At 62.9% G+C, this 55,668-nt stretch carries 55 protein-coding genes (2 of these 55 cut by a window edge); 26 read left to right on the forward strand and 29 right to left on the reverse strand.

Translation table 11 applies throughout. From position 1 onward, the window contains the following. The 5 genes from D6201_RS07015 to D6201_RS13220 all read right to left on the reverse strand — a co-directional run. Positions 1 to 473, reverse strand: the beginning of a protein-coding gene (locus D6201_RS07015) for a collagen binding domain-containing protein (RefSeq protein WP_133303963.1). 3,208 nt of this gene lie to the left of the window's left edge; 473 of the gene's 3,681 nt are visible here — the first part of the coding sequence; the start codon lies at positions 471 to 473; the stop codon falls past the left edge of the window. Further along, a complete protein-coding gene (locus D6201_RS07020) occupies positions 470 to 1,426 on the reverse strand; it encodes a fimbrial biogenesis chaperone (protein ID WP_120048150.1) in 957 nt (318 codons plus the stop codon). Before D6201_RS07020 ends, D6201_RS07015 begins: the two co-directional genes overlap by 4 nt. A gap of 108 nt (positions 1,427 to 1,534) precedes the next feature. After that, on the reverse strand, positions 1,535 to 2,062 hold the full coding sequence (locus tag D6201_RS07025) for a DUF4402 domain-containing protein (RefSeq protein WP_120048151.1): 528 nt from the start codon (positions 2,060 to 2,062) through the stop codon (positions 1,535 to 1,537). A 58-nt stretch (positions 2,063 to 2,120) separates the two neighbouring features. Next, on the reverse strand, positions 2,121 to 2,624 hold the full coding sequence (locus D6201_RS07030) for a DUF4402 domain-containing protein (protein WP_165853512.1): 504 nt from the start codon (positions 2,622 to 2,624) through the stop codon (positions 2,121 to 2,123). A 277-nt stretch (positions 2,625 to 2,901) separates the two neighbouring features. Continuing rightward, a complete protein-coding gene (locus D6201_RS13220) occupies positions 2,902 to 3,474 on the reverse strand; it encodes a DUF4402 domain-containing protein (protein WP_120048153.1) in 573 nt (190 codons plus the stop codon). Between the two features lie 305 nt (positions 3,475 to 3,779). On the opposite strand from D6201_RS13220, the gene D6201_RS07040 reads away from it, so the two are divergent. Continuing rightward, entirely contained in the window at positions 3,780 to 4,142 is a 363-nt protein-coding gene (locus D6201_RS07040; protein ID WP_133303964.1) for a hypothetical protein, read from the forward strand. Between the two features lie 166 nt (positions 4,143 to 4,308). Here D6201_RS07040 and D6201_RS07045 read toward each other — a convergent pair whose 3' ends face one another. The 3 genes from D6201_RS07045 to D6201_RS07055 form a co-directional block, all read right to left on the reverse strand. Further along, complete coding sequence (locus D6201_RS07045; RefSeq protein ID WP_133303965.1) at positions 4,309 to 4,596, reverse strand: hypothetical protein; 288 nt, start codon at positions 4,594 to 4,596, stop codon at positions 4,309 to 4,311. Positions 4,597 to 4,992: 396 nt separating this feature from the next. Further along, entirely contained in the window at positions 4,993 to 5,205 is a 213-nt protein-coding gene (locus tag D6201_RS07050; protein ID WP_120048156.1) for a hypothetical protein, read from the reverse strand. A 155-nt stretch (positions 5,206 to 5,360) separates the two neighbouring features. After that, on the reverse strand, positions 5,361 to 5,687 hold the full coding sequence (locus D6201_RS07055; RefSeq protein ID WP_133303966.1) for a hypothetical protein: 327 nt from the start codon (positions 5,685 to 5,687) through the stop codon (positions 5,361 to 5,363). A 152-nt stretch (positions 5,688 to 5,839) separates the two neighbouring features. On the opposite strand from D6201_RS07055, the gene serS reads away from it, so the two are divergent. From serS to D6201_RS07070, 3 genes are read left to right on the forward strand one after another with little or no spacing between them, the layout of a single operon-like run. Continuing rightward, a complete protein-coding gene (gene serS / locus D6201_RS07060; RefSeq protein WP_120048158.1) occupies positions 5,840 to 7,123 on the forward strand; it encodes a serine--tRNA ligase in 1,284 nt (427 codons plus the stop codon). After that, complete coding sequence (surE, locus tag D6201_RS07065; protein WP_120048159.1) at positions 7,123 to 7,878, forward strand: 5'/3'-nucleotidase SurE; 756 nt, start codon at positions 7,123 to 7,125, stop codon at positions 7,876 to 7,878. The genes serS and surE overlap by 1 nt, the downstream gene beginning before the upstream one ends. Before the next feature lie 9 nt (positions 7,879 to 7,887). After that, entirely contained in the window at positions 7,888 to 9,006 is a 1,119-nt protein-coding gene (locus tag D6201_RS07070; RefSeq protein WP_120048160.1) for a potassium channel family protein, read from the forward strand. Here the strand turns inward: D6201_RS07070 and D6201_RS07075 are convergent. Continuing rightward, positions 9,003 to 9,434, reverse strand: a complete 432-nt coding sequence (locus D6201_RS07075; protein WP_120048161.1) for a DUF1761 domain-containing protein — start codon at positions 9,432 to 9,434, stop codon at positions 9,003 to 9,005. The two genes, D6201_RS07070 and D6201_RS07075, sit on opposite strands and share 4 nt — an antisense overlap. Positions 9,435 to 9,510: 76 nt before the next feature. Here D6201_RS07075 and rimO point away from each other — a divergent pair, with 76 nt between their 5' ends. The 3 genes from rimO to D6201_RS07090 all read left to right on the forward strand — a co-directional run bounded on the left by rimO (position 9,511) and on the right by D6201_RS07090 (position 14,242). Beyond that, complete coding sequence (gene rimO, locus D6201_RS07080) at positions 9,511 to 10,896, forward strand: 30S ribosomal protein S12 methylthiotransferase RimO (RefSeq protein WP_120048162.1); 1,386 nt, start codon at positions 9,511 to 9,513, stop codon at positions 10,894 to 10,896. Positions 10,897 to 11,201: 305 nt separating this feature from the next. Next, positions 11,202 to 12,869, forward strand: coding sequence for a DUF1800 domain-containing protein (locus D6201_RS07085; protein ID WP_133303967.1), 1,668 nt, complete (start codon positions 11,202 to 11,204; stop codon positions 12,867 to 12,869). Next, positions 12,866 to 14,242, forward strand: a complete 1,377-nt coding sequence (locus tag D6201_RS07090) for a DUF1501 domain-containing protein (RefSeq protein WP_165853513.1) — start codon at positions 12,866 to 12,868, stop codon at positions 14,240 to 14,242. The genes D6201_RS07085 and D6201_RS07090 overlap by 4 nt, the downstream gene beginning before the upstream one ends. A 10-nt stretch (positions 14,243 to 14,252) precedes the next feature. On the opposite strand, the gene D6201_RS07095 is transcribed toward D6201_RS07090, so the two are convergent. The 4 genes from D6201_RS07095 to D6201_RS07110 form a co-directional block, all read right to left on the reverse strand. Next, the gene (locus tag D6201_RS07095; RefSeq protein WP_120048164.1) at positions 14,253 to 15,467 is read right to left on the reverse strand and encodes an amidohydrolase family protein; all 1,215 of its coding nucleotides are present in this window, start codon (positions 15,465 to 15,467) and stop codon (positions 14,253 to 14,255) included. Then, on the reverse strand, positions 15,464 to 16,783 hold the full coding sequence (locus D6201_RS07100; RefSeq protein WP_120048165.1) for an amidohydrolase family protein: 1,320 nt from the start codon (positions 16,781 to 16,783) through the stop codon (positions 15,464 to 15,466). The genes D6201_RS07095 and D6201_RS07100 overlap by 4 nt, the downstream gene beginning before the upstream one ends. A 72-nt stretch (positions 16,784 to 16,855) precedes the next feature. Continuing rightward, positions 16,856 to 17,572 carry a BglII/BstYI family type II restriction endonuclease gene (locus tag D6201_RS07105; protein WP_120049266.1) on the reverse strand — a complete coding sequence of 239 codons (717 nt, stop codon included), beginning with the start codon at positions 17,570 to 17,572 and terminating at the stop codon, positions 16,856 to 16,858. An 8-nt stretch (positions 17,573 to 17,580) separates the two neighbouring features. Next, positions 17,581 to 18,225 (reverse strand): MT-A70 family methyltransferase, encoded by a 645-nt coding sequence (locus D6201_RS07110; RefSeq protein WP_120048166.1) that lies wholly within the window; start codon positions 18,223 to 18,225, stop codon positions 17,581 to 17,583. Between the two features lie 142 nt (positions 18,226 to 18,367). Here D6201_RS07110 and D6201_RS07115 point away from each other — a divergent pair, with 142 nt between their 5' ends. From D6201_RS07115 to D6201_RS07145, 7 genes are all read left to right on the forward strand, one after another. Beyond that, positions 18,368 to 19,168 carry a transglutaminase-like domain-containing protein gene (locus D6201_RS07115; protein ID WP_120048167.1) on the forward strand — a complete coding sequence of 267 codons (801 nt, stop codon included), beginning with the start codon at positions 18,368 to 18,370 and terminating at the stop codon, positions 19,166 to 19,168. 25 nt (positions 19,169 to 19,193) lie between these two features. Then, positions 19,194 to 20,624 (forward strand): glucose-6-phosphate dehydrogenase, encoded by a 1,431-nt coding sequence (gene zwf, locus D6201_RS07120; RefSeq protein ID WP_120048168.1) that lies wholly within the window; start codon positions 19,194 to 19,196, stop codon positions 20,622 to 20,624. Continuing rightward, positions 20,617 to 22,431, forward strand: a complete 1,815-nt coding sequence (edd, locus tag D6201_RS07125) for a phosphogluconate dehydratase (protein ID WP_120048169.1) — start codon at positions 20,617 to 20,619, stop codon at positions 22,429 to 22,431. The genes zwf and edd overlap by 8 nt, the downstream gene beginning before the upstream one ends. Continuing rightward, a complete protein-coding gene (gene glk, locus D6201_RS07130) occupies positions 22,428 to 23,408 on the forward strand; it encodes a glucokinase (RefSeq protein WP_120048170.1) in 981 nt (326 codons plus the stop codon). Before edd ends, glk begins: the two co-directional genes overlap by 4 nt. Positions 23,409 to 23,437: 29 nt before the next feature. Further along, positions 23,438 to 24,028 (forward strand): bifunctional 4-hydroxy-2-oxoglutarate aldolase/2-dehydro-3-deoxy-phosphogluconate aldolase, encoded by a 591-nt coding sequence (gene eda, locus D6201_RS07135; RefSeq protein ID WP_120049267.1) that lies wholly within the window; start codon positions 23,438 to 23,440, stop codon positions 24,026 to 24,028. Next, entirely contained in the window at positions 24,025 to 26,799 is a 2,775-nt protein-coding gene (locus tag D6201_RS07140) for a phosphoenolpyruvate carboxylase (protein WP_120048171.1), read from the forward strand. The genes eda and D6201_RS07140 overlap by 4 nt, the downstream gene beginning before the upstream one ends. An 84-nt stretch (positions 26,800 to 26,883) precedes the next feature. After that, on the forward strand, positions 26,884 to 27,618 hold the full coding sequence (locus tag D6201_RS07145; protein ID WP_242447465.1) for a L,D-transpeptidase family protein: 735 nt from the start codon (positions 26,884 to 26,886) through the stop codon (positions 27,616 to 27,618). 3 nt (positions 27,619 to 27,621) lie between these two features. Here D6201_RS07145 and tilS read toward each other — a convergent pair whose 3' ends face one another. From tilS to D6201_RS07170, 5 genes are all read right to left on the reverse strand, one after another. Next, the gene (gene tilS, locus D6201_RS07150; protein WP_165853514.1) at positions 27,622 to 28,575 is read right to left on the reverse strand and encodes a tRNA lysidine(34) synthetase TilS; all 954 of its coding nucleotides are present in this window, start codon (positions 28,573 to 28,575) and stop codon (positions 27,622 to 27,624) included. After that, positions 28,553 to 29,488 (reverse strand): tetratricopeptide repeat protein, encoded by a 936-nt coding sequence (locus D6201_RS07155; RefSeq protein ID WP_120048174.1) that lies wholly within the window; start codon positions 29,486 to 29,488, stop codon positions 28,553 to 28,555. The genes tilS and D6201_RS07155 overlap by 23 nt, the downstream gene beginning before the upstream one ends. A 128-nt stretch (positions 29,489 to 29,616) precedes the next feature. Then, the gene (locus D6201_RS07160) at positions 29,617 to 30,480 is read right to left on the reverse strand and encodes a helix-turn-helix domain-containing protein (protein WP_242447466.1); all 864 of its coding nucleotides are present in this window, start codon (positions 30,478 to 30,480) and stop codon (positions 29,617 to 29,619) included. Positions 30,481 to 30,574: 94 nt separating this feature from the next. Further along, positions 30,575 to 32,851 (reverse strand): phosphoenolpyruvate--protein phosphotransferase, encoded by a 2,277-nt coding sequence (ptsP, locus tag D6201_RS07165; protein WP_120048175.1) that lies wholly within the window; start codon positions 32,849 to 32,851, stop codon positions 30,575 to 30,577. A 68-nt stretch (positions 32,852 to 32,919) separates the two neighbouring features. Then, positions 32,920 to 33,075, reverse strand: coding sequence for a YdcH family protein (locus D6201_RS07170; protein ID WP_120049269.1), 156 nt, complete (start codon positions 33,073 to 33,075; stop codon positions 32,920 to 32,922). A 215-nt stretch (positions 33,076 to 33,290) separates the two neighbouring features. Between D6201_RS07170 and D6201_RS07175 the strand changes: the two genes are divergently transcribed. Both D6201_RS07175 and D6201_RS07180 read left to right on the forward strand, forming a co-directional pair. Then, on the forward strand, positions 33,291 to 33,488 hold the full coding sequence (locus tag D6201_RS07175) for a YdcH family protein (protein ID WP_120048176.1): 198 nt from the start codon (positions 33,291 to 33,293) through the stop codon (positions 33,486 to 33,488). 107 nt (positions 33,489 to 33,595) lie between these two features. Then, entirely contained in the window at positions 33,596 to 34,042 is a 447-nt protein-coding gene (locus D6201_RS07180; protein WP_120048177.1) for a DUF1465 family protein, read from the forward strand. On the opposite strand, the gene glpK is transcribed toward D6201_RS07180, so the two are convergent. Beyond that, positions 34,039 to 35,514, reverse strand: coding sequence for a glycerol kinase GlpK (gene glpK / locus D6201_RS07185; RefSeq protein WP_120048178.1), 1,476 nt, complete (start codon positions 35,512 to 35,514; stop codon positions 34,039 to 34,041). The two genes, D6201_RS07180 and glpK, sit on opposite strands and share 4 nt — an antisense overlap. A gap of 25 nt (positions 35,515 to 35,539) precedes the next feature. On the opposite strand from glpK, the gene D6201_RS07190 reads away from it, so the two are divergent. From D6201_RS07190 to D6201_RS07200, 3 genes are read left to right on the forward strand one after another with little or no spacing between them, the layout of a single operon-like run. Further along, on the forward strand, positions 35,540 to 36,415 hold the full coding sequence (locus D6201_RS07190) for an MBL fold metallo-hydrolase (RefSeq protein ID WP_422664717.1): 876 nt from the start codon (positions 35,540 to 35,542) through the stop codon (positions 36,413 to 36,415). After that, the gene (locus D6201_RS07195; protein WP_242447467.1) at positions 36,400 to 37,098 is read left to right on the forward strand and encodes a DUF4230 domain-containing protein; all 699 of its coding nucleotides are present in this window, start codon (positions 36,400 to 36,402) and stop codon (positions 37,096 to 37,098) included. The genes D6201_RS07190 and D6201_RS07195 overlap by 16 nt, the downstream gene beginning before the upstream one ends. Continuing rightward, the gene (locus tag D6201_RS07200) at positions 37,095 to 37,436 is read left to right on the forward strand and encodes a tRNA-binding protein (protein ID WP_120048179.1); all 342 of its coding nucleotides are present in this window, start codon (positions 37,095 to 37,097) and stop codon (positions 37,434 to 37,436) included. Before D6201_RS07195 ends, D6201_RS07200 begins: the two co-directional genes overlap by 4 nt. Positions 37,437 to 37,493: 57 nt before the next feature. Here D6201_RS07200 and D6201_RS07205 read toward each other — a convergent pair whose 3' ends face one another. Both D6201_RS07205 and D6201_RS07210 read right to left on the reverse strand, forming a co-directional pair. Continuing rightward, complete coding sequence (locus D6201_RS07205; RefSeq protein WP_120048180.1) at positions 37,494 to 40,145, reverse strand: TonB-dependent receptor; 2,652 nt, start codon at positions 40,143 to 40,145, stop codon at positions 37,494 to 37,496. 198 nt (positions 40,146 to 40,343) lie between these two features. After that, positions 40,344 to 42,047, reverse strand: coding sequence for a BCCT family transporter (locus D6201_RS07210; protein WP_120048181.1), 1,704 nt, complete (start codon positions 42,045 to 42,047; stop codon positions 40,344 to 40,346). Positions 42,048 to 42,232: 185 nt separating this feature from the next. Here D6201_RS07210 and nadA point away from each other — a divergent pair, with 185 nt between their 5' ends. Next, positions 42,233 to 43,219: a quinolinate synthase NadA gene (gene nadA, locus D6201_RS07215; RefSeq protein ID WP_120048182.1), complete on the forward strand. Its 987-nt coding sequence runs from the start codon at positions 42,233 to 42,235 to the stop codon at positions 43,217 to 43,219. Then, positions 43,219 to 43,641: a hypothetical protein gene (locus tag D6201_RS07220; RefSeq protein WP_120048183.1), complete on the forward strand. Its 423-nt coding sequence runs from the start codon at positions 43,219 to 43,221 to the stop codon at positions 43,639 to 43,641. Before nadA ends, D6201_RS07220 begins: the two co-directional genes overlap by 1 nt. Positions 43,642 to 43,672: 31 nt before the next feature. On the opposite strand, the gene D6201_RS07225 is transcribed toward D6201_RS07220, so the two are convergent. Continuing rightward, on the reverse strand, positions 43,673 to 44,485 hold the full coding sequence (locus D6201_RS07225; protein ID WP_165853515.1) for a Brp/Blh family beta-carotene 15,15'-dioxygenase: 813 nt from the start codon (positions 44,483 to 44,485) through the stop codon (positions 43,673 to 43,675). A 1-nt stretch (position 44,486) separates the two neighbouring features. Next, on the reverse strand, positions 44,487 to 45,383 hold the full coding sequence (locus D6201_RS07230) for a bacteriorhodopsin (RefSeq protein ID WP_120049272.1): 897 nt from the start codon (positions 45,381 to 45,383) through the stop codon (positions 44,487 to 44,489). A 206-nt stretch (positions 45,384 to 45,589) separates the two neighbouring features. Here D6201_RS07230 and D6201_RS07235 point away from each other — a divergent pair, with 206 nt between their 5' ends. Together D6201_RS07235 and D6201_RS07240 are read left to right on the forward strand one after the other, a co-directional pair. Then, positions 45,590 to 46,900, forward strand: coding sequence for a DUF2254 family protein (locus D6201_RS07235; protein ID WP_120048185.1), 1,311 nt, complete (start codon positions 45,590 to 45,592; stop codon positions 46,898 to 46,900). Then, on the forward strand, positions 46,897 to 48,231 hold the full coding sequence (locus D6201_RS07240; protein WP_120048186.1) for a DUF2254 domain-containing protein: 1,335 nt from the start codon (positions 46,897 to 46,899) through the stop codon (positions 48,229 to 48,231). The genes D6201_RS07235 and D6201_RS07240 overlap by 4 nt, the downstream gene beginning before the upstream one ends. Here the strand turns inward: D6201_RS07240 and D6201_RS07245 are convergent. Beyond that, positions 48,213 to 49,112 carry a DMT family transporter gene (locus D6201_RS07245; protein ID WP_120048187.1) on the reverse strand — a complete coding sequence of 300 codons (900 nt, stop codon included), beginning with the start codon at positions 49,110 to 49,112 and terminating at the stop codon, positions 48,213 to 48,215. The two genes, D6201_RS07240 and D6201_RS07245, sit on opposite strands and share 19 nt — an antisense overlap. A 71-nt stretch (positions 49,113 to 49,183) precedes the next feature. Between D6201_RS07245 and D6201_RS07250 the strand changes: the two genes are divergently transcribed. Further along, complete coding sequence (locus D6201_RS07250) at positions 49,184 to 50,068, forward strand: HpcH/HpaI aldolase/citrate lyase family protein (RefSeq protein WP_120048188.1); 885 nt, start codon at positions 49,184 to 49,186, stop codon at positions 50,066 to 50,068. On the opposite strand, the gene D6201_RS07255 is transcribed toward D6201_RS07250, so the two are convergent. Both D6201_RS07255 and lipB read right to left on the reverse strand, forming a co-directional pair. Next, positions 50,065 to 50,310, reverse strand: a complete 246-nt coding sequence (locus D6201_RS07255; RefSeq protein WP_120048189.1) for a hypothetical protein — start codon at positions 50,308 to 50,310, stop codon at positions 50,065 to 50,067. The genes D6201_RS07250 and D6201_RS07255 overlap by 4 nt on opposite strands. Further along, complete coding sequence (lipB, locus tag D6201_RS07260) at positions 50,307 to 50,996, reverse strand: lipoyl(octanoyl) transferase LipB (RefSeq protein ID WP_120048190.1); 690 nt, start codon at positions 50,994 to 50,996, stop codon at positions 50,307 to 50,309. Before lipB ends, D6201_RS07255 begins: the two co-directional genes overlap by 4 nt. A 70-nt stretch (positions 50,997 to 51,066) precedes the next feature. Here lipB and D6201_RS07265 point away from each other — a divergent pair, with 70 nt between their 5' ends. Then, a complete protein-coding gene (locus tag D6201_RS07265) occupies positions 51,067 to 51,894 on the forward strand; it encodes a glycerophosphoryl diester phosphodiesterase membrane domain-containing protein (RefSeq protein WP_165853516.1) in 828 nt (275 codons plus the stop codon). A 4-nt stretch (positions 51,895 to 51,898) separates the two neighbouring features. On the opposite strand, the gene D6201_RS07270 is transcribed toward D6201_RS07265, so the two are convergent. Then, complete coding sequence (locus tag D6201_RS07270) at positions 51,899 to 52,546, reverse strand: class I SAM-dependent methyltransferase (RefSeq protein ID WP_120048191.1); 648 nt, start codon at positions 52,544 to 52,546, stop codon at positions 51,899 to 51,901. A 77-nt stretch (positions 52,547 to 52,623) separates the two neighbouring features. Next, the gene (gene arsC / locus D6201_RS07275) at positions 52,624 to 52,968 is read right to left on the reverse strand and encodes an arsenate reductase (glutaredoxin) (RefSeq protein ID WP_120048192.1); all 345 of its coding nucleotides are present in this window, start codon (positions 52,966 to 52,968) and stop codon (positions 52,624 to 52,626) included. A gap of 352 nt (positions 52,969 to 53,320) precedes the next feature. Here arsC and D6201_RS07280 point away from each other — a divergent pair, with 352 nt between their 5' ends. Then, positions 53,321 to 55,300 (forward strand): TonB-dependent receptor, encoded by a 1,980-nt coding sequence (locus D6201_RS07280; protein ID WP_242447468.1) that lies wholly within the window; start codon positions 53,321 to 53,323, stop codon positions 55,298 to 55,300. Here the strand turns inward: D6201_RS07280 and D6201_RS07285 are convergent. Further along, positions 55,297 to 55,668: the 3' portion of a (2Fe-2S)-binding protein gene (locus tag D6201_RS07285; protein ID WP_120048194.1), read on the reverse strand. Its footprint extends 204 nt past the window's final position; only the last 372 of its 576 coding nucleotides appear in the window; its start codon lies off the right edge, out of view; its stop codon occupies positions 55,297 to 55,299. The genes D6201_RS07280 and D6201_RS07285 overlap by 4 nt on opposite strands.

Genomic DNA, 55,668 nt, shown 5'->3' on the forward strand with positions numbered 1-55,668 from the left:
ACGGGATTGATTGCAGCAGGTTCAGGTGAGATCGCGACAATGACTCGTGGATCATCTGCAACCGGCAAGGTCTCGTCTTCTCTTGCTGCCACAGGTTCGCCGAGAGCGGCGTAGCGCGCATCGTCGCTGACGGGAGGGCGAACCCGATGGGGGCCCTCGGTTTCAGGTGTCGCTGCTATTACGAAACGCTGATGCGGCACGAGTGCGGGAGCCACAGTCAAGTCGGTCTGTCCGAAGCTCGGCCCAGGCAAAACAGGCAGCTCTTGTTGGAACCTTCGCCAATCGTAGTGGCCGTTGCGTGGAGCACCCTCTCGATTGGCCAGATCCGCAACGGCACTACTATCGACTGTACCAACGGTCCGGAATGGATCTTCGCCCGCTAGCTGCTCGACTTTGCCACTGATCGTAACGCCGAGAATTGCCGAGCCTAAAGAGAGGCCGCCAAGCAACTGTTTCGACGGAGGGCGCATCACGGCACAAGAATGTCCTGACTGGCTAATGTTTCGCCTGGTGATACGTCATCATCGACGAAACTAATGGTCAGGGCGCGGCCGGATTGCAGTAGGGCTGGATCCAGGTCGGGACGGACGAAAAGCTCGATGTCGCGGTAGTCGACCTCCGGGTAGATTCCGACTCCACGCGCGATGGCTACCGGCTCTTGGGCACCGTCTGCCGATACGACCACATCTCCATAGGCGGAGCGGGTGCCGGCACGAGTGAGCCGTAGACGGATGGCCACGCCACTGGCAGTTTCGACGACGGTTGCAGCCTCAATGCCGACATCAAGAGTCGTTTCGCCGATACGAACAATCACCGGAATAGAAATTGCAAACCGCGGGCGAATGACGACGCCAATTCCCTCTCCGCCAGAACCTGCTCCTGTGGCTTGTTCGATAGTCAGACCCTCATCCGTCTCCGGCACGGAAATGACAGTAAAGTGCGATCGGTATTCGCCATCGGGCAGGTCGGCGGGTGGCCTCGCCATGACACGAACGGTTTGCGCTTCATTGCCAGCAAGCCGCACTCGGCGCGGAGACCAACGCAACATATCACTGGCGGGATTAAGCCGCTCTAGAGTTGCCGACGCATCGGGGGCATCTGTTGGAACGAGCCCGCCTTCCGGCGTCATGACAAGATCGCGCACTGAAATCTCATACTCGCCTGTGGCTGCTACGCGGTTGTAGAGGCCAACAGTCGCAACCCTCTGGCGACGGTCCACAATTATACGACGGGGATAGAGATTGATATCGCCCATGCCGCCGACCGAGCCTTCTGGCGGAACGGTGGTCGGGCGCAGTCCCAGTACCGCCTCATCATTGTAGGGATCAGCCTCTTGCGCTTCGGTCGATTGCACCGATCCCTCTTGCGCGCTAGCGTCGGAGATCGGCACGCAGATCGCTATTGCAGCAAGAAAGCCAACAGCCACGCCTTTGGGGCAAAAAGCTCTTTGAATTATGGAAAACGTCACGACGCCACCCGATGTTTCATTACGGGACGGGCTATGGGAAACTATCTAGTCGGTGACAAGCCTGACCTAGAAGTAAAGCACCGTTATTACAAAATCGCCCGAGTAGCTTCCCGGTGACTGGTTGGCGCCGATGTTGAGCGTGCCGCCCATGTCCAGCCGCCATTCGGAATTGGTACCCGCGGTCGAAGTGCGGACCAGTCGTGCCGTGGTGTTATCAACGAGCATACTGTCGGACCCGCTGCTGATCGTCACGGACCGTGGATAGTAGGCGATGAAGAAGAAGCTGCCATCCTGTTCGATTCTGAACTGAGCAGGGCCGCGACCGTCAGGCGGTTGTGCCACGTACATGGCTGAAGCCACCGCGCCGGTCGGGACGACCGAACCGTCTACGCCAACGCGAAGCGTGCTTGCCGTGGCCGGGCTGGCGAAAGCGCCAAACCGCAGATCGGCGATCCGCGTGACACGCGAAGGTGCAACAACCGCTGCGCCTGCCGTTCCCTCTGCTTCGGAGTCCTCGTCCTGCGCGTTGGCTGGAAGCGAGAATGAAGCGAGCGACATGGCTATCGCAGCTGCAAGGGCTGGATAGAGCTTCATGCTAGTTCTTCTGAAGGGTTAGGTGCGGGCCGCCAAGATAGCGACCCGCACAAAACACTTAGTTGTAGGCGACTTCGACGAGGTAGGTGCCGGCGTAGTCACCAGCTTCCTGGTCGGCGCCAACGGTCAGCGCGCCGCCAACCGTGAAGTCCGCTGCACCAGCAGCATCAAGCGTGTGGTTGGCACGTGCGTCCGGCACAAAGGCCATCGTGTCGGTGCCGTTGGTGTGCGTGATCGTGCCGTTGTTTACGGTGATCGAGAAACGACGGTTTGCGTCGCCGGCAACAGTGAACTCGTCCGAAGATTCGTTCGAACCAGCAAGCAGGACAACGTCGCCAGTTGTCGAGCCAGCGCCGCCACGGGTCACAACGACCGTGCCGCCAGCACCTGCAGTGAAGGTGCCGAAGCTCAGTTCAGCGCCAGCAACATGCGTCAGCGTAATCGGAGCTACGACTTCTGCAGTCGCCGAACCTTCGGCCTGGTTGTCATCAAGCGCCTGCGCGAAAGCGGAGGTCGAGGTAAAAGCTGCTGCAGTTGCAGCCAGAACAGCAAATTTCTTCACGTCATATACCCTTTTATGGTCTTTGATTTCGCCCGCATTGAAAGCGAGCGCCCCAGCGAGAAGGGTTAAGGACGCCCTCCCGATGGCTACGGGTTAATGCGTAAAGATTAACAAACTGCTCAGTAGTGACACGGTTTTACAGACATGAACCTACGAAAAGAGAAGTTAGACGATCAACTGCCTGCTCGGACGCGCCGTCCGCTCGAGATCCATATCATAAGGCATGGGGCTTGGCTCTCTGGCCCGAGATCACTTAAGCTCTAGATTGACGGTTTTATCAGCGACGTGGCCTGCCCTCGGAAACTAATTCGACATAAACGGGAAGGGGAACGGTCAGAGATGCGCCACCATATGATCGGCTCACGGTAAGTGTACCGCCTACCGAAAACGTGCTCGTACAAATCCGAGTCCGGCAATTTGGGATCGATATTCTGATCGGTCGTCCGCTCTCTAGGCGGGTTGCGCCGGGAATATCGGTTTGGATCGAGGAAACATCAGCCTCAATCCCGTCAACCGTGACGCGCGAAGTGTCGTAGACATGAAGGTCGATTTCAATGTCGAGCACGCGCCGACTCTGGTTTCCGCGATCATATGTAACTGTGAAGCGAGCGGGAGAGGGAGTGCTGCCTTCCAGCGCGACGATAGCATCATCTGTTACCAGCCCATTAGCGCTAACCGTTCGTCGCCCGGTCCCAAACACCATGAATGTACCGAAATGAAGATCGCTTTCCGCTCTGATCGTAACGCGAGCGGGATCTACGTCGTTCGATGAGGGGAGCTCCGCGTTTAGAGGAATGGCGCCTATCAACAGTGCTGATTTCGCCAGAGAAATCGAAAGGGGAAATAGCATAAGGACTGTCTGCGTCGGCTTTCGAAAAGGCAAACTGTGCTTTCCGAACTAGCCTTTAGCTGTCGCAGTTTCAATAAAGCCTTGGAGTAAGCCGTCAGCTGTCTGCATGCCCTTGTATTTTTGGCGTCCGCCGGAATGGTGCTATCGAGTTTGCGCTTTCAGGTCTTAAGAGCTCGGACGATTATGTCCAAGATTGGGGCGCAAAGCGGACATACGCTGACGTCAGAAATTTCTTCAAGACAGGCGGCGGCAGTACGGTATCTTCGCGTTCGCGAAACCGCACAAATGAGTCTATAGTCAGCGACATGGCCGCAACCTTTGGAACCGAGACAACCTGGCGCAGGCACTGCACTCGTGAAGAGGCTGATGATCTTGCTCGGCGATTGACCATTTCGAAGGCCGAGCTGGCGCGCACTGTCCGTGTGCAACCATCCGCTCTTTCTCGCGATAACCTGTCGGCTGCCACGCAAGCTGCGTTCGATCCGTTGTTAAACATTCTCGAAAGTGCCACCAAAGTGGCTGGCAACGAGGAACGCGCCGTCACTTGGTTCAATCATTATCCAATCGTCCCGATGGGAAGGCTGCCTGCCATTGCGCATCTTGCCTACGGCGATGCGGAAGGCGTGAAGGAGTTCATGGATTTGACGCAGGACGGCGTCTATTCCTGAGGCGCCTTTTTGTCCGGAGCACTTAGGCTCTGCCGCATGATCGCCGATAGATTGCAACTCGGTAAGTTCGTGTACCTGTCAAGATCTGCACAGCCTGTTGAACAGATGTTTCTGTCGAATTAGGCGCGACCCGCCCGCCCTCGGCATGACGAACCGCACCGTTTCGCTATTGCATTTCGTCAGGCCAGACGTCGCCAATCTCCTCGATCCATCGCCGCAATCGCTCGGACTGCGCTTTGAACTCAGCGCGTTCGCTATCGGACATCAGCCCGGCTGGAGTGTTGGTCTGCAGCTGGTCATGGAAGTCCGACACTGCATCGATCCGCACGAGCATGACCTCGACCTTGCCCCGATCGTAGATCTCGAAGGTGCGGGTCTTCGCCAATTCGGCATAATTGGCGAAGTCCTTCGCGACCTCGTCGACCGACACTCGAAAACAGGCATTGTTTGACATGAATTCGAACCTTTCGATTGCTTGCAACAATCCCGCCGACCACGGAGCCGTGAGGCGATGCAGTCGGGCAGGCGAAAGGTTCTCTGGTTTTAGTTGTCGGCCATCGTGTTCATATCGTCCAGAACGGGCGATGTCATTCCCGCCGCGAATTCCTCATCATAGAGCAGTTCCATGGTCCTGGCGTTGCTGAAGCGGACCAGTGCCTCGTACTCACATCGCGACAACAGGATGAAGGATGGCAGCCCGCTATCGTCAGCTTCGACCCCGACAGGCCGGATTACAGCATCGGCAAGAACGTCATCGAGATCGCGGCAGAGCTTGTCGCGATCGACAGTGCGGTAGGTCTATTTGCGCATCCACTTTTCTCCCGTTTGCGTCATCGGTTCGGCAGTATTCCTATCGCTCGGATCTTCGCGAATATCTGCTGCCGGTTCGGGCTTCTGCCCCCGGTTCGCCGTCGCTAGCGCTCTCCTGCTCTACGCGCCTCACGCTATGATGGATCTCGTTGAAGCGTTTGACCACAGGCGGGTTGTATTCAAGATGCTCGACGACCTTTCTCTCGTCGCCCGGTTCGGTCAGGACGAACTTGCGATTGTCCTTTGTGGCCATGGAGGAACACGCTGACATTGGCAACGCCGTCGGCAACGTTGAGCCTAAGAGTCTGAAGCGCCTTGTCCATCGCCTCGCCAAACTCCTCGATCGAATAGCGGCTTCCGAATGTGATCTTCATGGCAGGTGAGCCCCGGCAGATTGAATATCCATGTTCACAGCCCGAAGCTGCACACCGAGGTGTATGGCGGCGCGAGCCGGTCGATCCGCGACCAGAACGTCCCGGCGCCGCTCGGCGCGTGCCTGTTCACGGGCACTGCGATCTCGGCAAGCGGTCCGCGGATCTCGATGACGAGGCCGCAATTAGTCTCATCGCCAACCGTGAGATCGCTCTGGAACTGCGCTAGCTCGCGGCGCTCTTCCTCCAGCACCTCGACCGCTCGCACCAGACGCTCCGCTTCTCGGGTTTCGGCGGCGACAAAGCTCTGCCGCGTCGGCAAGCGGTCGGGCCTAAACAGATAGATCGCGGTTTCGTTCGACATACCCAAGATGCGGCCGGAGCAGTCGACTCCCCGCATCGCCGTCGCGCAGGATGCCGGACCTGTCCATCTCGGCAATACTAACCGACGGGCCGCACAGTCGGTGCTTCCGAGTGCTGGACAAGTGGGCACAGGCGCGGGCATAGGCCGCCGCCATGCATGACCTTCGCCAGATCCGCGAAAATCCCGAAGCCTTCGATGCCGCACTCGCCAAACGCGGTGCCGAGCCGGAGGCAGCGAAAATCCTGTCGCTGGACGAGCAGCATCGTGCAATCCTAACGCGCCTCCAGGAAGCGCAGAGTCGCCGAAACGAGGCGTCAAAGGCGATCGGCCAGGCGATGGGCCAAGGCGACACGGAAAAGGCCGATGCGCTGAAGGCCGAAGTCGCGCAGATCAAGGCCGACATGCCCGCCCTCGAAGAGCGTGAGCGGGAGCTTGGTGGACAGGTGAAGGTGCTGCTCGCCAGCCTCCCCAATGCGCCCGCCGAGAACGTGCCGTCGGGTAATGATGACGGCGACAATGTCGAAGTGTCCACTTGGGGTGAGAAGCGCGGATTCAATTTTACGCCGAAAGAACACGCCGATCTCGGCCCCGCGCTCGGCATGGATTTCGAGACCGGCGCCAAGCTGGCGGGCGCACGCTTTTCCTTCCTTCGCGGCGATATGGCCAGGCTGCACCGCGCGATCGCGCTGTTCATGCTCGACACGCAGACCGGCGAGAACGGCTACACCGAATGCAATCCGCCAGTGCTGGTGAACGATGCCGCGATGTTCGGCACCGACAAGCTGCCGAAGTTCGCAGACGATAGCTTCCGGACAACCGATGATCGCTGGCTCATCCCAACATCCGAAGTCAGCCTCACCGCATCGGTCGCTGGCGACATTATCGCCGAGCTTGCGCAGCCCATTCGCCTCACTGCGCATACGCTCTGCTTCCGCAGCGAAGCGGGCGCGGCGGGCAAGGATACACGCGGCTTCATCCGCCAGCACCAGTTCGAAAAGGTCGAGCTCGTCAGCATCTGTCGCCCGCAGGATAGCGAGGCCGAGCATGAGCGGATGACAGCGTGCGCTGAGGGCATTCTGAAGGCCCTCGACCTGCCTTATCGCAAGATGCTGCTGTGCACGGGAGATATGGGCTTCGGTGCACGGAAGACCTACGATCTCGAAGTCTGGCTTCCGGGCCAAGGAGCCTATCGTGAGATTTCGTCCTGCTCCAACACTGGCGATTTCCAGGCAAGGCGGATGAATACCCGCTATCGCCCGGAAGCTGGTGGCAAGAAAACGCAGTTCGTCCACACACTGAACGGCTCCGGCCTTGCCGTCGGTCGCACTCTGGTGGCGGTGATGGAAAATTATCAGCGCGAGGATGGCGCGGTCGTGGTGCCGGACGTGCTCAAGCCCTATATGGGCGGCGTGGACATTCTGCTACCTGCAGCCTGATGCGCATTCTTCTGACCAATGACGACGGCATTCATGCGCCCGGTCTCGCCGTGCTGGAGGCGCTGGCGGCGCAGCTTTCCGACGATGTGTGGATATGCGCTCCGGCGGAAGAGCAATCTGGCGCAGGCCACTCGCTGACGCTGCATCAGCCGGTCCGCCTGCGAAAACATGGCGAGCGTCGATATTCGGTCACCGGCACGCCGACCGATTCGGTCAACCTCGCCCTGCGCAAACTGTTCGACGATGCGCGACCCGACCTCGTCATTTCCGGCGTGAATGCGGGCGAAAATCTTGGCGATGACATCACCTATTCGGGCACGGCATCGGCTGCAATGGAAGCGGCGCTCGCCGGTATCCCGGCAATCGCGCTTAGCCAGGCCTTTCGCGACAACGGCCCAAGTTTCTCCGCGACCGAAGAATGGGGCGAGCGCGTCTTGGAACCGCTCATCGACATTTCCATGGCCCGCCGCACTTTCATCAATGTCAACTTCCCGGCCCTGCCCGCCAACGATGTGCGCGGCATTCGCGTGGTGCGGCAGGGATTTCACGATTACGCGCGCGGCTCGCTGGTCGAGGGACGGGATCCGCGGGGACGGCCCTATTACTGGTTCGGCCTGCAGGATGCGGAACACACGCTCGACCATGGCACCGATCTCGAAGCGGTGGCGGACGGGTATATAGCCGTGACGCCGCTGCAACTCGACCTTACCCATCATGCAGCAATCGGCGCGCTGGCCGATCGGTTCGCGGCTTAGGAGAGCGCGGTGGCAAGATCGAGCGCCAAGGACAAACGAAAGCGTCGGCTCGGCAAACGTCAGTTCGCGCCGCTGCGCCGCGCTGTCCGGATACCGGTATGGGGCGATCTCGGCATCCGGCTGAGCCTTGCACTGTTCCTGATCTTTATTGTCGTGATGATCCACTGGTGGGACCGCGAAGGCCTTGTCGACAATCTCGATGGCCATGTCAGCTTCCTCGACGTGGTTTATTTCACCATGATTTCGATCACGACCACGGGCTTCGGAGATATCGCCCCGATCAGCGATCAGGCGCGCCTTGTGGAGGCCATCATCGTGACCCCGATCCGTTTCGCCGTGTTTTTCATCTTCGTCGGCACGGCCTACAACTTCATCATCAAGCGCAGCTGGGAGAAATGGCGCATGGCTCGCATTCAGGAAAAGCTGACCGACCATGTGGTCGTCCTCGGCTTCGGCGTCTCCGGCTCCGAAGCGGTGGGCGAATTGATCGAGCGCGGCACCGATCCATCCTGCATAGTGGTGATGGACATGGATCAGGAGCGGCTTGAAAATGCCGAGGCGCTCGGCTGCAATGTCATCGAGGCGGACGCGACGCGGGACGAGAATCTCGAAGCCGTACATATCGATGAAGCACAGGCGGTGCTCGTTTCGGCAGGCCGCGACGATGCCTCGATCTTGATCGTGCTCAGCGTCCGTCACCTCGCGCCAAACGTGCCGATCAGCGTGGTGGTGCGCGCAGCCGATAACGAGCTGATTGCGCGACAGGCCGGCGCCGACAACGTCATCAACCCGGTGCGCTTCACCGGCCTGCTGCTGGCAGGCTCCGCCGAGGGTGCGCACATCGCCGATTACCTGGGCGATCTGGCCTCTGTTACCGGGCGTGTGAAGCTGGTTGAACGCGAAGTGCTGAAGGAAGAGATCGGCAAGCCGCTCAGCGATCTCGCCACGAAGGGCCGGGGTCTTCGGATCTATCGCAACGGCGGAGCCTGCGGCTTCTGGGAACATGAGGCCGAATGCCTGCAGGCTGGCGATATCGTGGTCGAAATTCTGCCTTCGGACGACGACAAGCCGGATGCGACCCGCGAACAGCGCGAAGCGGAGGAAGCCGCCGCCCAGGCTGCCGGCTAGGTCATAGCCACGAAAACGCCGCCTGCCGCCGCCATGCCGGTGACAAAATAGCCGGCATCGATTGCGAACAGCTTTGCAGGCCGCATCTGGTAGAGGTAGTTGATGCCCAGCGCCGGGGCCATCACGGCTGCGCCCAGACCCACTGCCATCATCATGATCGCCCGGTCGCTCGGCTGCGTCGCGGCGACGAGGTGACCGAGCGTCAACACGACCAGCATCTCGAACGCGAAGCACAGCAGCATGATCAGCCACACCGGGTTTCTGGTACGCGGAGCGCTGCCATCAGTGACGACCTCTCCATCGTCGCCCATCGTGATGCCTGTCAGTCGCTGCCACGGCTTGCCGAAGAGCGGTCCGTACCAGAGCGCACCGATCGCGAAGAACGCGGTTGTTCCCAGCAACACTGCGAGCATGTTCGTCTCACCCACTACACCTCTCCCCTCTGTGTCGACCCGCTGTCACCACTAGCGCATCGCCGCCCGCGGGTGTAGGGGCGCGCCCGCAATGGCCATTGACACCACCACCACGATCCCCGACCAGAAACGCGTCGGCATGGTCAGCCTCGGCTGCCCGAAAGCGCTGGTTGATTCCGAGCGCATCCTCACCCGGCTGCGGGCTGACGGCTATGCCATGTCGCCCGACTATGCCGGCGCCGACGTGGTGCTGGTCAACACCTGCGGCTTTCTCGACTCCGCCAAGGAAGAGAGCCTCGATGCCATCGGGGAGGCGATCGCCGAGAACGGCCGCGTCATCGTGACCGGCTGCCTGGGCGACGAGGCGGAGCTGATCCGCAAGCGCCACCCCGGCGTCCTCGCCATCACCGGCGCGCACCAGTACGAGGACGTTGTCGAGGCCGTGCACGAGGCCGCGCCGCCTTCGCAGGGGCCCTTCATCGACCTGGTGCCTCAACCCGACATCAAGCTCACCCCGCGCCACTACTCCTACCTCAAGATCAGCGAGGGGTGTAACCACTCCTGCGCCTTCTGCATCATCCCGCAGCTGCGCGGGAAGCTCGCCAGCCGCCGGATCGACGCGGTGCTGCGCGAGGCGGAGAAGCTGGTCGCCGCCGGCACGAAGGAGCTGCTGGTCATCAGCCAGGACACCTCCGCTTACGGCGTCGACACCCGTCACGAGGAGCGCGAGTGGAAGGGTCACCCGGTCCGCGCCCATATGACCGATCTCGCAAGAGAGCTCGGCCAGCTTCGCACCGCCGACAACGCCCCGCCCTGGGTGCGCCTGCACTACGTTTACCCCTATCCGCATGTCGATCAGGTCATCCCGCTGATGGGCGAGGGGCTGCTCACCCCCTATCTCGACATCCCCTTCCAGCACGCCGCGCCGCGCGTGCTGAAGGCGATGCGCCGTCCGGCCAACGAGGCCAAGGTGCTGGAGCGCGTCCGCCAGTGGCGCGCCATCGCGCCCGATCTCACCATCCGCTCCAGCTTCGTGGTCGGCTTTCCGGGCGAGACGGAGGACGACTTCGCCTACCTGCTCGACTGGCTGGAGGAGGCCCAGCTGGACCGGGTGGGCGCCTTCCGCTTCGAACCGGTGGAGGGCGCGGCGGCCAACGCGCTGCCGGGCCCAGTGCCCGAAGCCGTCAAGGAGGAGCGCTTTGCCCGGCTGATGGAGGTGACCGAGCGGATCAGCACCGCCAAGCTCGCCGCCAAGGTCGGCCGCACCCTGCCCGTCATCGTGGATGAGGTTGGCGAGCCGGACGAGGATGGCGACATCGGCGCCACCGGCCGCAGCCAGGCCGACGCCCCCGAGATCGACGGCCAGGTGTTCCTGCGCAACGTGCCCGAGACGCTGGCACCGGGAGACGTGGTGGACGCCGTGATCGAGGACTCGGACGAGCACGACCTGTTCGGGGTGCCTGCCACGGCTAACTGATTCGTTCAGCCTGAGCGCCCATTTCATGAACAACATCGTTGGAAGTTGATGAAGTGCATGCATGTGAGACATGCAAAAGTTTCGCGGCGGCGGCGTGTGGGGGTCGACGATAGGAAAGAGCCTGCCTTCCGGACGAGGAAAGGCGAGGCGAAGCTAGACACTTCGCGAGGCTGTAGGACAGCCGGTGCGACGATTGAGCATTTGGACTCGGCAAATTCGCGCGTGCCTTAGGTATTTACCCTAATAGCCAGTGCTTCGGGAAATTGGTCCAGTGAGCTCATTACCTAGCTTCGAGGGGGCGGGTTTTGAGCGAAGCACAATTACGCAAAAGCACTAGCGGCTATACAATCCACGCGGATATGGGCGGCGCTGCATTTGCGTCGGTAGCCTTATCGGCTTGCGGGGGCGGCGGCTCGAAAAGTGGGTCCAGCACAGGCGCGACAGTCGCCAGTCCTTCGGTCACGCCGCAAGCGAAGCACAGCCTCGCCGAAGCCAGCCGGTTTCTAAGCCAAGCCACGCCGGGCACGACGCGAAGGGAGATCGAAGTCGTTGCGAAAGACGGAATTGAGGACTGGCTGAACAAGCAGCTGGCGATACCCAGACAGTCTCAGAATTTCGACTGGCTAGTGAGCAAGGGCTATCACGCCGAAGACCAGATGTTTGCGCTGGCGCACTGGGAACGCCCGTTATGGAAGGGGTTGCTGACAGGTAGAGATAAGCTGCGGCAGAGGATCACGCTGGCGCTCCTCGACATATTCGTGGTCGGTATAAGGCCGCTGAATCCTTACTGGCGAAGTTTCGCGATGGCGAATTACTTCGATATTCTGGCCGATCATTGCTTCGGCAACTTCCGGCGGTTGCTGGAGGAGATTTCGTTCTCAACCGCGATGGGATCGTATCTCACCTTTCTCAACAGCAGCAAAGCGGATTCCAAAGGCCGGAAGCCGGATGAGAATTTTGCACGCGAACTGATGCAGCTGTTTTCCATCGGCACGTATCTTCTCAACGACGACGGGTCTGCCAAAGCCAGCTCTGCGGGCACGACAATACCGACGTATTCGCAAACCGATATCTCGGAATTGGCAAGAGTGTTCACGGGGATGCGCTCTTCCGGTGCACGCGAAGATTTTCGTCAGCATCGGCATCGACTGCGAATTGATCCGGCATACAACGACACTGGGTCAGTCAATTTTCTGGGCAACACGATCAGCGGGGGCGGCGAACAGGCCGTCTCGGCTGCCATTGACACCGTATTCTCACACGCAAATGTCGGACCCTTTCTCGCCACGCGCCTGATCCAGTCGCTCACCACGAGCAACCCATCCAGCGGCTATGTGTCCCGCGTTGCCAGAGTTTTCGCCAATAATGGCAAAGGCGAGCGAGGAGACCTCGCGGCTGTCATTCGCGCCGTACTGCTTGATGGCGAAGTCCGCTCGGGGCCGGTTCGGGGCGGAGGCAGGCTTCGCGATCCGGTTCAGCGTTTTACAAATTGGGGCCACGCTTTTCGAGTCGACGACGAGAAAGACGAATGGTCCATGCCAATGCTTGTCGGAAGCTTGGGGAAAGAGCCAGGATGGAGCCCGACGGTCTTTAATTTTCACGAGTCCGACTACTCGCCGCCCCGGACGAGGATCAGCGAACGCGGCCTCGTGGCACCCGAATTCCAGATCCTGTCGGAACAGACCGCGATGCAGCATATCAACTTTACCGCCAAGGCAGTCCGCGGCTGGCTGGGCTATTACGGTCTCGCTCCCGACCGCAAAGACTTCGCAGCGCTCAGCGATGACGCGCGTGCTCTGGTCGATGAACTCGCTCTCGTGCTTGCGGCAGATCAGATTTCAGCCGCCAGGCGCGATCAAATTGTCCAAATCGTCGAAACCGCAACCGTCAGTCAAAAAGACCGAGAGACATGGCGCATCAATCTCGCAACATTGGCCGTGATGATTTCTCCCGAATATCTGGTGATCGAATGATGAAGCTGTCCGAATTCCCCGGCGCGTCAAGTCGTCGAGATTTTCTGCGCGGCGCAGGCAGCCTTCCGCTTACGGGCGTCCTGCTCGCATCCGGCGCGCAAGCGCAATCGGCGCAAAATACGGATTATCGGGCTTTGGTTTGCATCTATCTGCAAGGTGGCTGGGACAATTGGAGCATCTTCGTGCCATTCGACGAGGCGAGCCATGCCGCATATGGCGAGGCGCGTGGAGCGATGGCCCTGTCTCAAAGCGAGCTGGGCTCTGGTGTCCTCCAGCCGCGAAACGATATGGAAGGGCGCAGCTTCGCGTTGCATCCTCAGATGACCGGCTTGCGCGACGCATTCCGCAATGGCGATTTGGCGATCGTTCAGAATGTCGGCACTCTCTGGCAGCCGGTATCGAAGCAAGGGATCCGGGACGGCGCTCTCATCCCCTCCCAGCTTTTCAGCCATAACCACCAGAGCCGATTGGCGCTGGCAGGCTATAGCGACAAGGCGAATACGGGGTGGGGTGGACGCATTGCGGACAGGATGCGCGGGCGAAACGCGCGGCAGACACTGACGTCCCTGAACGCAACGACACACGCACAATTCCTGAGCGGTGCCGACACGTCACCATACGCGATCACCGAAAAAGGCGCCGTGCAACTTCTCGACGGAGACACTTCGTTTTTTGGCACGGATATCGCGCAACTTGTCGAGTCGGTCGCAACTGGCAGTCACGACAATCCAATGCGCGATACGCTGTCGGACGTAACGCGCCGCACACTTGACCATGCAGGTCTGCTTGGATCGAGCTTTGCGCGAATTGACGGCAGTGAACTGCCGGAATTGCAGATTGGCAGCAGCGATCTTGCCGAACAGCTCCGCGCCATCGCCCGCGCAATCGCCGTCGGGCCATCGCTTGGAATGCGTAGACAGGTTTTCTTCGCAAGGATGCACGGCTGGGACACGCATTCCGGTGGTCTCGGAGACGTTCGCATTCAGGCGAGTGAAATCGACCGCGCTCTTTCCGGCTTCCACCGGTTACTGCAGAGGTGGGGCTTATCATCGGCAGTGACGACGGCTTCCGTCAGCGATTTCGGCCGCACTTTGGCTTCGAACGGAGATGGCAGCGACCATGGCTGGGGCGGGACGAGCTTCGTCTTGGGCGGAGCAGTCGCTGGCGGAAGGATTTACGGCAAATCGCCAACCGTGGCGCTCGATGGACCCGACACACTTTCCGGCGGACGCCTGATCCCGACGACGTCGACCGATCAGATCGCAGCCAGTTTGGCGCGATGGATGGGCGTCGCCGATACCGATTTGGCCTCCATCGCAAACAATATCGGCCACTTTCCCGCCGATCAGAGAGCTTTGCCGATTTTTCGCTAAGCGGACTTTTCTACCGCCGCGCCCGGCTCACGACCTCACCCTCGATCACCACGCCTGTCACCGGGGTCACATATTCGAACGGGTCGCCGTCGAACATGGCGACGTCTCCGTCCTTGCCGACTTCGAGGCTGCCGACGCGGCTGTCCATGCCGATGATGCGGGCCGCATCGATGGTGACGCTGGCGAGCGCGTCCTGCGGGGCAAGGCCGTTGCCGGCGGCATAGCCTGCTTCCCACAACACCACGCGGGTCTTGGGGACATAGGCTTCGTAACCCGATTGCAGGGCGAAGGGCACGCCCGCCTCCGCCAGCACGGCGGCGGTGGTGAGGGCGGCGTTCTCGAGCTCGCCTGAATTGCGCGCCATCGTCGGGTGGAGGGTGAGCGAGACGCCCGCCTCGCGCAGCTCGTCCAGCATCATGTGCGCGTCCGCCGCGCCGTCGATCACCACGGTGATATCGAATTCCTCGGCAAGGCGCAGCGCGCTCTGCATGTCCTGCATGCGATTGGCGGTGATGAGCAGCGGGGTCTCGCCGCGAAGGACGGACTGAAACGCCTCGTTCATCAGATCGCGGCGGCCGCTGTTCTCGGCGTCGTCGTCCTCTTCGTCGGAGCCGCCCGATTGCGCGGCGACCAGCGCCTGGCGCAGCATCGCCATCTGCTTGGCGCGGGTGCCGGGGGAGCTTTCGTCCAATGCCCATGCGCCGAGATTGGCGGCGATCATCGTGCCGTCCTCCACCAGCGCCTCTTCCACCGTGTTGCCGCGCGTCTTCACCACCATGGTCTGCCCGGACACGAGCGCGCCGGGGCCGTGGCCGGTGTGCAGCGTGGTCGTGCCGAGCTCGCGCACCCATTGCACCAGCCGGTCATGCGGGTTGTAGGCGTCTATCGCCCGCAAGTGAGGCTGGACGGGGGCGCTGTCGTCGAGCTGGTCCTGATCGTCCGGCTGGTTGAGATAGCCGGTGAGGCCCACCGTGCTGTGCGCGTCCACCAGGCCGGGAGTGACGACGGGCGCGGTGAGCACTTCCATGCCTTGCGGGATGGCGGTGCTGGCGGCGGGACCGACGGCGGTGATGCGCCCGTCCTCGATCACCACGACGCCGTCCGTGATCACGCCCTGCGGGCCCATGGTCCAGACCTGACCCCCGCGCACCGCGACGTCCTGCGCGAAAGCGGTGGTGGAGAGGAGTGCGGCGGCGAATGCGCCGATTAGTGCAAAGCTTTTCATCGTGCGCCCTCCAGCATGATCGCCTCTCTTTCGAGGACATGGTGCCCCGCGCTCTGCGGATCGCCCGCGCCGTAGCCGCCGCTTGCCTGCAGCGCGTCGTCCGGATCGGTGATGTCGAACACGTTCTCGCCCATCACCCAGGTTTCCTGCAGGTCGGTATAGACCGACAGCGGATCGCCATCGAGGATGAGGAAATCGGCGTATTTGCCGGGGGCGAGGCTGCCGACCCGGTCGTCCAGCCCCAGCTGCACCGCGCCGTTGATGGTCATCGCCCTGAGCGCGCCTTCGCGGCTCATGCCGCCGCGCACGGCGATGGCGGCCTGGCGGAACATCAGGCGGCTGTCGATGATCGGATCGTCCGAATGCAGCGAGAGGAACACGCCCGCCCGCTCAAGCTCGGCGGCGGTGTCGATATCGGCGCTCATCGCTTCCAGCTTCCCGCCAGGGCTGTCCACCAGGATGGCGGAGACCGGCACGCCCGCCGCCGCGATCTCGCGCGCGACCTGGCCGCTTTCGATGCCGTGCTGGATCAGCATGTCGAAGCCGAATTCCTCGCGCAGGCGCAGCGCCGTCATGATGTCGTCGCTGCGATGGGTATGGAAATGGACGAGCCGCTCGCCATCGAGGATTTCGCACATCGCTTCCATGCCGATATTGCGGGGCGAGCGATCGCCTTCGCAATATTCCTGCGCCGCCACGAAATGGCTGCGGACCATCGCCGCGCTACGTGCGCGGGTGGAGGGAAAGGCCGGATTGTCGCGAATGGGATTGGTGCCGTTCGCCATCTTCATGCCGCCCGCGATCCCGCCATCGGCATTGCGATGGGCGAGCTCTTCTATTGTATTGCCCTCGACAAGGTGCATGTAGAAGGTCTGCCCGCTCATCAGCCAGCCGCTGCCGGGCATGATGTTGGCGGTGGTGACGCCCCCTGCCCGCGCCCGGGCGATGGAGGAGTGTCGGACATTGATGCTGTCGAGCGCGCGCACGTCCGGCTGGATGGCGGAAGAGCTGTCCGCGCCCGAAACCTGGCCGATATGCGAATGCGTGTCGACGATGCCGGGCATGATGACCATGCCGGAGGCGTCACGCGTTTCCGCGCTCGCCGGGATTGCCGTCCCCGCCCCGCCGACCGCAACGATCTCGCCATTATGGACGACAAGCGTGCCGCCCTGGATCGTGCCGGTGCCGCTATCGGCGTTCATCGTGTGGATGGTCGCGCCGGTAAAAGCGATGGGCCGCTCCTGCGCGGCGGCTGGCGTGGTGGCAAGCGCCGCAAGCGCGGATGCAGCGGCGAGTGCTGCCTTGGTCGATGGCATTGGAAGTCCTCTCCTGTCCGAGTGCGGGAGAGTAACGAGACGGGTCAGCTTTGCAAGCAAGCGGTGTCGCGCCTAAGCGGTTACGCACTCCGGTTTGATGCCAATCGCCAAAACAGGGCAACCGCCATTCCGACCGGCATCGAGACGATAGAGCAATTTGCCCATCCACGTCGTTGATGCGCCGAACTTCTTGTAAACCTCATCCTTGCCCTCACGCCCGTCTTTCGTGAGCACTTTTCCGAGGCTACGAAGATAGGTGGTATCGAGAGATGAGCCGCGTGTGAGAATGATGCCGACATCGATTGCCCCGGCATCGTAGAAAGCCGAGAATGCGTAAAGATCGCGATCGTATGTCTGATCCTTTGAATTCCATTCCAGATCAAGCGCGACCCGTCCATTAAGAAAGTCGATCCTGTGACCGTCGAGAAACCCTTCTCGTATGTAAGAGGCGATCAAACTGTCTTTCTTCTTTGCATGGAGCAGTTTCACATGCAGGTCGGCTGATATACGTGATTCTCGCCAACCAGCCGGCTCGGTGAAGAGGGTGTCTACATACGACGCAATCGGTCCTTTGCTCCCGCCCGGAGTACGGATCATCTCCCGCGATATCTGAAACTGCTCTAGCGCATCGACAATTTGACCGAATTGCTCAGGAAAACTGGCCTGAAGAATGGTCGCTGCATTGCGATAACTGAAGATCTCGAATTTGTTGCGAAGTTCAGGAGAAAAGATCTGCTCGATCAGCGCTCCACTGTCGGCGCCACTCCCGCCTGAGACGTCGTCCGTCATCTCACCGCTCATTCAGCCGCAATCGCCATCGAGTTGTGGCTGTAAGTGTCCCAAGTCGGCTTATAATCGTCGTCGGCTTGATTACCCCAAACGGTCCAGTTTTTCCGTGTTCCGCGACTGAACAATTCGATACGAGGACCCCAGCTGCATTCCTCAATAATCGGATATTGCTCATCGGGTTTACGGCTGTGTTCGCGTTTGCGCGATTGGATCATGTTCACTTGCCTGCGCCCAGGGTCTAGCGTTCGGGCATTCTTGCCACGGACACCGAAGAGAAGCACCTCTGTAACGTTGCGAAAATAGAATCCGACACCGCGGCCGTCCGAACCACCATCCTTGCGAATCTTGTGCCAGACTATGTTGGAAACATAGCGAAAGCCCCAAGCCTCCATCACCCGAAGTCCATCGGGAAGCAACGCATTCGGCACCCAAAGATAAAGATGAGACGGATCCGCTGATATCTCCGCCACGGGCAAATCGCAGATTTCTTCGAGCGTCATTGTCCCGTAGCGATTGAGCCGCTTATGCTCGGGAGCGACCTTCCCGGTACGGTTTTGAAACTGCCACGGTGGATCGGCCAAGATCGTGCCAAATTCCACGCCGTTGGCGATGCGCAAAAGGTCGGAACCTGCGTCGTTCTGATTTTGGAACATATCGTGATCATGGGCGAAGCAAGAAAAACTGTCAATGTGTGCCTTTCGTTCTTCCCCCGCATAGGTGAAAGGCTGTAAAACCATTATCGCGCAATAGCTCTGTCGCGGTGAAACAAGGGATAGCGCCAATCGTTCACCACCCATGCCCATAGAGATCACGACGAGCTTCTCGTTCCACCTCGACGAGCCGACCGACCTGCTGCTGCAGTTCCAGGCCGCCGCCCTTCCCGAGCAGACTTTGCTGGAAACCGACACCTGGCTGACCAAGGCGATGCATATCGCCAGCGTTCCGGCGCAGGATGCCATCGGGGAGCGTGTCTGGGTGCGGGCCGAGGGCGACTACCGCGTCGATTACACCGCCAGGGTGGAGGTCAATCGCATGTCGCCGGAGATCGGCAAGCTTGCCATGCTCGATCCGCACGACCTGCCGGGCGAGGCCGTGGAATACGTATTCGATTCGCGGTACTGTCAGGCCGACCGTATGCAGGCCTTCGTGGAGGATGAATTCGGCTCTTTGAAAGGCGGCGAGCGCATCGCCGCCATGCGCGACTGGATCGCCGACAATTTCACCTATGAAGCCGGACGCTCGGACGCGACCACCACCGCGCTCGACACCTTCGTGGAGCGCCACGGCATCTGCCGCGATTTCGCCCATGTGATGATCTGCTTCGCCCGCGCCTCCACCATCCCGGCGCGCTTCGTCAGCTGCTATGCGCCGGGCGTGGAGCCACAGGACTTTCACGCCGTAGCCGAGGTGTTTCTCGAAGACGAGACGACGCCGGGCGGCGGCGCGTGGTATCTCGTCGATGCGACGGGCATGGCGGATCCGGCAAAGACCGTTAAGATCGGCATCGGGCGCGACGCTGCCGATGTCAGCTTCCTGACCAGTTTCGGCCGAGCGCGCTTCGACGGGAAGACCATCGAAGTGAGCGAAGCGGCCTGACATGGCGCCAGTGCGAGGGGACGAAATGGAAAAGAAGGCCGACACGCTGATCCTGTTCGGGGCGACGGGCGACCTGTCGCAGCGCATGCTGCTGCCCTCGCTCTGCGCGCTCGACGCGGACGATCTTCTGGCCGAAGACCTGCGCATCGTCGGCACGGCGCGTTCGGAGCTTTCGGACGGCGAATTTCGCGACATGGCGCGCAAGGCTATCGAGCAATATCTGCCCGATCACCGGCGCGGTTCGATGGCGCAGTTCCTCAATCGCCTCACCTACAGCCAGCTCGATGTGACGACGCCCGATGGCTATCGAGAGCTGGCGGACAAGGTGGGCAAGGACCGCGAGATCGCGATCTTCCTCTCCACCGCGCCCAGCCTGTTCGAGCCGACGATCAAGGGCCTTGCCGAGCACGGGCTGGCGGACAGCAATTCGCGCATCTGCCTGGAAAAGCCGCTCGGCACCGATCTGGAAAGCAGCTGCCAGATCAACGATGCCGTGGCCGCCGCCTTTCCCGAAAGCCGCATTTTCCGCATTGATCACTATCTTGGCAAGGAGACGGTGCAGAACCTTATCGCGCTGCGCTTTGCCAACATGTTCTTCGAGCCGCTGTGGAATTCCCAGCATATCGAGCATGTGCAGATCACCGTGGGGGAGACTGTCGGGCTGGAAGGCCGCGCCGATTTCTACGAGAGCGCGGGCGCGCTGCGCGACATGGTGCAAAACCATATGCTGCAATTGCTGGCGCTCGTCGCGATGGAGCCGCCGGGCAGCTTCGATGCAGGCGCGGTGCGGGACGAGAAGGTGAAGGTTCTGCGCGCGCTTCGCGAGATGGAGCCGCAGGAAAGCGTCACCGGCCAGTATCGCAAGGGCGCCGTCGATGGCCAGCCCGTCGCCGGTTATGACGAGGAACTGGGCCGCGACAGCAATGTCGAGACGTTCGTGGCGCTGAAGGCGCATATCGACAACTGGCGCTGGCAGGGCGTGCCCTTCTACCTGCGCACCGGCAAGCGGATGCCCGAGCGCGTGACCGAGATCGTCGTGCAGTTCCGCTGCGTGCCGCATTCGATCTTTCCCAACGCGCGGCTGAAGCAGAACCGCATGGTGATCGGCATCCAGCCGGAAGAGAACATCCACCTCTCCATGATGGCCAAGGTGCCCGGCATCGAGCAGGAAGGCATGACGCTGCGGCAGGTGCCGCTCGACATCACCATGCCCGATGCCTTTACCGGCAAGCACAAGCGCATCGCCTATGAACGCCTGCTGCTCGACCTGATCGAGGGACACCAGACGCTGTTCGTGCGGCGGGACGAGGTGGAGGCGCAGTGGCGCTGGATCGACTCCATCCGCGCGGTGTGGGACAAGGAAGGCCGCGAACCCAAGACTTACGCCGCCGGCAGCTGGGGGCCGAGCAAGGCCATCGCGCTGGCCGAACGCGACGGAGTGAGCTGGCATGACTGAACTTCACCCGACACTGGCCCGCGTTACCGAGCGCATCATCGCGAAGTCGAAGGATAGCCGCGCTGCCTATCTTTCGCTGATCGAGCGGGAGATCGAAAACCGGCCCGATCGCAGCCAGGTCAGCTGTTCCAATCTCGCCCATGCCTTTGCGGGTGCGCAGGAGGACCAGGAAGCGCTCAAGACCAATGCCGGGCCGAATATCGGCGTGGTCACCGCCTATAACGACATGCTTTCGGCGCATCAGCCCTATGGCCGCTATCCCGAGCGGCTGAAGATCTACGCCCGCGAAGTCGGCGCGACGGCGCAGGTGGCAGGCGGCACGCCGGCCATGTGCGACGGGGTTACGCAGGGCGAGACCGGCATGGAGCTATCGCTCTTTTCTCGCGATGCGATTGCGATGGCGACGGGCGTCGCGCTCAGCCATGCGATGTATGACGGCATGCTGCTGCTCGGCATTTGCGACAAGATCGTGCCGGGTTTACTTATCGGCGCGCTGCGCTTCGGCCATCTGCCCGCCGTCTTCGTGCCCAGCGGCCCGATGCCGAGCGGGATTTCAAACAGCCAGAAGCAGAAGACGCGCCAGCTTTATGCCGAAGGCAGGGCGACGCGCGCCGAGTTGCTGGAAAGCGAGTTGGGCAGTTATCATTCGCCCGGCACCTGCACGTTCTACGGCACGGCCAATTCCAACCAGATGATGATGGAGCTGATGGGGCTGCACATTCCGGGCAGCGCCTTCATCCAGCCCGGCACGAAACTGCGCCAGGCGCTGGACCGGGCCGCTGTCCACCGCGTCACCGCGATGACGGCGGACGGCAACGATTTTCGGCCACTCGGCCATTGCGTCGACGAAAAGGCCATCGTGAATGCCATGGTCGGCCTGCTGGCGACGGGCGGCAGCACCAATCACGCGATCCACATCCCGGCATTTGCGCGGGCCGCGGGCGTGCAGGTGGACTGGACGGACCTGTCCGAACTTTCCAGCGCCGTGCCGCTGCTGGCGCGCGTCTATCCCAACGGCTCGGGCGATGTGAACCATTTCCACGATGCGGGCGGCATGGGCTTCGTGATCCGCGAACTCGTCGATGCGGGGTTGGCTCACGGCGACGTCATGGGTGTCGGGCAGGAGCGCGGTATGGCCGAATATGGCCGCGAGCCGGGGCTGGAGGAGGATCGCCTCGTCTGGCGCGATGTCGGCCCGTCGGGCGACGACACCATGCTGAAACCCGCCGGCGACCCGTTCCAGCCCGATGGCGGCATGCGGCTGGTCGAGGGCAATCTCGGCCGTGCCTGCTTCAAGTCCTCCGCCGTGAAGAAAGACCGCTGGACGGTGGAAGCGCCGTGCCGCGTCTTCCATACGCAGAAAGCCGTGGTCGACGCCTTCAAGGCGGGCGAGCTGGACCGCGACGTCGTGGTGGTGGTCCGCTTCCAGGGGCCGCGGGCGAACGGCATGCCCGAACTTCACAGTCTCACCCCGCCCCTCGCCGTGCTGCAAGATCGCGGATACCGCGTCGCGCTCGTCACCGATGGGCGCATGTCGGGTGCGAGCGGCAAGGTGCCCGCCGCGATCCATGTCTCGCCCGAAGCGCTGGGTGGCGGACCGCTCAGCCTGTTGCAGGACGGCGATATAGTGAAGGTGTGCGCCGAAACCGGAGAGCTTTCGACCACCGCCGATCTCTCCACGCGCCAGCCCGCCGACGATCCCGGCGCCGAGATGGGCACGGGCCGCGAACTGTTCGCCATGTTCCGCCAGCTGGCGGACGAAGCAGAGAAAGGTGGCAGCGCAATGCTCGCCACGGCAGGCCTATGACAGACATCGTTTCCGTCGATATCGGCGGCACCCATGCGCGCTTCACCATCGCCAGCTGCGGGGCGGACGGCACCATCGCGATGGATGAGCCGATCACGCTCCACACCGAAGATCACGCCAGTTTCCAGACGGCGTGGGAGGATTACCGGGAGCGCAAGGGCGGCACCCTGCCCGACGGCGTGAGCATGGCCATCGCCGGGCCGGTGGGCGGTGACGTCATCCGCTTCACCAACAATCCGTGGATCATCCGCCCGGCGCTGGTGCAGGAAAAGCTTGGCGTTTCGACCTACACCATCGTCAACGATTTCGAGGCGATCGCGCATGCCGTCGCGCGCGCGGGCGAGGACGAATTCATGCATCTGACCGGCCCGGAAGGCGCGCTGCCGCCAACCGGTCGCCTAACAGTGCTCGGCCCCGGCACCGGCCTTGGCGTCGCGCATCTCTACCGCGAGCCGGACGGCACATACCGCGTCTCCGCCACCGAAGGCGGCCATGTCGATTTCGCCCCGCTCGACCAGGTGGAGGATGCGATTCTCGCCCGTCTGCGCAAGCGTCACAATCGCGTGAGTGTGGAGCGCGTCGTCGCTGGCCCCGCCATCGTCGACATCTACGCAACGCTCGCCGCGCTCGAAGGGCGCGCCATCGCCGAGCAGGACGACGTCGCGATCTGGACCGCAGGCATGGACGGTAGTGACAGTCTCGCCGCCGCCGCGATCGACCGCTTCTGCCTTTCATTGGGCGCGGTCGCGGGAGACACCGCGCTGGCGCAGGGCGGATTTTCCGGCGTCATTATCGCGGGCGGTCTCGGCTATCGACTGCGCGATCACCTTCCAAAGTCGGGTTTCGCCGAACGCTTCCGCGCCAAGGGCCGCTTCGAAAGCCTGATGGCGAGCATCCCGGTCAAACTCATCACCCACCCGCAGCCCGGCCTGTTCGGTGCGGCTGCCGCCTATTTCCAGCAACACGGAGACGCATAGTGAGCGCACCCACCGATATCGGATCGATCATGCGGATGGGGCCTGTCGTGCCCGTGCTCGTCGTGGAGGATGTCGGTCATGCTCGCGAGACGGCCGAAGCGCTCGTCGAAGGCGGGCTCAAGGTTCTCGAAGTGACTTTGAGAACGCCCGATGCGCTAAAGGCAATCCAGCGCATGAACCTCGTCCCCGGCGCAGTCGTCGGCGCGGGCACCGTCACGAACGACAAGCAGCTGGGCGAGGCGCTATCGGCGGGCAGCGAGTTCATCGTTTCACCCGGCCTAACCGACAAGCTCGGCCATGCGGCAGTCAAATCCGGCGTGCCCTTCCTTCCCGGCATCGCCAATTCGGGCGACATCATGCGCGGGATGGATCTTGGCCTGAAGCATTTCAAATTCTTCCCGGCGATGGCCAATGGCGGCATTCCGGCGCTGAAAGCGCTCGCCGCGCCCTTCTTCCAGTGCAAGTTCTGCCCCACTGGCGGCGTCTCGCCCGACAACGCGTCGGACTGGCTGGCGATGGAGCAGGTGCTTTGCGTCGGCGGTAGCTGGGCCGCGCCCGCCGGTGCCTCGCCAGAGACAATCACCGGACTGGCGCGCGAAGCCAGCGGCCTGGCGGCATGACGAGCGTCGACGATCTGACCGGGCGCCTGCGCGAACTGCACCAGCGCACGGTCGAGACACCGCTGTTCAATCCGGTTTTCCAGCTGGCACACGATCTCTCGCGCCAGCTTGAGAGCGGCGAATTGACCCTCGACGATTTCGAGAACGCGATTGCCGAACTTGAAGTCGGCGCGCTGCGCGAGCGCGCGACGCGGATCGGTTGCATGGTCGAGCCGATGGATGGCGACAGCAACACGTCCGCTCTGGCCGACGTTCTGCCTACCGACGATTATGCCGCCTTCAAGGCGCGCTGGGAGCGGCCGGACCTGCACGCCGTATTTACCGCGCACCCGACTTTTCTACTCACACCCGATCAGTCCGAAGCGGTCGCCGCGGCGGCTTCGACGGGCGCCGAGATTTCCTCCGATGTGGTGGGCGGAGAGCGCCCGCAGGTCACGCTGTCCTACGAGCATGGCCGCGCCATGCGCGCCATCGCTCACGCGCAGGACGCGCGCGATGCCATCGTATCGCAGCTTCTGTCCCACGCGCGGGATAGCTGGCCGGGCGAGTGGCAGGACTTCGTGCCGCTACCATTCCGTTTCGCCAGCTGGGTCGGCTACGACATGGATGGCCGCACCGATATCAAGTGGCACCATTCGATTGCTTTCCGCCTGTCCGAAAAGGCCGAGCGGCTCGGCCGCTATGTCGCCAAGCTGAAGGCCGTGGACGACAACCACGAATTGCTCGGAACGCTCGGCCCGGCGCGCATTCATGCCGCCGAGATGGCCGCAGCCTTCGCCGCCGATCTGTCCGATCCGAAAAAGCTTTCGGCGGTCGCCAACCGCCTGACGGCGGACCGGCCCGAGAAACTGCTCAGCCTCGCCCCGGTGATCGATGCGCTGGAGAGCGAGGCGGGCTCCGCCGATGACGGCGCGCGGGCGGTTGCGCTGAAAACACTCGCCGCAGCGATGCGTGCCGACGGCCTCGGTATGGGCTGGATCCATTTCCGCGTGAACGCGAAGCAGCTGCACAATGCCATCCGCCGCCGGATCGATCCGGGCGGCACGCTCGATCTCGCCAGCAAAGGCGCGGTCGTTCACCTGCGCAACGCCATCGCCGATGTGAAACCCCGCCGCACGAATTTCGGCGCGCTGGCGATCGAGGCGAGCACCGCCACCCGCCAGTTCCTCGCCATGGCGCAGATCCTTCAGCACGTGGATGCCGACGCGCCGATCCGCATGCTGATCGCCGAATGCGAAGAGCCTGCCACAGTCCTCGCCGCGCTCTATTTCGCCAAGCTGTTCGGGATAGAGGACAAGGTCGATGTCTCGCCCCTGTTCGAAACCGAAACCGCGCTGGAACATGGCGGCCGCTTCCTCGACGAATTGCTCGCCGAGGACGTCTATCGCGACTATGCGAAGAAGCGCGGGCGCGTGGCGATCCAGACGGGGTTCTCCGATGCCGGTCGCTTCGTCGGACAGGTGCCTGCAAGCCTCGCCATCGAGCGTCTGCAGGGCCGTCTGGCGGACGCGATGGAAGCGAACGGCCTCACCGATGTCGCCGCGCTCATTTTCAACACCCATGGCGAAAGCATGGGCCGCGGCGCGCATCCGAACAATATGGCGGACCGGCTCGACTGGCCGCTTTCCCCCTGGGCCAAGCGCCGCTTCGCCCGGGCGGGCATCGCGCTGGAGCCGGAAGTCAGCTTTCAGGGCGGTGACGGCTATCTCTGGTTCGCTACGCCGGAACTGGCGCGCGCCACGCTCACCCGCATCGCCGCGCTGCATCCCAGTGTGACGGACACCGATGCGCCGACCGATCCCTTCTACCGCCGCACCGATCTCAGCCTCGATTTCTATCGCGCGATCAAGGAGCATCAGCGCGAGCATCTGGAAAGCCGGACCTACAGCCGCGCGATCACGGCGTTTGGCCTCGGCCTGCTGAATTCGACCGGCAGCCGCGTCAGCCGCCGCCAGAGCGACCTCAATGCCGACCGAGAGATGAGCCTTCGCCAGATTCGCGCAATCCCGCACAATGCGGTGCTGCAGCAGCTCGGCTACCCGGTGAACGTCATCGCCGGGATCGGCCATGCGGCGGAAGGCAATTACGAGGAAATCGGCCAGCTGCTGACCGAAAGCCCGCGCGGGCGCGAGCTGGTGCGGCTGGTGCGCGCGGCCAATGCACTCGCCAGCGTGAAGACGGTCGCCGCTTATGGCGAGCTGTTCAATTCGGCCTATTGGGCCAGCCGCCCCTATCGCGGAACCGAGGGCCACCTTTCCGATGCCTGCGAGGCGCTGAGCGAATATCTGGTGAAGGACGACCGCGTCGGCACGTTCCGCCGCCTCGCCAGCCGGCTGCGGGTGGATGCGATGAAGCTGCATCGCCTGCTGGATCATGTGCCGGACGAAGCGCCCGTCGCCAATCGCGAGGAGAAGCGGCGGATGATCGGCGCGGCGCAGGCGCTGCGGATCGCGCTGTTCCAGGCGATGTTCATTCGCGCCGTCAGCGTGCCGATGTTCAGCCGCGCCAACGATGTGTCGCGCGACGACGTGCTGGAGATGATCTTCACCTTGCGCGTGGATGAGGCGCTGGCGCAGCTGCGGCGCGCCTATCCCACCAGTTTCCCGCGCATCGATCGCTTCGACCTCGACGCCGAGACCGACTGGCCGGACGGTGCGGACGAAGGCTACGAAGCGATCCACCGCGACTATATCGAGCCGATAGAGCGCGCCTATGCGCTCAGCCTTCGCGTCTCGACCGCCATCGCCAATATCTTCGGCGCGCATGGTTAGGATGAAGGTGGTGCGTCGTCTCGCAACGGGACGCGCGCGGCCTTGCGCCTCGCAAAGCCGCGCATCGCGACGTATACGGGCCGAATGAGTACGGCTGCGAAATGGTGTGTCGGACTGGCAATGGGTGGGATCGCCCTGCTGGCGAGCGCCGTGCTGGTGGGCAATCCGCTGGGTGCGCAGGACGCGCCGACACCGCAAATTGTCGCCGAGGATGTGCTGTCAGAGGAACCAGCCGTCCTCGCCTCCGCCGACGCCGATTATTACGGCAACGACCCCGTCTCTGCCGAAGAGCGCGCCCTGATCTCGCGCGAGGTGGTGCAGGCCGTGCCCGATTACGATCCGGACGATCCCTTCGTCATCAAGCGCGTGCTGCCGATCGACGGGCCGATCCGTTACGGCGAATGGCATTGGGACGATGAAGGCGTGCCAGACGGGCCGCTGGTGATGACGGTGGATCTGCAGGCCCGCGTCATCAGCGTGTTTCGCGGCGGCTACGAAATCGGCGCCGCCGCGGCGCTGCTCGGCACCGAAACCCACCCGACGCCTACAGGCGTGTTTCCGATCCTGACGAAGGAGCGGCACAACGTTTCGGAGAAATACAACAACGCGCCCATGCCTTGGACGCTGCGCCTGACCTGGGACGGCATCGCCATTCACGGCGGCTCGACCGTAGAGCTCGGCTATGCCAGCCACGGCTGCATCGGCGTGCCCGACGAATTCGTCTCGCGACTCTACGAGATCGCGGAACTGGGCGACGTGGTGATCATCACCGATGGCGTGATGACGGGCGTGGGCGGATCGCTGGACACGAACAGCTAACCGCTAATTGCTGCGCGGCGGCTCGGGGCGGAACACCCAGTCGCCATCCTCGATCGTTACCAGCACGCCCGCGAGATTTGCATTTTCGCCCCGTTCGAGGCGTGCAAGCAGACGCGCCAGATCGCGTCCTCGAACCCGCTTTCCCATCGCGCGAAATTGTGATTCCAGCACCGGAAAGCGGAGCGATCTATTGTCCGGAATCTTGTTTCGCACATCACCGCCGATTTCGGCCTCGTCGTTCGCGAGAAACTGACCGACAGCCAGATCCGCAACCGCGTCGGTCGTTTCAATCAAGGCGGCACTCTGCGCAAAGCCTTTGGGATCGAACCAGTCGATATCCGCCATGACCTTCCGCAAACGGGCACGCTCGAAAGCGACATCTTCGTTCGAAGGGTCTCGCGCAAATGCGATGCCGCCATCTTCGACGATGGCGGCAAGTTCTTCGCGTGTGAAATGCAGCAACGGTCGGATAACCCTGTGCGATGGACCTGCCGAATGGATCTCGCGAATTCCCGAAAGACCGGACGTTCCGCAGCCGCGATTAAGCCGCATGAGCAACGTTTCCATTTGATCGTTGGCATGATGCGCGGTTGCAATCGCCCGAAGGTGCCGGCGCTCCACCCACTGACCAAGCGCTCGATACCGCGCCTCCCGCGCCTTGGCCTGCATGTTACCCTCGCCCACCTCCACGGCAAGCACCTCGCACGGCACGCCGCGCTTTTTGCTGGCGGCGACGACCAGCGCGCATTCGTCCTTGGCGTCAGGCCGCAGGCCATGATCGACAGTGGCGACTTCGAAGCGGCCGGGGATCGCTTCCTGCGCCAGCAGGAGCATCGCCATGGAGTCCGGTCCGCCGCTGACGGCGAGGCCGATCTTGCCGCCATCGGGATTCAGTCGGTCAAGCGCCGTTTCAAAGCGCTCGACCAAATCAGGATCAATCGCAGTCGACCCGGCCATTGAGCCCCGCATACATGCTCTGCAATCTGCCCACGGCAAGCGCGGGATAGGTGTCCCCGAATTCGGCGAGCGCGATGCAGGCGCGGCTGGTGTCGCCCAGCGCGATCATGCTTTCTGCAAGATAGAGCAGGCTGTCAGGCGCACGTGCGCCGCTGCCATTGGACTGGTAATTGTCGAAAAAATGCGTCGCCGCGGCGCGCGGATTGCCGGCATCCAGAAACGCCCGGCCGAGCAGGTTTCGCCCGTAGGAAATCATGCGGTGATCGGGATACTGATCGACAAATAGCGCGAGCTGCTGCTGCGCTTCGGGGTAGAAACCAGCATCCCATAGCCGGAAACCGTAAGTGTATTCGTCCTCGCCCCGATCGCCCGTGACAGGCTTCACGATCGCCTGCACGGCGGCGACCCGCTCTGGCGATGGCGCATTCTGCTCGGGCGGCGCGGGAAGCTCCGCGCTATCGTCGGGTACCGGGATTTCGCCGGTCGGCGCCGGTCGGGTGCTGGCGGCGGAGGAAGCCTCGATACCCGCCGAGCGCCCGGCTTCGAGCACGTCGATCCGCTCCTCGAGAGCTGAGAGCGCGTTCTCGTTCACTTCGGTCGCTGCGGTGAGGCGCGCAAGCTGGGTCTCGATGGCGTCGAGGCGCGCCAGCACATCGGTCAGCGCGCTGGTGGTGACCTGCGGCGTGGTCTGTTGCGGGCGGGGCCGGGCCTCGGGTTGTATTTCGGGCTCGAAAAACCGCTCGTCGCCGCCGGGGAAAACCGCGCGCTGGAGGGCGCCGATCTGCCTTTCGAGGCGCTCTATCCGCGCATCGGACTGCGCCGCCGCCGGTGTGGCGGTGATTACCAGCGCCGCACCGATCGCGCCCGTGACGATCTTCGGGGTCAGGGTCCGCACTGCTCGAAGCCGTTTCATCGCGTCAATTCCTCCTTCGCTCGCCCGACTGGTTCGCCGCGCGATGCCACGGGGCGGTAAGATAGGGGATTAACGATGCCGGGTAAGTCGCAAAATGCCAGTATTCCCCGGCAAATCGCGGCAGACTCTCAAGTCGCCGCGCCGTCCGTCTGCGGAGCGGGCGTCGCATTGACGGATGGCGCGGAGCGACCGCGCGCCAGCAGGGCCTCGGCGGATACCGGCACGTCGGTCACCGTTTCCAATTCTTCCGAGATCTTCGGCACGTCGCGCCCGCCGATCGTGATGGCCAGCAGATCCGGCCTGCCGGTGATGATCGTGGCCCCCTCGGCGTCGGCGGGAATGGTGTAGGTGTCGCCCTCGCTCATCGTTCGTTCGGTCAGCACGCGGCCCTGCGCGTCGGAGAAGCGCACCCACGCCTCGCCTTCTGCCGTGAAGACCACTTCGCCGGTTTCGTCGATGGGCTGCGTGGTCTCCTGCTCGGCAGCGCGCTGGGCGGCAAGCTCGGCCTCCCGCTCCTGGGCTTCCTGCTCGGTAAGCGAAGGCAGCTCCGCGGCGGGCATGAAGAGCGCGCGCGCGGCGAAGAAAATACCGATCAGCAAGATCGCGGATGCGAAGATCGAGAACCATACCAGCTTGCCGCCCGGTGCGCGGGACGGGTCGCCCGGTTCGAATGTCGTTTCCCGGCGCGAGGCGTAGCGAGAGCTTGGCCCTTCGACATCCATTTCGGCGCGGACCAACTCGACGACATCGCCTTCATCCAGTCCGACGGCGCGCGCCAGCGTGCGCGAGAAGCCGACGGCATAGGTCCGGCCCGGCAATTCATGGAATTCGCCGGCCTCGATACGTTCGATATGTCGCTTGGAAATGCGCGTTTCGGAAGCGACCTGGTCGAGCGTCAGTCCCTTGCCTTCACGCGCGGCACGCAATTGGCCGCCGACACCCTGCGGTGCAGAAGCAGTCATGTCGTCTTCGGGAATCTCAGTGTCGGACATTGCCGCTCCAGCCGTGCATTGGTGGGCGAGGAAAAGGCCGCGAAGCGCGGCCTGTCAAGCCCGCTAACCAAAGTATCGCGGCATGACGAGGTTCCTAGTCAATCTCGATATCGTGCGCTTCGCACCATTCGGAAAGCGCCGTTCGCATATCCGGCGGCGGATTGGCGAGCCAGCCGCGCATGGCTTCGCCGATTTCCCGCGTGTCGACCTTGCGCACCAGTTCCTTGATCTGGCCGACGGCGGCAGGCGTGATCGAGAGACGGCGAATGCCGAGCCCGATCAGCGCCAGCGCTTCCAGCCGACGCCCGCCCATTTCGCCGCACACGCCAAGGTCGACCGGTTCCCCTACACAGGTCTGCACGACCCGGGCGAGGAAGCGCAGGATCGAAGGGCTCAGCCAGTCGTACCGCTCCGCCAGCATGGGGTTGGCGCGGTCTGCGGCGAAAAGGAACTGCGTCAGGTCGTTGGTGCCGATCGACACGAAGCTGAGGCGCGGCAGCAGCGTGTCCAGCGTTTCGGCAAGCGAAGGCACTTCCAGCATCACGCCGTAGCGAATGGCGCTGGGCAGCTGGTGCTTGCGCTTCTTCAGCCAGGCGATCTGCTTTTCGAAGACATCCTTCGCCGCATCGAATTCCCACGGTTCGGACACCATCGGGAACATCACGTTGAGCTCGCGCCCCGCCGTGCCTTCCAGCAGCGCGCGGGCCTGCACCTTCATCAGCCCTTCGCGTTCGAGAGCGAGCCGCAAAGCGCGCCAGCCCATCGCCGGATTTTCGTCTTCCTTCCCAATCTCGTTGGCGAGATAGGGCAGCGACTTGTCACCGCCGATATCGACGGTGCGGAAGATCACCTTCTTGCCCTTCGCCGCATCCACGACTTCGCGGTAAAGCCGCGCCTGCCGCTCGCGCTGCGGGAGCGCGGCGGAGACCAAGAACTGAAATTCGGTGCGGTAGAGGCCGATGCCGTCCGCGCCCGTCATCGCCACCATGCCGACATCGTCGCGCAGACCGGCATTGATCATCACCTCGATCCGCTCGCCATCGCGAGTGAAGGGCTCGACCTCGCGCAGCTTGGCATAGGCGGCCTGCTTTTCGCGGCTGCGGGCGAAGCGCGCCTCGAAAGCGGAAAGCACGCCATTGCCGGGGCGGAGCGTGACCTTCCCGGCATCGCCATCGATCAGGACGGTATCGCCCTCGCGCACCAGCCCGCGCAGATTGCGCAAGCGGCCCACGACGGGAACGCCCATTGCGCGAGCCACGATCACCACATGCGCGGTGAGCGAGCCTTCCTCCAGCACCACGCCTTTGAGGCGGCGCTTGTCATATTCGAGCAGTTCGGCGGGGCCGAGATTCTTGGCGACGAGGATGGTGTCTTTCGTCAGCCCCTTCTGCGCCGCCGTGCCGAGCTGGCCGGACACGATGCGGATCAGCCGGTTCGCCAGATCTTCCAGGTCGTGCATCCGGTCCTGAAGCAGCGGATCGGAGATTTCGCGCATGCGCATGCGGGTGCGCTGCTGCACGCGCTCGATCGCGGCTTCGGCCGTCAGCCCGCTGTCGATCGCTTCGTTGATGCGCCGCGACCAGCCTTCGTCATAAGCGAACATCTTGTAGGTCTCGAGAACCTGCTCATGCTCTCCGCCTGTGCCGAATTCGGCCTGGTTGGCCATGTGGTCGATCTGCTCTCGCATGCGATCGAAAGCGAGGTAGACGCGCTGGCGCTCCGCTTCGGTGTCCTCCGCCACCGTCTGTTCGATATGGACGCGCGGCTGGTGGAAAACGGCCTCGCCCAGCGCCAGCCCCTTCACCAGCTTCAGCCCTTCGCACACCGTCTGGCCGGTGATCGCCTCGCTCGGCCCGCCGGCGGCGTCCTCATCGTCGACAAGCCCTGCATTGTGGATCAGCTCGGCCAAGACCATGGCGACCGTCTGCAGCGCCTCGATCTCCACCTCTTCGTATTTGCGTGGGTCGATATGCTGGACGCACACGACGCCGATGGCGCGTTCCCGGCGCACGATCGGCACACCGGCGAAGGAGTGGAATTTTTCCTCACCGGTTTCGGGACGGTACTGGAATTCGGGATGGGCCGCGGCCTCGTCCAGATTCAGCGTCTCGATGTTCTGCGCGATGGTGCCGGTCAGGCCTTCGCCGATGCCCAGCCGGGTGACGTGGACGGCTGCCTGGTTCAGCCCGCGCGTCGCGAACAGCTCCAACATGCCGTCGCGCAGCAGGTAGATTGAGCAGACCTCGCTATCGAGCGCCTCACCGATCATCTCGACGACCTGGTTCAGCTTGGCCTGCGTATGGGTGCGCGCGGCCATCACCTCGTGCAAGGTGGTCAGGATGGAACGGGCAGCGTCGGAAGCGGCGGACATGGTATGCCGCCTATAGCACGCGAATGGTTTTGAAAATCACTCGCGCCGCGCGCGAGCGATTTCACGCCTCAATGATGCGCGATTTCTTCCTTGATGCGCAGCTTCTGCTTCTTGAGAGCCTGGATCCTCGCAGCGTCGGGAGACGGTCGGTTCATCTCGTCCTTCAGCATGGTCTCAAGACCCTGGTGCTTCTGCTGGAGGGCGGTGACGTGCGTGGAATCCATGGGATCGTCTCCTGTTGTGCGCACGGGCAAGATAAAGCCCGCTTGGGGGAGCGACCCGGCGCTGTCGTGCTGCAAGGCCGCTTGCTGCGGACGACTCGCCGATGCGACGAGCGCCGCAATTGCCATCAAACCATAATATTTCTAATTCTCCAATCGCGATGGCGACGAAGCGCTCTTTTTCGGAGCCGTTCGGGGCGCGGCAGGAGGCATAGCGAATGACGGAGGAGGAAGCGAGAAAGCGGCTGGCGACGCTCAAGACGGAGCACCGCGATCTCGACATCGCCATCCGTGCGCTGGAAGCCAATGGCGGGCCGGAGCAATTGCAGGTTGCGCGGCTGAAGAAGCGCAAGCTGGGGCTGCGAGACCAGATCTTCGTGCTCGAAGACTTCCTCACGCCTGACATCATCGCCTGAGCGTGGCGGCCAAGGTGTAACAGTGCGGGACAGGGGATATTCCGGGCACAATCTGCGGCGAGGCGCACTGGCCTTGTCGCTCCCGGCATCCTAGCAATGTTCGCGATATGACAATTCCGTCCGCCCTTACCCCTGCTATCGTCGATGTGCTTTACGAGGAGGCGCTGTGCCTCGTCGAAGAGGCGCGCTGCGTGTTCGATGAAGCGCCCACGGTGGACGCAACCGCATTGCGAAGCGCATTGTCGCGCGAGGCCCTGCGCACGACGACGCAGCTCATGCATGCAATGGCGTGGCTGCTGAATCACCGCGCCTTCTTCGCTGGCGACATGAGCGCGCTGCAATTGCGCCGGCACGGCCGCTTGCCACCCACGCAGCATGGCGGGCAAGCGAAGGACGCGGCGCTGCTGGATGCGCGGGTGCGCGCCGTTTCCGAAAACGCGAGCGCCTTGCACGAACGGATCGCCCGGCTCGACGAAGCGTGGCAGGCCGAGCTGCCCGGCGAGCCTGCCGCGGTGCACCGGCTGCACGAGAAGCTTGGCCGCGCCTTCGGCTAGACTTTCCCCAGCGCCGCTTCCCAGCGCGAAAGCCTTGCGGCCCGCACCCCATCGTCCATCTGCGGGTCGAAAGTCTGCCGCGAACCGATCATCGTCCCGGCGGCATGCTCCAGCGAGACGTGGAGCCCACAGCCCACCGCCGCCAGCATGGCTGCGCCAAGTGCAGTGGTCTCGACGAAATCGGGCCGGGTGACGCTGACCCCGAGCAGATCGGCAATGTCCTGCGCCATCCAGTCATTCGCCGCCATGCCGCCATCGATCTTCAGTCCCGTCCACGCGCAGCCATCGGCGGCAAAGGCACTGGCGAGATCGAAAGTCTGGTGCGCCATCGCTTCCAGCGCGGCCCTGGCGATATGCGCGCGGCCCGTATCGAAGCCGAGGCCCGAAATGATGCCGCGCGCATCGGGCAGCCAGTGCGGTGCGCCCAGCCCCGACAGTGCGGGCACGATCACCACACCGCCGCTGTCCTCGATAGAGCGGGCCAGCTCCTCGGTCTGCTCCGCGCTGTCGATCAGGCCGAGCGTGTCGCGCAGATACTGGATCAGGCTTCCGGCAACGAACACCGCGCCCTCGATGGCGTAGTGCCGCTTGCCCTCCAGCTGGTGGAGCACGGTGCCGAGCATGCGGTGCTCGGAGTGCGGCAGCCGCTTGCCGGTATTGGTGAGGACGAATGCGCCGGTGCCGTAGGTGGCTTTGGTGTCGCCCTCTGCCAGGCACCCCTGCCCGATCGTCGCAGCCTGCTGGTCGCCTGCCATGCCGCAGATCGGAATGGGAGCGCCGAACAGGTCCGAATGTGTTTCGCCCAGCGCACCGGCGCTGTCGACGATGCGGGGCAGTGCGTGCACCGGGACACCCATCAGCGCGCACAGTTCATCGTCCCAGCTGTCTCCATCGAGCGCCAGCAGCTGCGTGCGGCTCGCATTGCTTGCATCTGTGATATGCCGCTCGCCCGCTGTAAGTTGCCAGGCGAGCCAGCTTTCGACTGTGCCGAAAGCAAGACGATCCGCCTCCGCCGCGCTCGAGACCGCGTCGTTATTGTCGAGCAGCCAGCGCATCTTCGTGCCCGAGAAATACGGATCGAGCAGCAGGCCGGTTTTCTCCTGCACCATCTCTTCGCGCCCTGCATCCTTAAGCGCGCGGCAGAAATCGGCGGTGCGCCTGTCCTGCCACACGATGGCGCGGGCGAGCGGCTTGCCCGTCTGCCTGTCCCACGCCACCACCGTCTCGCGCTGATTGGTGATCCCGATGGCGGCGATCCGGTCCGCCCCGCCCGCCTGCTCCACCACTGCGCGGGCGCAGCGCAGCGTCTTTTCCCAGATCTCCACCGGATCGTGCTCGACCCACCCGCTTTTGGGATAATGCTGCGTCAATTCCTCCTGCGCCGTGCCGCGCGGCGTGCCATCGGCCGCGAAGAGCATGGCGCGGGTGCTGGTCGTGCCCTCGTCGAGCACGAGGATGGACTGGTCGATCATTGGCAATCCTCTCTGGGCCAGCCATATGCACACCATGGCGCTTCCCCCGCAACCCTGGCCCACCGGCGATGTCGAACAGCTCGAGCCGCTGGTGGCGCGCGTGCTTGCGCCCAATGCCTCGCCCTTCACCTACACCGGCACACAGACCTATCTGGTGGGAACGACGGACCTGGCGGTGATCGATGCCGGACCGGCGGACGATCGGCACCTTGCCGCCCTTATCCGGGCCATCGCGGGGCGCGAGGTGACCGCGATCATGTGCACCCACACCCATCGCGATCACTCGCCCGCTGCCGCGCCATTGGCGGAAGCGACGGGAGCGCCGGTGGTCGGCTGCGCTCCGCTGGTGATCGAGACCGACCAGCCCCGCCTCGATGCCGCGTTCGACCGCAGCTACGCGCCCGACCGCGTGCTGGAGGATGGCGAAGCGATGGCCGGCCGGGGCTGGACGCTGCGGGCCGTGCACACGCCCGGCCACACGTCGAACCATCTGTGCTTCGCACTGGAGGAAAGCGGCGCGCTGTTCACAGGCGATCACGTGATGGGCTGGTCCACCAGCGTCGTCGTCCCGCCCGATGGCGATATGGGCGACTACCTGTCCAGCCTCTCCGCCCTGCAAGAGCGTCAGGACCGTGTTTACTATCCTGCCCACGGCGGGCCGGTCGAAAAGCCTCGCCAGCTGGTGCGCGGCATGATCGGCCATCGCCGCGCGCGCGAACGGCAGATAGAGAAGCTGCTGCGCGAGGAAGCGCGCGCGATCGAGGCGCTCGTGCCGGTCATGTATAAGGGCGTGGACGAGCGGCTCTGGCCCGCCGCATCCATGAGTGTGTACGCACACCTGCTCGATATGGAACGGCGCGGCACGGTCGCCCGTTTGGGAGATGTATGGACGACAAGCTAGAAGAAAACGAGCGGTCCCGCGTCGAAGTGCTGGGCGCGCCGCGTGCGCATGGCGAATTGGTGTCGCGGCCAGCCAGCCCCGCGCTGTGGGTGGTCATCACGCTGATGGCCGTGGCGCTGGCCTGGCTCGCATGGGAGCGCTGGGGACCGCAGGATGACGGCGACATCGTCGGCAGCGCGATGCTCGCCTTCGAGGAGCAGAATGCGCTCACCGTCTTTTCCTCCCGGTTCGAAGTCGTCGCGCAGAGCACGTCCACGCCGAGCGTCGGCCCGCTGGAATTCGAGGCGCTGCAAACGCGCCAGGCGATGATCGTGCCTGCCACGGTCGAGTACAGGCTCGACCTGTCGGACATGGAGCGTGGCAACTTCACTTGGGACGAGGCGAGCGAAACGCTCGACGTCACACTGCCGCCCCTCACCGTATCGACGCCGAACATCAACGAGGCGGAGGCGCGCTATTTCACCGATGGCGTCTATGTCAGCCGCGATGCCTCGGTGTCGCTCAGCCGCAGCAATTCGCGCATCGCCGAAGAGCGCGCCCGCGAATTCGCGGCCAATCCCGAGGTTACCAAGATGGCCCGTGATGCCGCGCGCGCCGCCATCCGCCAGAACCTCGCAATCCCGCTACAGGTTGCAGGGTACGGCGATGTGCAGGTGCGCGTCCGCTTCGCCGATCAGGGGTGAGCGAGCAAATCACCTTCGACGAGTTCATGAAAGTCGACATGCGCTGCGGCACGGTCGTCGATGCGCAGCCTTTCCCGGAAGCGCGCAAGTCCGCCATCAAGCTGTGGGTCGATTTCGGCGAAGACCTGGGCGTGAAGAAAAGCAGCGCGCAGATCGCCGAGCACTATGCGCCCGATACGCTCATCGGACAGCGGGTTATGGCCGTCGTGAACTTCCCACCGCGTCAGATCGGGCCGTTCATGTCCGAAGTTCTGGTGCTCGGCTTCGCGGATAGCGATGGCGCGATCCGCCTCGTCCATCCGCATGACGACCTGCCCGATGGGGCGCGGCTGTCATAGAAAAGGCGGGAGCAAGCCATTGTTCGCCCCCGCCCTTCATTTTCCAACGCCAGACGATCAGTAGTCGAAGCCGACCCTGATCCCGACCGTCAGCGGACGGTTGATCACGATCCGCTCCACGTCGTTGACGTAATTGCCGGAAATCTCGGCACGCTCGTCGAACAGGTTCTCACCGAACAGTTCGACGCGCCATTGATCCATCACCACGCCGGTCGACAGGTCGACCACCGAATAACTGTCGAGCTCGAACTTGTTGATCTCGATAATGTCGGTGAACTTCGATGCCGAATAGGTGAATTGCGGCATGACGAACGCTTCCACGTCGCTGGTCAGATCCCACTCATAACGAGCGCGGATATTGCCCTGGAAGCTTGGCGCGAAGGCCAGCGGCTCGCCGACGATAACGTCCTGCGTCGGCGTCAGCACCTCGGTGATCTCGCTATCGAGCACGGAGAACGCACCCGCCACGGTCAGGCCCGGCAGCGCATAAGGCGCGATGGTGAAATCGGCCTCCAGCCCGTAGATTTCCGCATCCGCCGCATTGTCCGAGAAGAACAGATTGGTGATGCTGGGGTCGAAAATCGTGGTCTGCAACCGGCTGATATCGACATAGAAGGCGCTGCCGTTGATGCGGAACTGGCCATCGATCAGGTCCAGCTTCCAGCCCAGTTCGTAATTCTGCACCTCGTCCGTGTCGAGCTCGAATGGAACGGTGAAGCCCGCGCCATTGGTCGCCCCGCCGGGACGGTTCAGCAGGCCCGGACGGAAGCCTTCCGAATAGGTCGCGTAAAGCAGCGTGTCCGGCGTCGGCGTGACCGTCACCGTGCCCTTCACGATAACGCCGCTTGCTTCGGCAACGTCGGGCGCGCGGATGGAGTTGAACACCTGCTGCGCCTGCGCTTCGGAAAGGCCAGCATCCTGGATATCGTCCAGACTGTCATCCAGATCGAAAGTCTGGCGAAGGTCCGGGTTGCACGAACCGATGAAGGTGAACTGCCCATCCCCGTCATACAGATCGTTGATGTTGGTGCCGAACGCATTCTGGTCTTCATCGCTGAAGCTGTTGCAGAAGCTGGAATTTGCGCTGCCTTCGAAATCGACCTCGATGTCGTAGTAACGCGCGCCCAGCGTGACGGTCAGCAGGTCCTCGACGATATCGAAGCTGGCTTCACCGAATATGCCGAACTGCTCGTCCGTGCGGCGGATATCGTTGCGGAAGATGGTCGCCGCCGGAAACGGGCCGGGCTGCGTGGTGAAACCTTCGAACGGGAAGTTCGGCTTGAATTCGCCGAAGGGATCCGCCTCGATATTGCCGGGATAGGCGAAGTCGTTGCGCTCCTGCAATTCCAGGTCGGAATAGAAGCCGCCCGCCGTTGCGCGGAAGCGCCAGTCGGAGGGTGTGCTGAAACGCAGTTCCTGCGTGAACACGGTCGTGTTGGAATCCGACGTCACGAAAAGATTGGGCGGCTGGCAGGTGCCCTCGGGATCGTTGTCGCCCGGATAGGTCACGCCGCCATCGCAGATGTAGTATGGGAGATACTGGCCGACGAAGAGATAGTCGGTGTAATCGACCCGCTGATCGGTATCGCGATCGGTGTAGGCACCGGTGTAGACGACATCGAGCATCGCCAAGCGGCCTTCGACCGTCCAGCTCGTATTGGAGAAATCGTCTTCCAGCGTGTCTTCCTCGAAGCGCTGGATTTCCGGATCGTCCAGGCCGTCCAGCTCGGGATCGGCAAAGAAGACGCCGTCGGCATCGACGGCCTGGCGCGTATGCGCGACCGTCACCGTCCAGTCGGGCGTGATTTCCCACAGAGCGGTGGCGCGGAAACCGGCATAGCTCGTGTCGTTGAAATTCTCATCGACAAGCGCGCTGTTCTCGGTTTCGAGAAATTCGACATCGTCAAGATCGGCACCAGCCTGGAAACCTTCGCGAAGTTCGCTCACCGGCACGCCGTTTGAGCGCACCGTGCCTGCTTCGCGAAAGCGCGCGCTCTGGCTGACATCCCGCGTGCCGAGCACATTGTCGATATAGCCGCCCTGCTGATCGTAATACACGACGCCGCGCAGGCCAAAGGTGTTGGTGACGGGCACATTGACCATCACTTCGCCCTTATAGCTGGCATCGCCGCCCCGGGTGAAGGACAGGCCGGCGTTCACGCCCATGTCGAACCCGGTGAGGTCCGGCTTGTTGGTGATGAGGCGCACGACGCCCGCCTGCGAGCTCGCACCGAACAGCGTGCCCTGCGGGCCGGAAAGAACCTCGATGCGCGCGAGGTCGGCGGCGTAGACGTCGAGATTGCGGCCCGGCTGTGCCAGCGGCTGCTCGTCGAGATAGAGCGCAACGTTCGGCGCAAGACCGGCGACGCCGGCCGTGACCAGGTTCGGCGTGGTCGAAGCAAGGCCGCGAATATAGATCGTCGACTGGCCGGGGCCGCTGCCGCCCGCGGTGACGCTCGGCAGCTGGTCGAGATAATCCTCGAACGTGTCGATCGCGAGTTCCTCGAGTCCTTCTTCGCCGAGCGCCTGCACGCTGATAGGCACGTCCTGCAAATCTTCTTGCCGCTTCTGCGCGGTGACGACGATGGTTTCGACGCCGCCCTGGCGTACCTGCGCGGCGTCGTCCTGCGCATCCTGCGCGAAAGCGGGCGTCGCGGCGAGCGCAACGGCAAGCGCACCGGCAGAAGTGCCGGTTGTCAGTTTCAACATGATAGATCCCTTGGGATTGTGGATTCGCGATCGCGCCGAGCGAGTGGGGCGACCTTGACATGGGAATTGCGCGAAGGCTGGCTCGCGCCGATGGCAATTGCGTAACGGGAGCCTGGCGCACTGGCCACGGCCCGCGGACCAAACATCGGGAATCCCCTCAAATTTGTGACAGTTTTGTCACATGGGCGATGGGCGGTATCAGCTGGCGGGCGGCCAGTCCTCGCAACCCTTGGCCGTCGTCGGGACACCGTGGCGCTTGCGTCTCAGGTCGTAGACAATGGCCTTGCAGATCGACACCGCCATCAGCGCAAGCACCACGGAAAAGGGCAGCGCGCCGATGATCATGGTAATGCGGATGGCATCGATGCCGCCGATGATCAGCATGGAGCCAACCACGAAAGCCAGCGCCGCGCCCCAGAAAAGGATGTGCATCCGCCGCTGCCCTTCATTCTCGCCCGCACCGTTGATGGTGTTGACGATCAGGATCGCGCTATCCGCGCTGGTGATGAGATAGGTCATCAGCAGCACCACGACGAGGCCGGACACCACCGCCGCAACGCCCGGATCGAGCATGACGGCGAGCGTCGCGAACAGCTGGTCCGATATATTCGCACCCACGATGCTGCCTTGCGCCGCGCCGGACAGTTCGAGGTCGATCGCCGTGCCGCCGACCAGCGCCATCCAGGTAAAGCACATCAACGACGGCACCAGCATGACACCCAGCACATATTCGCGCACCGTCCGTCCGCGCGAGATACGGGCGATGAACATGCCCACGAAGGGCGCGAACGCGATCCACCACGCCCAGTAGAAGACGGACCAGTCGAGCTGCCACTGCACCAGCGCATCGCCCGCGTCGCTGCCATCGGTGGAGAACAGGGTCAGCGCAGTCTGCGGCAGGGTGCGCAGGTAATCGAAGATGCCCACCGCCAGAAGCTCGAAGCCGAGCAGCCCCGATCCCACGACGACAAACAGCACCAGCAAAGCGAAGGACAGCGCCATGTTGAGATTGCTCAGCCACTTGATCCCGCGCCCTACGCCGGAAAGCGCACTGAGTGTCGATGCGCCGACGAGCAGCGCCAGCGCCAAGATGATCGCCGCCGGAGTGGCAACGCCTTCGCCATCGAGAAGCCACTCGCCCAGCCCGAGCCTGTGCAGCCCGGCGACGAATTGCTGCACGCCGAAGCCCATCGTCACAGCAACGCCGAGGACGGTCGCGACGACCGCGACGATATCGACCACATGCCCCGCCCCGCCCGACATCGCCCGGCCGAAGATCGGCGCGAGGGCGGAGCGGATGGTGAGCGGCAGGTTCCGGCGATAGGCAACGTAACCGATGGCAAGGCCGACCAGTCCATATGTTCCCCACGCTGCCAAGCCCCAGTGAAGGAAAGTGTAGATGTAGGCAGGCCGCACGGCCTCCTGGGTCATTGGCTGGACCTGTCCGCGAATGATGTCCGGATTGTTGGCGAAATGTGCGAGCGGCTCGCCCGTGGAATAGGTCAACATGCCTATGCCGATGCCCGCGCCGAACAGCATGGCAAACCAGCTGAACCGGCCGAATTCAGGGCGCTCGTCCGCCATTCCGATGCGCAAGCTGCCCGATTGCGGGATGATGGCCAGCACGATGGCGACCATCATCACCGCCGCGACGAGATAGACATACCAGCCGCTGAACGTTGAAATGATCGTCGAATTGGCGGCTGTCAGCGTGTCGTTCGCCTGCACCGGGAAGAAGATCGCCCACATGATGATCAGCGAGATGATGACCTTCGAGGGGATCGTCACCTGGCGACTGAAGCCGTCGTAAAAGCCGCGATCATGCGTGGCGATGGGCAGGTCGACCAGCGGCGGCTCGACAGGCGCATTGCCCGGTTCGGTGGCCGGAACCTGCTGTGTCACGCGCTTCTCCTGTCATCGATATCGGACGCGCCCGCGCCGCGCACATAACGTGCGTCGATCCGGACAATGTGGGGAACGTGGCGAGCATACCGGCTATGCGCCGCAATGCAAACCGCCGGAAACCCCTCGCCAGCGCGTGGCTTGTGTCTATAAGCATTCGAGAAACACATCCGACGGGGCCGAATATGACCGACCAGCCGACCAGCCTTTCAGGGCTAGACCTGCGCGAAGAGATCGACCGCCTGCGAAAGGAGCGCAACGCCGTGATCCTTGCGCATTACTATCAGAAGCCCGAGCTGCAGGATCTCGCCGATTTCGTCGGTGACTCGCTGGAGCTTTCGAAAAAGGCGGCGGAAACCGATGCCGACGTCATCGCCTTTTGCGGGGTCAAGTTCATGGCCGACACGGCCAAGATCCTCTCGCCGGAGAAAATCGTCGTGTTGCCGGACATGGACGCCGGTTGCTCGCTGGAAGATAGCTGCCCGCCGGAAAAATTCGCCGCCTTTCGCGAAAAGCACCCCGATCACATCGCGCTAACCTATATTAACTGCTCGACCGAAGTGAAGGCGCTCAGCGACGTGATCGTCACCAGCTCAAGCGCAGAGACGATCCTCTCCCAGATTCCTGAGGACCAGCCGATCATCTTCGGGCCGGACCGGCACCTTGGCGGTTATCTCAACCGCAAATTCGATCGCGAGATGCTGCTGTGGCCGGGCGTGTGCATCGTGCACGAGGCGTTCAGCGAGACAGAACTCCTCAAGCTGAAGGCACAGCATCCCGAAGCGCCCATCGCCGCGCATCCCGAATGCCCGCCCCATATCATCGACCATGCCGATCATGTCGGCTCGACCAGCTCCATCCTGCAATTCGCCAAGACCTTCGAAGGCGATACGCTGATCGTGGCGACGGAACCGCACATCATCCACCAGATGGAAAAGGCGCTGCCGGAAAAAACCTTCCTCGGCGCGCCGGGGGCGGACGGCAACTGCAATTGCAATATCTGCCCCTACATGGCGCTCAACAATCTGGAGAAGCTCTATCTCTGTCTGCGCGATCTGGAACCGCGCATCGAGATCGAGGAAGAGCTGCGGTTGAAAGCCAGGGCGAGCCTCGACAAGATGCTGGAAATGGCGGCAGGCACGATCGGCAAGGGCGATCTGGGGCGGGTTTGATGCTGCGATTCCTCCTTGCGACACCCTTATGCGTCCTTGCGGCCCCCGTTGCTGCGCAGGAAGTGCACTACGAGCCTGGGCAAGTCTGGACTTACGAGACTGCGCCCGGAGACAATGGATCGCTGATTAAAATCCAGGAAATTGAGGCCCTAGAAGGAAAGGAGCCGATAGAGGTTTTTCATATTTCCATGATCGGCATTCGCTTGGCTGATGGCACCGTTTTACCGGGCATCATGCACATGCCGGTTTCCCGTAGGACGCTTGATCACAGCGTCATCGAACTTTCGGATAGCGACGTGCCTTTCCCCGACCACCGCGAAGGGCTCGCGATGTGGAGAGATGCGAATGGCGGTGTTTTCACGATCTCGCTGGCCGCTATTGCAGACGTTGTTCGCGAACAGGTCGCCGCCTCGATGAATTGAGCGCCAACAGGCTTACAAATACGTAATCCGGCTAACGCTCCAGCCGCTCCGCCAGCATGTGCGGGACGGTCATCCCGAAAGCCAAGGCCGCCACCACGGTGAGCGGGACAAATCCGGCATTCCAGGCGAGCGCAAGTGCGACCGTCCCAGCAAGCGCCAATGCGCTGGTGATCCACTGCGCGCGGAGAACCGCGTCACAGCCGTGCCGCTCGGCCTGTTCGGCCTGAAGCGGAAGTGCGTGGCCGACGAGAAAGGCAGTGCCGACGGCAAGGACCGGGTGCAAGAATGCGACGGCCAGCGCCGACACGATCAGCGCCGGGTCTCGCGGCTGGCGGAGTAGCTGCGCGGCGGCGAGCGCCAGTCCGGCGAGTCCGATGGTGGCGACACCGTAGAGCCAGATGTCTGGTGGAGCGAAGCCGAGGATCGCAGCGAACACGGCGGCGGTCTCCTCGAAGCGCAGCGCCATGCTGCCGCCGATCACGAGTGCGGCATAGGCCCAACCGCGCAGCCAGTCGCCATGCAGGGAGCGGGCGAAATGCCAGAGCGACAGGCCGAGAAAGAGCGTGAGGCCGGCCAGCGGCAGCATCACGAAGACGGCGGCAACGGCCAGTCCGGCGACGATATAGGCCGCCGCCTGCCATATGCCGAAAGGGCGGATCGTGCCGTCCTGCTCGTCCCCCGCACCGTGTGCCGTTCCGATCAGGAAGAATATGAGACCGAGCACGACTGCGATGCTCGTGCCGGAGAGTTGCGCAACTCCGGCAACCGCCAGCACCACAAACGGAAGGGCGGCCCGCACGCCGTGTGCGGACCGCCCTTCATTGGCTGCCGGGGCAGCCGCCATATCAGTCGCCGCGCTGCGAGGCGACCTTGGCGCCCAGCGGGCTGATCTCGAGCGCCTCTGCCGCAGGCGCGTAGCCTTCCAGCGCACTGCGACGCAGGACGTATCGCGACAGGATGATACCATAGACCAGCTTGGTCGAGATATCGGCGATGGAGAACAGCAGCTGACGAACCACCACAATGTCTCCGGTGTAGCCAAGTTGCGGGAGCGCATAGGCGATGGGATACAGGCCCCAGGTGGCCAGGAAGTACCACCAGATGTTCTTCGGCCATGCCGAGAGCTCGCTCGGGCTGGTCTTGATCGCGTAAGAGATCACGCCGCGCACTTCGACGATCAGCCACACGAAGAACACGGTGGAGATCACGCCCCAAAGGTTCAGGCGAGAGAAATCGCCGGTCTCACCGAATTGGCCGTAGAGGCCGGTCCAGATCATCAGCACGCCCGGAATGATCATGCGGATAGAGCGTTTGTGCAGGTCCGGTCGGGGCAGGGCGAAGGCAATGGCGAGCTGCGTCAGCAGGATGGGGACCGTAATGGTCCAGTTGCCGTAGCGGAACGCGTTGGTAAAGGTCTGGCCCTCCGCCATCGGCAGATAGAACGAGCCGTTGAAGGCGTATGTCGCATCCCAGATCTGGAATTCGCGCATCAGGCTGAGACCCGCACTCGCCATGACCAGCGCCGACATGATCGGCACGATGCGGTAGCGCGGCGCAAGCTGGAAGCTCATCATGATGAAATAGAGAATGAAGGCGAAATGCGCGCCATAGCTGACCATCAGGATCAGCGAACCGGTAGTATACTGACCGGACGTGAGCGGCACGAGATTTTCGATACTGCCCGTCAGCCTACCGATTTCGGCGATGGCGGGGGCGATTTCTGGAGCCTGGGGTAGTGTCATATTTGACGCCTCGAACCCGACCGTATCGACAGCGCGGGCCCTGCCCTCGCGCCGCCCTCCGCCGACGGTCGAAACCGGCAGGAAAGCTGGCAACTAAAGTCCGCCTCGCGGGTTAAGGTTCCCGACATGACCATATTTCTGTTTCTCTGCTGGCGCCGATAACGCATGAAATTGCGTGACTTGCGGCTATCAATCCGGTGCACGGGATGAACCTGCTGCGCCCTCTCGACCGTGCGAATAGCTGGATCTGGCACAAGCTGATCGCGAATTACTGGTCCGCACCGGCGACCACGGTCGCGCTCGCCCCCCTGCTGGCCTTCGCAATCCTCTATCTCGATCGCAATGGCGGCACCGCCTGGATGATAGAACACGGGCTGCAGACCGTTTCCAGCGCGGAGACGGCGCGCGATTTCGCCGCCATCGTAGCCAGCATCAATGCCGCTTTCCTGACGTTGTACTTCTCGATCACGCTGATCGTGTTGACGATGGCGGCGGGGACGCTGGGCGTACGCCTGATCGACCGCTGGCTGGACAAGCGCATCGTCAAGATTTCGCTGTGCACATTGTGTTTCAGCTTCGTGGTCGCGCTTATCGCAATGCTTGCCATCGATCCGAGCGAGGATCTCACGCGTGTGCCGCTCATCCTGATCGGGCTGGTGCTCTTAATGCAGCTGATCGCGCTCGGCCTGCTGGCGATCTCACTGCACGATCTTGGCCGGACGATGTTCGTCGACACGTCGATCCACGCCGTCGGGCGCGATGCGAAGGTTCGCCCGGCGGAACTGGAAGTCCGCGATCCCCACAAGGGGCCCTGGGCAGCGGAACTGCGCGCCGACAGGACCGGTTATGTCGAAGGCCTGGAAGTCGACCGCCTCGTCCGCAAGCTCGAAGATCACGAGGGCACAATCCGCATTTGCGTCGCGCCGGGTCAGCATGTGCTCGAAGGCGAAATCCTGATCCAGTTCGAAAAGGAGCCGGACAATATTCCCGACCTGCAGGCCGGTATTCCGGTGGGCGCCATTCGCAGCGACAATCAGGGCGCCGTGTTCCGCATTCGGCTGCTGGTCGAAATCGGCGCGCGCGCTCTCTCACCTGCTATCAACGATTTCTACACGGCGATCACCTGCGCGGACAAGCTGGTCGACGCCATGCTCGGCCAGACGAAGAATTGGGTGGATGCGGGCAAGGTCGGCTGCGCGAAACAGCATCCGCGCTTCGAATTGCCGGGGCAGGATTTTCGATCGCTGTTCGAAGATCCAATGCACGCCTTCCGGCAAGCAGCCTGCACCTACCCCTCCGTCACCATCCGCATGATCCAGAATTATTCGCGCGTCCGGATTTATGCGCAAAAGCATGATCTTTCGGGCGAGCTGTCCGATTTTCTCTGCCAGCTTGCCAAGGAGCTGCGCGATCATGCTATCTCGGTCACCGGTTTCGAGGGAGACCGCAACGATATCGAAGAGGCCTTCAATCATGGCTTCGAGGATGAGAACTTTCGCAAGGGCATGGCGGCATGACAGCAGAAATCCGCTTTTTCTGGGCACGGCTGAATGCCAATTACTGGTTCTATCCGGCCGTGTTCTCGATCTTCGCGGCGTTTCTCGCGTTTGCGATGATCTACCTCGATCGCAGCGGCGCCGCGTCCTTACTCAATGACGTGTCCTGGCTGATGCCGTCACGCCCGACCGGCGCATCCAACCTGCTGACCGTCATGGCGGGGAGCATGATCGGCACGGCGGCCACCGTTTTCTCGATCACCATTGCGGCCGTCGCCTATGCCAGTGGCAATTACGGTCCCCGCCTGCTTACCAATTTCATGGAAGACCGCGGCAACCAGCTCAGCCTTGCGACCTTCATCGGCAGCTTCGTCTATGCCCTGATCGTGCTGCGCGCCGTGCGTACGGAGGATGAGACGTCTGCCGTCGGGGTGGCAACCGCGCTGCCCGGCTTCGCACCGCAATTGTCGCTGCTCGTGGCCTATGCGCTTCTCGCGATCTGCGTCGCGGTGCTGGTGTTCTTCCTCAATCACATCCCTTCCTCGATCCGCATCAATATGGTGCTCGAAGGAATCGGACGGCGTCTGCTCGACGCGATCAGGGAGATGTACCCGGTCGAAGACGAACTCGGCGACGCGCGCGAGGGGATCGACGGCGCAGAGCTGACAGCCTGGGGCACCGGCTACATCCAGATGATCGATTACGAGGACATGGTCGAGCTGGCACGCAAGCATGATGCCACGTTTTCGCTCATCGTGCGCACCGGCGATTTTGTTCACCGCGATCTGCCGCTCATGCGGATCGACGGCGTGGAGCCGAAAGAGATCGAGGAAGAAATTCGCGAGTGTTTTACATTGGGCGCAACGCGCACGCCAGAGCAGGATCCGCAATTCCTGATGGACGAACTGGTCGAAATCGGGTTGCGCGCGCTTTCCCCCGGCATCAACGACCCCTTCACTGCCATCACGGCCCTGCATTGGTTGGGTGCCTCTACAGCCGAGATCGGCCGCCGCGATCTGCGCCGGGATATCTGCCCGGGCGACGATAGCGAGGAGGAATGCCCCGTCATTCCTCGCGCCGACGATTTCGACCATTATGTGGAACGCGGCTTCGGCTCCATTCGCAGCGGCGTCGCGACCAGTTCGACGGCGTCACAGATCATGTTCGAATCGCTGGAAAATGCCGCCATTCCGATCCAGCACTCGAAGCGCTGCAAATCGCTCGAGAACGAGGCCGAATTGCTGATGAAGCAGGCGCGGACGGCTCTGAAAGGACCGGACCTCGAAAAGGTCGAGGAGCGCTACAAACTCTTCAAGGAGCGCCTGAGCGCATCTCACGTGCGCGCGGCCTGAACCGCTTGGGACTGCGCAATTCGCGCGAGGACAAGCGCGCTGCCGACCAGGGTGATGCCGAGAAAGTCGAGCGGCACAAGCACCTCGCCGAACTGCAACCAACCCACGATGGCGGCGACAGCAGGCTGCGTCAGCAGCGCGATGCCGATGATGAGCGGCGGGAAGTGGCGCAGCGCGTAGACGAGCAGGCCTTGCCCGACCAACTGGCTCGAAAAAGCGAGAAGCACGACCGGCCGCCAGTCGGTTGGCCAGACCGGCTCTCCCAGCAGCAACGCGATAGCGAGCAGCACCGGCGCGCTCGCAATGCCCGCCAGCGTCAGCGCGGACCAGCCGCCCAGCGTTCGCCGTGCATCCTGCATTGTCAGGAGATATCCGGCATACAGCAGTCCCGCGAGGAGGCAGAACATGTCCCCGACCGCATTGCTCTGTGAAATTTCGAACGAGCGTCCGAGCAGGATCGCCGCACCGCTCAGCGCTGCCAGGATAGCGTACCATTCGCGGCCCTTGGGCGAACGCCTGAGGGCAATGAACGCCCAGATCATCAGAATCACGCTGCCCGAATTGCCGAACAGAACCGCATTGGCGAGCCGCGTTTCACCGATGCCGAGATGCCAGCTCGCAATATCCAGCCCGAAGAAAACGCCGCCGAGCAGGACCAGCCAGACCAGCCGCCGATCGACGCCAGTAAGCCGCTGGCCGCTCGCGAATGCTATCGCGGCGAGAAACGGCAGCGCCAGCGCCACGCGCCAGAACCCCGCGCTGACTGGCCCGGTATCGGCAAGGCGCACCAGCCACGGGCCCAGCGCCAGCGCGACATTGCCACCGAGCAGCGCGAGCATCGGTACGGCGCGGCTTTTCAGCGAGTCGACTGGCGCTTCCATCCGCCCGGTCTAGCGCGCGGCGGCCCGATGGCTATAGATGTCCGCTATTGGATAGGAGGGGAGAACGAGGCGTGCCGATCCGATCGTGGCTTTTCGTGCCGGGCGACAGCGAACGCAAAATGGCCAAGGCGCCGGATTGCGGTGCCGATATCGTTATCCTCGATCTGGAGGATGCGGTCGCGCCGGGGCGCAAGGAGGAGGCGCGCGCTCTCACCAGGCAATGGCTTTGCGCGCGTGAGGAGCCAACCAAGGATGCGCCCGATTACTGGGTGCGGATCAATCCGCTCGACACCGGCTATTGGCATTACGATGTCGAGGCGGCGCTGATCGGCAAGGCGGCCGGCCTGGTCGTGCCGAAAGCCGCGGGCCCGGAACATTTGAAGCGGTTGGTCGGCGTTCTGTACGAGCTCGAACCGCGCAATGGCATCGCGCCCGGCTCGACCAAGCTGCTGCCACTGGTGAGCGAGACCGCGCAGGCCGCCAACGCAATCGCCGCCTACGGCCTACCCGGAAACGAATTGCCGCGTTTGACCGGCCTCACCTGGGGCGCAGAGGATCTGTCCGCCGCCATCGGCGCCACGCGCAAGCATGACGAGCGCGGACGATGGACGGATCTGATGCGCATGGTACGCGCGCAGACGCTGCTCGCCGCGCACGCTGCCGAAGTCGCCGCCATCGACACGCTACATGCCGATTTCCGCGACGAGGACGGCCTGCGCGCCGCCGCGACCGGCGCGTTCGCAGACGGCTTTTCGGGCATGCTCGCCATTCATCCGGCGCAGGTGCCGATCATCAATGACGCTTTCAGCCCCAGCGAGGAGCAGCTGGCGGAAGCGCGGGCGATCGTGGAACTCTTCAGCGCCAATCCAGGCGTCGGCGCACTGCAACTGGACGGCCGGATGGTCGACCAGCCGCATCTCGTGCAGGCAAAGAAATTGCTGGCGCAGGCGCGCTAGCTGTCCTCCTCTTCCTCACCGTCGGCCTCAGCCCCGTCATCGGTATCGCCGGCCTCACTTTCGGCGAGCGGTGCTTGCGAGCGAACCTGATCGAGCGGCAGCATGGCATCGCTGATCGTGCCTTCCAGCACTTCGCCAGACGACTCGCGTCCGTCCTCATCCGTAGTCGGCCCGGCGTCTTCGCCACAGGCCGCCAGGATGGCGAGCGGCAGAAAAAGGATGGCAGGCAGGCGGGCGTTCATGCGCGGGGCTTCTCCGACAATTCGAGCGCGGCAAGAAATGCATCCGCGCGGGCGAGCAATGCCGCATCCCACTCCTCCGGCGCAAGCGCTATTCCCAGCTGTTCCATGCTGGTGACGCCGTATTCGGCGATGCCGCATGGCACGATGCCACTGAAATGGGACAGATCGGGCGACAGGTTCACTGCAAAGCCGTGCATCGTCACCCAGCGGCGCACCCTGACGCCAATCGCTCCGATCTTGGCTTCATTACCGGCGCGATCGCGCGTCCAGATACCGATCCGGTCCGGCACGGCGAACGCCTCGACCTTGAAATCGGCGAGAGCCTCGATGACCCAGCTTTCAAGCGCATGCACGAATTGGCGGATATCTTTTGCACGGCGCGACAGATCGAGCAGGACATAGGTCACGCGCTGACCCGGGCCGTGATAGGTGTAGCGACCGCCCCGCCCCGTCTCCACCACGTCGAAGCGCGGGTCGACCAGGTCGCTCGCATCGGCGCTCGTCCCGGCGGTATAGACCGGCGGATGTTCGAGCATCCAGATCAGCTCATCTGCAGCGCCCGCGGCAATGGCCTGATTGCGCGCCTCCTGTTCCGCCATTGCTGCGCGATAATCGACAAGGCCGCTGCTGCGACGCCACTCGATGGCATCATGCGATGTTTCGGCTGGGAGAATTGCGTGGGTCATATCTTCGGCGGCATTGCGTGGCTGGGCACAGGCGGCCTATCAGGGGTGCCAACGTATTTCGAGGGGACTTATGGCAATCAAACTGGATTTGGGCCGGGCGTGGAACGAGGCCGTCGCGCTGATGTCTGCGAACAAGGATGTGATCGCCGTGGTTGCCGGGGTTTTCTTCTTCCTGCCCAGCGCAATTTCGACCATCGCCATTCCGATGGGCGACATCCAAGCCGCGGCTGGATCGGGCGAGATCGAGCCGGAGGCGCTGCTGGATCTACTCGCCGGCTTCTACGCGCAATATTGGTGGGTGTTCGCACTCGTCGCGCTGTTTCAAGCCGTCGGCATGATCGGCCTGCTCGCGCTTCTGACGGACCAACGGCGACCGACCGTCGGAGAGGCACTCGGATTCGGTTTGAAAGCCCTCATCCCCTACATCGCCGCCCAGCTCCTCGCGACCTTCTTGCTCGTTGCCGCCTTCTTGCTGCCGATCGTTCTTGGCGCGGCGATCAACACGGCGGTCGCTGTGCTGCTCGGCGTGGTCGGCGTCGTGCTCGCCATTTACATCTGGGTGAAGTTCGCGCTCGTCTCTCCCGTCATCGCTATCGAGCGGGAAATGAACCCCCTTGCCGCTCTGCGGCGCAGCTGGAAGCTGACGAAAGGCAATTCGCTGCGCCTGTTCGCCTTTATCGCCCTGCTCGCGCTGTGTTTCGCGGTGCTGACCTTGCTTGCGAACATGGTGTTCTCGATCGCCACCGTGGCGGGAGAACAGGTCGGTCTGTTCGTCAGTGCAATCGGCGGTGCCGTCATGAATTCGGCGCTTGTCGTGGTATTTCTGGCCGTGCTGGCAGCCGTTCACCGGCAGCTTTCCGGCGGCACAAGTGAAGCGGTGCGCGACGCTTTCGAATAGGCGGCTAGGCCCGGTCGGCGGCCTCGGCGTCGTCCTTCCAGCCCCAGGCCAGCACGCAAGGCGGGATATTCAGCCAGGTAAATCCGGTGTCGACGCGCGGGAAATGGCGTGCCGTCAAGTCCCGCGCCACGCCCTTGAACTGATATGTCAGGAATGCGCCGCCCTCGCGGATCACGCGATGCGTCGCTTCGACGATGGAATTGCCGACGCCTTCCGGCAGGGTCGAGAAGGGAAGTCCTGAAAGCACGTAATCGGCTTTTTCATGGCCGATCATCCGAACGATATCCTCGACGTCCTCGGCCGAGCCCAGAACGGCATGAAAGCGGCTGTCCCGGATCGTGCGCTTCAGATAATCGATGAAGAGCGGGTTGGTGTCGATCACGAGCAGCTCCCCATCGCGCGCCAGCCGATCCAGCACGGGCTGGCAGAATGTGCCGACACCAGGCCCGTATTCCACGAAAAGCTTGCAATCGTCCCAGTCGACCGGCGCCAACATCGCGTCGATGGTCACCCGGCTCGACGGAATGACGGAGCCGACCATGCGCGGTTCTTCCAGGAAGCCGCGAAAGAAGATGCCCGCCGGGCCTAGGGCGCGCATCATGCGGCTGCGAAGGCCGGGGCGGCGCTCGCGCGCCAAGTCGTTACCTTTCATGACGGGGAAGTGTCCTCATAAGCGACAAGTGATCAGGCTGACATCGCTTCGCTTGCGATGCAAGGGGGTAGCAAATGCTAGAGAATGTCCTCGACGCGCTCTTTCGGGCGGCAAAGGCGCGCACCTTTCTCGGTCTCGACCAGCGGGCGATTGATGAGGATTGGCTCAGCCGCCATCGCATCTAGGACGGTATCGTCGTCGGCCTGCGACAGGCCGCGCTCTTCCGCATCGGTGCCGCGCAAGCGCAGGCCCTCGGCCGGCGTCATCCCGGCATCGGCAAAAAGCTGCGCGAGCTTTTCGCGAGCGGGTGGGTTCTTCAGATATTCGACAATTTCGACATCGACGCCGTCGCGCTCCTGCAGGATCGCCAGCGTGTTGCGGGACGTGCCGCATTTCGGATTGTGCCAGATCGTCGCCTTCATCGCCGTCTCCTGCGTTCGCCTGTGCCTGCAAAGTCGCGCTGCGCCCTAGCGCGCGAAAAAAATCGCGCCAAGTGTCGATTGGCTGTTGCCACTGATAATCATTCTCAATAAAGGTGCTCTTGCAAATCAATCGCAATAGCGAATCACGCAAGATCCGAGGGAATTTCACATCCGTACGACCGCCATCCGCTTCGCCCTGCTTCTCTCCACGGTAAGCATCCCTTCCCTCGCCCACGCCGAGGAGCCGACCGGCCCCGAAACAGGTGAAGCCTCAGAAGGGCCGCAGACCGCTTCGCAGGAGCGCGATGGCGAGGAGATCGTCGTTACCGGCACGATCCTCTATTCCGACCAGGTGACCGCGCTGCGCTCTCCCACACCGGTGCTGGACGTGCCGCAGAGCCTTTCCATCATTACCGACGAGACCATCGCGCGCCGCGGCTTTACCAGCGTCGGCGATATCGTGAATTACACGCCGGGCGTGAACATGTCGCAGGGTGAGGGCCACCGCGATTCCATCGTGTTTCGCGGCATTCGCTCCACCGCCGACTTCTTCATCGACGGCACGCGTGATGATGTTCAGTATTATCGCGGCCTGTACAATCTCGAACAGGTCGAGATCCTGCGCGGCCCCAATGCCCTGCTCTTTGGGCGTGGCGGCACGGGCGGTATCCTCAATCGAGTCACCAAGAAGGGCGAGATCGGCGAGACCTTCTCTGCCGGACAGGTCGCGGTGGACACATTCGGCGAATTCAGCCTGCAGGGCGACGTCAATCTTGCGGTGGCGGACAATGTCGCTGTGCGCGTGAACGCGTCCTACGAAAATCTCGATAATCACCGCGATTTCTACGAGGGCGAGCGGATCGGTATCAATCCGACCCTGCGCGTGGAGGTAACGCCGAACACGACGTTCGATCTGTCATACGAGTTTGCCGATCACGATCGCTTCGTCGATCGCGGTATTCCGACCGGCTCGGATGGATTGCCGGTCGAAGCCTTCAGGGACATCACCTTCGGCGATCCGGAGCTGAACTACACCGATCTCGAAGCGCATTTGCTGCGCGCCAATATCGAGCATGACTTCTCGGACAATTTCAAGGCGATCGTCAGCGCATTCTACGGCGATTACGACAAGACCTACTCCAATTTCTACGCTTCGGGCTACGATCAGGCGGACACGCCGGACGAAGTCACGCTGGACGGCTATGTCGACAACACGTTGCGCGAAAACCTGATTCTGAGCGGCACGCTGGTCGGCGCGGTCGATACCGGCAGCGTCGAGCACACGCTGCTTGCCGGGGTCGAATATATCGGCACGTCGTCCGACCAAAACCGCTTCAACTCCTTCTGGGACACGACGGAGGACGACAACGAGATCTTCTCTGTCCAGCGCCCACTCGCCCTGCGCGGCGGCGTTGGGATCAATGCCGATGGCGAGACGACGACCAACGATTTCACTGTCGACCTGAACGACGACACGCGCGTTACCGTCGATGTGTTCTCCGCCTTCGTGCAGGACGAGATCGCCGTGACCGACTGGCTGGATGTCGTACTTGGTGCGCGCTTCGACAGCTTCGATATCGAGGTCTTCAATGTCGTCGCGAACGAAACTCGGTCCCGCAGGGATGAGGAAATCTCTCCGCGCCTCGGAGTGATCCTGAAGCCGCGGGAGAACATCTCGATCTATGGCAGCTATTCGGAAAGCTTCCTGCCTCGCAGCGGAGAACAATTTACGGATCTCAATGGCGATGCCGCGGCGCTCGATCCGGACGAGTTCACCAATCTGGAAGTTGGCTTGAAGTGGGACTTCGCCAACGGCCTGGGACTGACGGCAGCGATCTTCGAGATCGAGCAGAGCTCCCCGCAGGTCGCCGACGACAATCCCGAAACGCTCGATGTGATCGATTCGCAGATTTCCGGTTTCGAAGTGCAGTTGCAGGGCCAGGTCACGCCGTTCTGGGCGACTTCCGCCGGCTACAGCTATCTCGACGGCGAGCAGGTCGATGCGAGCGGCCCGACCGGCCTTCGTCCGCGCGAATTGCCCGAGCACATGGTCTCGCTATGGAATGATTTCGCGGTCACGGACCGGATCGGCCTCGGCATTGGCCTCACCCATCAGGGCGACAGCTTCGTCAACAACAGCAACACCGCGATCATGCCCGCCTACACGCGGATCGACGCCGCGGCCTATTTCGATGTGACACCGGACCTGCGGCTCCAGGTGAATGTCGAGAACGTGACGGACGAGCTGTACTTCCCGAATGCGCACAGCACGCACCAAGTGACTGTGGGGGCACCGCTCAATGCGCGCTTTGCGGTGAACGCCCGCTTCTAGTCTTCCGTTTCAGCGCCGCCCAGATTGTCCGGTGTCACGCCGCCTTCAAGGGCGGGGACCACGCGCGCCGCGTCCTCCGGGTCGATCCCAGGAGCGGGCGCGGCGCTGATCGTTTCGCGGCGGCGCGAGACACGGCCGGCACGCTTTATCGCCTCGACCAGCCGCGGATAAACCCCGCAGCGGCACAGGTTCGGCACTGCCTCGCGGATGTCTTCCACGCTGGGGTCGGGATTGCGGCGGATCAGAGCAGCGGCGGCGATGGCGATGCCCGGCGTGCAGAACCCGCACTGAATGGCCTGCTCGGCCACCAGCGCCTGCTGCACCGGATGTGAGCGATCGCGGCTCAACCCCTCGATCGTCGTGATGAA

This window comes from Aurantiacibacter aquimixticola, assembly GCF_003605475.1.
GTDB lineage: Bacteria > Pseudomonadota > Alphaproteobacteria > Sphingomonadales > Sphingomonadaceae > Alteraurantiacibacter > Alteraurantiacibacter aquimixticola_B.

What these genes read in the sequence shown, in the direction of transcription:
- D6201_RS07025 (WP_120048151.1), bottom strand. Translation starts at nt 2,062, where the DNA reads ATGAAGCTCTATCCAGCCCTTGCAGCTGCGATAGCCATGTCGCTCGCT.
- tilS (WP_165853514.1), bottom strand. Translation starts at nt 28,575, where the DNA reads ATGGCCGGGTCGACTGCGATTGATCCTGATTTGGTCGAGCGCTTTGAA.
- zwf (WP_120048168.1), top strand. Translation starts at nt 19,194, where the DNA reads ATGGAAAAGAAGGCCGACACGCTGATCCTGTTCGGGGCGACGGGCGAC.
- D6201_RS07235 (WP_120048185.1), top strand. Translation starts at nt 45,590, where the DNA reads ATGAACCTGCTGCGCCCTCTCGACCGTGCGAATAGCTGGATCTGGCAC.
- D6201_RS07115 (WP_120048167.1), top strand. Translation starts at nt 18,368, where the DNA reads ATGCCCATAGAGATCACGACGAGCTTCTCGTTCCACCTCGACGAGCCG.
- nadA (WP_120048182.1), top strand. Translation starts at nt 42,233, where the DNA reads ATGACCGACCAGCCGACCAGCCTTTCAGGGCTAGACCTGCGCGAAGAG.
- edd (WP_120048169.1), top strand. Translation starts at nt 20,617, where the DNA reads ATGACTGAACTTCACCCGACACTGGCCCGCGTTACCGAGCGCATCATC.
- rimO (WP_120048162.1), top strand. Translation starts at nt 9,511, where the DNA reads ATGGCCATTGACACCACCACCACGATCCCCGACCAGAAACGCGTCGGC.
- D6201_RS07190 (WP_422664717.1), top strand. Translation starts at nt 35,540, where the DNA reads ATGCACACCATGGCGCTTCCCCCGCAACCCTGGCCCACCGGCGATGTC.
- D6201_RS07040 (WP_133303964.1), top strand. Translation starts at nt 3,780, where the DNA reads ATGGCCGCAACCTTTGGAACCGAGACAACCTGGCGCAGGCACTGCACT.
- D6201_RS07170 (WP_120049269.1), bottom strand. Translation starts at nt 33,075, where the DNA reads ATGGATTCCACGCACGTCACCGCCCTCCAGCAGAAGCACCAGGGTCTT.
- D6201_RS07220 (WP_120048183.1), top strand. Translation starts at nt 43,219, where the DNA reads ATGCTGCGATTCCTCCTTGCGACACCCTTATGCGTCCTTGCGGCCCCC.
- D6201_RS07145 (WP_242447465.1), top strand. Translation starts at nt 26,884, where the DNA reads ATGAGTACGGCTGCGAAATGGTGTGTCGGACTGGCAATGGGTGGGATC.
- eda (WP_120049267.1), top strand. Translation starts at nt 23,438, where the DNA reads ATGCGGATGGGGCCTGTCGTGCCCGTGCTCGTCGTGGAGGATGTCGGT.
- serS (WP_120048158.1), top strand. Translation starts at nt 5,840, where the DNA reads ATGCATGACCTTCGCCAGATCCGCGAAAATCCCGAAGCCTTCGATGCC.
- glpK (WP_120048178.1), bottom strand. Translation starts at nt 35,514, where the DNA reads ATGATCGACCAGTCCATCCTCGTGCTCGACGAGGGCACGACCAGCACC.
- D6201_RS07255 (WP_120048189.1), bottom strand. Translation starts at nt 50,310, where the DNA reads ATGAACGCCCGCCTGCCTGCCATCCTTTTTCTGCCGCTCGCCATCCTG.
- glk (WP_120048170.1), top strand. Translation starts at nt 22,428, where the DNA reads ATGACAGACATCGTTTCCGTCGATATCGGCGGCACCCATGCGCGCTTC.
- D6201_RS07230 (WP_120049272.1), bottom strand. Translation starts at nt 45,383, where the DNA reads ATGACACTACCCCAGGCTCCAGAAATCGCCCCCGCCATCGCCGAAATC.
- ptsP (WP_120048175.1), bottom strand. Translation starts at nt 32,851, where the DNA reads ATGTCCGCCGCTTCCGACGCTGCCCGTTCCATCCTGACCACCTTGCAC.
- D6201_RS07090 (WP_165853513.1), top strand. Translation starts at nt 12,866, where the DNA reads ATGATGAAGCTGTCCGAATTCCCCGGCGCGTCAAGTCGTCGAGATTTT.
- D6201_RS07095 (WP_120048164.1), bottom strand. Translation starts at nt 15,467, where the DNA reads ATGAAAAGCTTTGCACTAATCGGCGCATTCGCCGCCGCACTCCTCTCC.
- D6201_RS13220 (WP_120048153.1), bottom strand. Translation starts at nt 3,474, where the DNA reads ATGCTATTTCCCCTTTCGATTTCTCTGGCGAAATCAGCACTGTTGATA.
- D6201_RS07140 (WP_120048171.1), top strand. Translation starts at nt 24,025, where the DNA reads ATGACGAGCGTCGACGATCTGACCGGGCGCCTGCGCGAACTGCACCAG.
- D6201_RS07045 (WP_133303965.1), bottom strand. Translation starts at nt 4,596, where the DNA reads ATGTCAAACAATGCCTGTTTTCGAGTGTCGGTCGACGAGGTCGCGAAG.
- arsC (WP_120048192.1), bottom strand. Translation starts at nt 52,968, where the DNA reads ATGAAGGCGACGATCTGGCACAATCCGAAATGCGGCACGTCCCGCAAC.
- D6201_RS07245 (WP_120048187.1), bottom strand. Translation starts at nt 49,112, where the DNA reads ATGGAAGCGCCAGTCGACTCGCTGAAAAGCCGCGCCGTACCGATGCTC.
- D6201_RS07225 (WP_165853515.1), bottom strand. Translation starts at nt 44,485, where the DNA reads ATGGCGGCTGCCCCGGCAGCCAATGAAGGGCGGTCCGCACACGGCGTG.
- D6201_RS07160 (WP_242447466.1), bottom strand. Translation starts at nt 30,480, where the DNA reads ATGTCCGACACTGAGATTCCCGAAGACGACATGACTGCTTCTGCACCG.
- D6201_RS07100 (WP_120048165.1), bottom strand. Translation starts at nt 16,783, where the DNA reads ATGCCATCGACCAAGGCAGCACTCGCCGCTGCATCCGCGCTTGCGGCG.
- D6201_RS07265 (WP_165853516.1), top strand. Translation starts at nt 51,067, where the DNA reads ATGGCAATCAAACTGGATTTGGGCCGGGCGTGGAACGAGGCCGTCGCG.
- D6201_RS07180 (WP_120048177.1), top strand. Translation starts at nt 33,596, where the DNA reads ATGACAATTCCGTCCGCCCTTACCCCTGCTATCGTCGATGTGCTTTAC.
- D6201_RS07270 (WP_120048191.1), bottom strand. Translation starts at nt 52,546, where the DNA reads ATGAAAGGTAACGACTTGGCGCGCGAGCGCCGCCCCGGCCTTCGCAGC.
- D6201_RS07240 (WP_120048186.1), top strand. Translation starts at nt 46,897, where the DNA reads ATGACAGCAGAAATCCGCTTTTTCTGGGCACGGCTGAATGCCAATTAC.
- D6201_RS07050 (WP_120048156.1), bottom strand. Translation starts at nt 5,205, where the DNA reads ATGGCCACAAAGGACAATCGCAAGTTCGTCCTGACCGAACCGGGCGAC.
- D6201_RS07055 (WP_133303966.1), bottom strand. Translation starts at nt 5,687, where the DNA reads ATGTCGAACGAAACCGCGATCTATCTGTTTAGGCCCGACCGCTTGCCG.
- D6201_RS07105 (WP_120049266.1), bottom strand. Translation starts at nt 17,572, where the DNA reads ATGACGGACGACGTCTCAGGCGGGAGTGGCGCCGACAGTGGAGCGCTG.
- D6201_RS07110 (WP_120048166.1), bottom strand. Translation starts at nt 18,225, where the DNA reads ATGTTCCAAAATCAGAACGACGCAGGTTCCGACCTTTTGCGCATCGCC.
- lipB (WP_120048190.1), bottom strand. Translation starts at nt 50,996, where the DNA reads ATGACCCACGCAATTCTCCCAGCCGAAACATCGCATGATGCCATCGAG.
- D6201_RS07205 (WP_120048180.1), bottom strand. Translation starts at nt 40,145, where the DNA reads ATGTTGAAACTGACAACCGGCACTTCTGCCGGTGCGCTTGCCGTTGCG.
- D6201_RS07195 (WP_242447467.1), top strand. Translation starts at nt 36,400, where the DNA reads ATGGACGACAAGCTAGAAGAAAACGAGCGGTCCCGCGTCGAAGTGCTG.
- D6201_RS07175 (WP_120048176.1), top strand. Translation starts at nt 33,291, where the DNA reads ATGACGGAGGAGGAAGCGAGAAAGCGGCTGGCGACGCTCAAGACGGAG.
- surE (WP_120048159.1), top strand. Translation starts at nt 7,123, where the DNA reads ATGCGCATTCTTCTGACCAATGACGACGGCATTCATGCGCCCGGTCTC.
- D6201_RS07155 (WP_120048174.1), bottom strand. Translation starts at nt 29,488, where the DNA reads ATGAAACGGCTTCGAGCAGTGCGGACCCTGACCCCGAAGATCGTCACG.